Below are 57,671 nucleotides of genomic sequence, written 5' to 3'. Positions count from 1 at the left end.
CTTTTTTAATTGCTCTCGTCACTTACACACTAACAGTCGAGCCTACCGTAAGTTTCTGGGATGCTGGTGAATATATTTTAACATCATCTAAATTACAAGTTGGACATCCACCAGGAGCTCCTTTATTTCAGATGTTTGGAGCCTTTTTCTCAATTTTTGCTTTAGAGCCTTCACAAATTGGCTGGGTCATGAATATGATGAGTGCTGTATCTAGTGCATTTACTATTCTTTTTATGTTTTGGACCATTACCTTATTACTAAAAAAGCTGGTTGGTAATAATGAAGATCTTAATAAAAGCCAATCTATGGCTATTCTAGGAAGCGGTTTGGTTGGTAGTTTAGCTTTTACATTTACTGATTCTTTTTGGTTTAATGCTGTTGAGACTGAAGTATATGCGATGGCTACTTTGATTATGGCTATTTTATTTTGGCTAGGTTTACGCTGGGAGCAAGACATGAACAAACCTCGTGGCAATCGTTGGCTTATCTTAATTGCTTTTGTTATTGGGTTATCTTTTGGAGTTCACTTTATGGGACTCTTAACGATTCCTACTATTGGTCTTATTTATTATTTTAAAAACTATAAAACCATTACTATTAAAAACTTTATTCTTGCCAATGTTGTTTCAATAGCAGTTTTATTATTCATTTTTAAACTTTTAGCACCTAACATTCTTAAAATTTTTAGTGTTTTCGAAATCTTTTTTGTGAATACCATTGGTTTACCTTTCAATTCGGGATCTATAATCGCCGGTTTATTATTGGTAGCTATTATATACTATGCATTACGCTACACCAGACAAAAAAACTTCGTCCATCTAAATACGGGAATCCTTTGCTTAACCTTTGTAATTATTGGGTTTTCCACTTGGTTAATGCTTCCTATTCGTGCTAATGCTGATGTGGTTATTAACGAAAATAATCCTTCGAGTGCCAGGGAGTTACTGGCTTATTACAACTTAGAACAGTATCCTGAAACACACTTGTTTTATGGACCTCAGTTCACAGATCAATACGCTTACCTTGATGAGAATAACCCATATATAGACGATAAACCTAAATATGAAAAAGACGAAACAAAAGGTGAATATGTCGTCGTAAACGATTACAAAAACGCAAAACAAAATTACAACTCAAAACATGCTTCCATTTTACCTCGTATGTGGAGTGCAGAACATGCCGAAAACTATATGATGTTTTCCGGGTTTTTAAACTTTAAGTTAAAGCCCGATTATCAAATGGAAAACCAATTGAGAAAAACTGTTTCAGAGTTTAAAAACAATGTCGCTCAAGGTAATGTAGATTATGAAGATTATAATAATTTCCTAAAACGATTTAAAGATTATATAGATATTGAAAAGCCTTCACTTGGAAGTAACATAGCCTACATGCTTGAATACCAACTAGGATATATGTACTGGCGCTATTTTATGTGGAATTTTTCCGGAAGGCAGGACGATATTCAAGGACGTTATGATAATCATGGAAATTGGATTACTGGTATAAAACCTATAGATGAGATCCTTTTAGGTTTTTCACAAGACAATTTACCTAGCGATGTTAAGAATAATAAGGCACGAAATACATATTATTTGTTACCTTTTATTTTAGGTCTTTTGGGATTCTTCTTTTTATTTAACAAAGACAAAAAGCTATTCTGGACGATGCTCGTTTTTTTCCTATTTACAGGATTGGCTATTCAAGTATACACCAATGTACGTCCCTTTGAACCTCGTGAACGTGATTATTCGGTTGTAGGGTCTTTTTATGTATTTGCTCTTTGGATTGGCTTTGGGGTATATGCTATTTTTGATGTACTAAAGACATATCTACCAAAACAATTAGCAGCACCAATAATCACAGTAGTTTGCTTAATATTGGTTCCTGGGATTTTAGCGGCCAACAATTGGGATGATCATGATCGATCGGGGAAATATACTGCCCAAGCTATGGCAAGAAAGTATTTAGATTCTTGTGCGGAAAATGCTATTTTATTTACTATCGGTGATAATGACACGTTTGCCCTTTGGTATGCTCAAGAAATTGAAGGTTATAGAACCGACGTACGCGTTGTTAATACCAGTTTGTTTCAAACAGATTGGTATATAGACCAGATGAAGCGTAAAGCATATGAAAGTGATCCTGTACCATCCCAACTAACACACGATTTATATAAATACGGTACTAATGATTATATAGTAATACAACCTGTTATACAAGACACTTTAGAAGTAAAACAATTTTTAGATTTTGTTGGTAGCGATAACCCAAAAACGAAATACAAATATGTTTTACAACAGAAGGGTGTTGATCTCTCTCAAGTAAGAAGTCAGGATTTAAATGCAACCTACTTACCTACCGAATTTTTAAGAATTCCTGTAAATAAACAGAATGCTTTAAATTCGGGTATTGTAAAACCCGAAGACGCAGGTAAAATAGTGCCTTACATTGATATAAATATTAAAGGAGGTGCGCTTTATAAAAACAGATTACTCATGCTCGATATTGTTGCCAATAACGAATGGAAACGCCCTATATATTTTACAGGAGGCAGCTTTGGTGATGATGATTATATCTGGATGAAAGATTACCTACAACTTGATGGTATGTGCTATAAACTAGTTCCTATTAGAACACCTGTAGATAGAGCAAATCCTTTTGATATGGGACGTGTAGATTCAGATCTTATGTACGAAAAAGTAAAAAAATGGAATTGGGGCAATAGTGGTAGTTCAGATATTTACCATGATGTTGAAACTCGTAAAAATTCCATAACCTACAGAGGTAATTTAGCTAGGCTAATTGAAAAATTAATTAATGAAGAAAAATTAGATAAGGCTGAAGAGATAGCAGACATAGCGATGAACAATATGCCTGTTGAATATTTTGGATATTACACACTTTTAGAACCTTACATTAGTGCATACTACGAAGTTGGTAATAAAGAAAAAGCACAGCGTTTGTTTATGGATGTGGCTAAAAAATATCAAGAAAATTTAAGCTACTATAGCAGCCTTAAAACAGATAATCAAGAACGTTTGTTTGAAGAAATTTATACGGACATTCAACGTTATAAAGGACTGATAGATGTTTTGGTTGAATATGACATTGAATTTGCTGAAAAAGAAGGTGACATATTTAATACCCATTTAAAATCATTTAGACACTTTTATGGTGATCAACCTGAAGAAGAGTTAGCACCTAAAGTTGAAAAAGATATACCATCAACAGATAGTATTGTACCTATAGATAGCACTAATTAATCTGGTATAAGGTATGACCTTAGCACCTGTTAAAACACCTTTAATCGTAAAAAAAATGTTCCCAAATTATATTTGGGACATTCCTACGACAGATAAAGTTATTTACCTAACATTTGACGATGGCCCAACACCCGAAATTACAAATTGGGTGTTGAGTACTTTAAAAGCATACAACGCTAAAGCTACTTTTTTCTGTATTGGAAATAATATTAAAAAACACCCCGATATCTTTCAAAACATCTTAAATGAAGGACATAACATTGGAAATCATACTCACAATCATATAAAGGGCTGGAAGACTAAAAGTAAAGACTATTTAAGAAATATTGAAGAAGCTCAAGATATTATTAATAATCAAGCTTCAAATAACAATTCTGAAATCGTCAATCGTCAATCGTCCATCATCAATCTATTTCGCCCACCCTATGGACAAATAACACCTAAACAAGGAAAAGAGCTAATAGAATTAGGTTATAAAATAATAATGTGGGATATATTATCTTTTGATTGGGACAGAAATGTTAGTAAGGAAACTTGCTTAAACAATGTTACCAATACAGCAACTAATGGAAGTATTATTGTTTTTCATGATAGTGTAAAAGCCTCAAAAAATATGCAATACACGTTACCTAAAGCATTAGAATTCTTTAGCGAGAAAGGCTATAGCTTTCAAGCAATGTGATATTAAGCATATTGCTGAATAATACTTATAAGTGTATTGGCATCCTGCTCTCCGCTTTGGCGCCATTTCATCTCACCATCCTTATAAATAATAAGTGTTGGCAAGGTTTTAACTCTTAAAGCTTCAGCAAGTTCTTCGTTCTTTTCGACATCAATCTTTATCACTTTAGCTTTATCTCCAAGTGCCGCAGCTACATCTCTTAAAACAAGATGCATCGCTGTTGATTGATCATTCCATTCTGTATAAAAATCTAACAGAACTGGAATTTCCACATCTATAAGTTCCCCAAATTTTGACATACTTTATCGTTTTTTAGCCAAATTGTGCTTATACAAATATAGCATTTCTTAACAATTATGCACTATTTGGGCTTTTTTTAAGTTCTATAACTGTTATTTCTGGCCATATTCCAACACGCCCAGGAAATGCTAAATACCCAAAGCCTCTATTTACATTAATATATTGCCCTAATTCTTCATAAATACCTGCCCAATATTTATAGCGCCATTTTACAGGACTCCACTTAAACCATCCTGGTATTTCAATTCCAAACTGCATACCATGAGTGTGTCCACTTAATGTTAAATGATAATGGTAATCATCCTGAATCACCCTCTTTTCCCAATGTGACGGGTCGTGACTCATTAAAATTTTAAAATCATCTTTACCAATATTGCTTGAAGCTTTTTTTAAATCTCCTGCTGTTTTAAATCCACCTGCGCCCCAGTTTTCTACACCAACTAAAGCAATACGCTCACCATTTTTTTCTAAGTACCTACTTTCATTCAACAGTACATCAAATCCTATTTCTTTCTGGAGACTTTTTAAATCTTCTAAATTTTGCTTTTTTGCTTCTTCAGAGTCCCATATCACATAATCTCCATAATCATGATTCCCTAACACAGAGAATAAGCCATCTTTTGCCTTTAGTCTACCAAAAACATTTTTGTAAGGCACTAACTCTTCTGCTTTATTATTTACCATATCTCCTGTAAATAATATGACATCACTTTCCTGTTTGTTTATTAAATCTACTGCATAATTTACCTTATCTATATTATCAAAACTTCCAGAATGAATATCACTGATTTGGGTTAGTTTATAGCCATCAAAGGCTTTTGGTAAATCTTCGAAGTGAAGAGTATACTTTAATACTTTATAATTGTATTTCCCCTTATAAATACCATAAATAATTGAAGCTAGGGGTATCGCTGCAAGCCCCATTGCTATCTGGCTTACAAACTGACGTCTTGATGCAAAATAATTTCCCTTGGCCGTATCGCCTTCTGTAAAATATCTAAAAACGGCTTGTGGCACTCTTATAATATCTTCACCAAGCATAAAGACCAACAAAACCATTTTTGGTATTAACAAGGCTATAAAAAACCCAAAAGCATAAGCATGACCATGAGAGAATCCATCACTTCTATTAAAACCGTAATAATGAAAAACAAAATTACCTATTATTAAAACTGTGATAAGCCAATATAATATTTGAAGCCAGTTATTTTTTGAAATCGTTTTAAATGCTTGAAAAGCATAGATATCGGCGATTCCAAAAATAACAAGGAAAATAATCCAACGAAGCATATTTCTTTTTTACCAAATATAATAGTATTCTAAGGTAATGATTGCAAAGTGAATTTTATTTAACTAATTGTTAAGAATTTTATTAATTTGTAATTTATCATTATTTGCTACGGATAATGAAGTTTTGCTCAAACCAGAATCTTAATTATTAACCGAAAGCATTTTAAAAGCTATTTTACGATTTACTTTTTGTAGCTTTGATTTTCTTTCAAAAACAAATCAAATGTCAGATCAAAAACGTCTTTTCTTAGTAGATGCTTATGCTTTAATTTTTCGTGGTTATTATGCTTTCATTAAAAACCCCCGAATTAACTCAAAAGGAACAGATACTTCAGCTATTTTAGGTTTTATGAATTCGCTTTTAGATGTTATTAAACGAGAACGGCCTGATCATTTAGCTGTTTGTTTTGATAAAGGAGGCAGTGTAGATCGTGTTGAGATGTATCAGGAATATAAAGCGAATAGAGATGCAACTCCAGAGGCTATTAAAATTGCTATTCCATACATTTACAATATACTAAAGGCCATGCATATTCCTATTATGGTTAAGGAAGGTTATGAAGCTGACGATGTTATTGGAACACTTTCTAAACAAGCCGAAAAAGAAGGCTACAAAACCTTTATGGTAACTCCAGATAAGGATTTTGCACAATTAGTATCTGAAAATATTTTTATGTATCGCCCTGTTTTTGGTGGCGGTTACGAAACTTGGGGCATTCCAGAAGTTCAGAAAAAATTTGAAGTTACCGATCCTTTACAAGTGATTGACTTTTTAGGAATGATGGGGGATTCCAGTGATAATATACCTGGTCTTCCTGGCGTAGGTGAAAAAACAGCCAAAAAGTTTTTAGCACAATATGGCAGTATGGAAAATCTTCTAGCCAACACTCATGAATTAAAAGGTAAAATGAAAGAGAAAATTGAAGCTAATGGCGAACTAGGGATTCTTTCAAAAAAACTAGCCACCATTATGTTAGATGTTCCTGTAACTTTTGATGCTAAAGATTTTGAATTAGACCAACCCGATATCCCTAAGGTTACTGAGATTTTTCAAGAATTAGAATTCAGGCGTTTAATTGACAATTTTAACAAAACATTTGCTACTGCTAGTGAAGCTCAACAAACTACTGAATCAGCCACAAAACAATCGGAAACAAAAGCGACACCTAAAGAACAAGCCTCTGCGGGTGCGGGTCAATTTTCTTTGTTTGGAGGTGATGTTTCTGAGGTATTGAATACAGAAACCGTATCTGAATATACGCGAAAAACAGCAGAAACAACCTCTCATTTTTATCAAAGTATAGATTCAGGAATTGCCACCAAACTATTCATTAAAAATTTAATGAATCAAACTTCTGTATGTTTCGATACAGAAACTACAGGTTTAAATCCTATTACAGCAGAATTGGTCGGCATTGCTTTTTCTTGGGAAGTAGGCAAAGGGTTTTATGTACCATTCCCTGAAAATAAAGCTGAAGCTCAAGAACTTATAGAACAATTACGTCCATTTTTTGAAAATGAAGAGATTCAGAAAATCGGACAAAATTTAAAATATGACATTAAAGTTTTAGCTAAATATAATATTGAAGTTAAAGGCAAGTTATTTGATACCATGTTGGCGCATTACCTCATCAATCCAGATATGCGGCATAATATGGATGTATTGGCAGAAACCTATTTGAATTATTCACCCATTTCTATCGAAACACTGATTGGTAAAAAGGGAAAAAACCAATTATTAATGCGTGATGTTCCTCTAGATAAGCAAACAGAATATGCGGTTGAAGATTCCGATATTACGCTTCAATTAAAAGAGCATTTTGAAAAAGAATTAGGTGAAGCAAATACTCAAAAACTTTTTGATGATATTGAAATTCCATTACTTCGTGTACTCGCTGCTATGGAGCTAGAAGGCATTAATTTAGATAAAGAATTCCTAAACTCCCTTTCTGAAGAATTAAATAAAGATATTGCTTCGTTAGAAACTAAAATTTACGATGCAGCCGAAGAAGAGTTTAACATCGCATCGCCTAAACAGCTGGGTATTATTCTTTTTGAAAAATTAAAGCTTGTAGACAAACCTAAAAAGACCAAAACGGGTCAATATGCTACCTCCGAAGATATTCTATCTTATTTAGCAAAGGATCATGAAATTATCCAAAATATTTTAGACTATAGAGGTTTAGCTAAACTTAAAAGTACCTATGTTGATGCACTTCCAGAACAGGTTGAAGAGTCAACAGGTCGTATACACACCGATTACATGCAAACTGTTGCAGCAACTGGCAGATTGAGTAGTAACAATCCTAATCTTCAAAATATTCCTATCCGTACCGAACGAGGCAGACAAGTAAGAAAGGCTTTTATTCCGAGAAATGAAGATTATACACTTTTAGCTGCCGATTATTCTCAAATAGAACTTCGTATCATTGCTGCTTTAAGTGAAGAAGAAACCATGATCTCTGCATTTAAAAACGGAGAAGATATTCACGCATCAACAGCTTCAAAAGTATTCAATGTCCCTTTAAATGAAGTGACTCGTGAACAGCGTAGTAATGCTAAAACGGTTAATTTTGGTATTATTTATGGGGTTTCTGCTTTTGGGTTAAGCAATCAAACAGATTTATCGAGAAGTGAATCTAAAGAACTTATCGATACGTATTATGCTACCTACCCAAAACTTAGAAGCTTTATTAGTGAACAAGTAGATTTTGCTAGAGATCATGGCTATGTCCAAACCGTATTGGGCCGCCGTCGCTATTTAAAAGATATTAATTCCAGAAACGCGGTTGTTAGAGGTGCCGCAGAAAGAAATGCTGTAAACGCACCTATACAAGGAAGTGCTGCCGATATTATTAAAATTGCCATGATTAATATTTATAACAAACTTTCCGAAGGAAATTATAAATCTAAAATGCTCTTACAAGTACATGATGAATTGGTTTTTGATGTTTACAAACCCGAATTAGAAAGTATTAAAACTTTGGTAAAAACCGAAATGGAAAATGCTTATAAATTGGAAGTTCCATTAGACGTCGATTTAGATATTGGTGATAATTGGCTGGAGGCTCATTAAATTATTTATTTTCAATTATCATTACATTGAAATGAATATTTTTTCCTTCTATTATACCCAAAACCAACTGTAGAATTATATTGTTTTAAATCTAAACTGAAAAACACTCTATAATACCAGTTCCTAAGTTTAATTTGAGGATTGTCCCCTTGAGGGGACTTTAGGGGTGTCAGAGCACAAAATGTAACCCATGAGAAACAAAATAATTCCATACAACCCTGAATTAAAACAACTCGCAAGACAGCTTCGAAAAAACAGTACTTTACCAGAAGTTTTGTTATGGCAGAATATTAAACAACGTGCTTACGGTGTTCAATTTCACAGACAAGTTCCTATGCTTAACTATATTGTTGATTTTTATTGTCATGAAATTGGTTTAGCTATTGAAATTGATGGCAGTAGTCATGACCATAGCTTTTTATACGATGCTAAAAGGCAGGGAGAATTAGAAGTTTATGGTGTTAGGTTTTTGAGATTTTCAAATGAAGAAGTCAAGAAAAATATGTTCAGTGTTTTATTGGTTATTGAAGAGACTGTAAAAGAATTGATGGAATAATTATAAAAACACCCCTGTAGTCCCCTCAAGGGGACAATCTAAATCATGAAACCTATAATACAAACTAAAGTTATTAGATCTTTAAGTAGATAATATTTGGGCTACGAGCAGTTATAATTGTCCTCTTGAGGGGGCTACAGGGGTATTATACTACCTCTGTTTCTTCTTACTCTTAAACTTCGCCTTATTCTTTCGCTGATTAAAAGGGATCGCATCATTAAAAGTATGCTTAGGTTTACCTGGTTTATTTTTTCGCCACTTATCATTTTCCGGCAATAACACTTTTAATAAATCTTGGCGACCCAATTTATTTAACGTATTTCTAATCCAATCTTTATTTTCTTTCTTATACCAAAAGAAAAATCGATGTTGTTCGTCTTTCTCTTTACGCGTTATTGGTGTATTTACTTTTTTAAGTGTATAAGGATGGTACCCGCTATAATAAATTACCGTAGCTACCGTCATAGGTGTTGGTGTAAAGCCTTGTACTTGCTCAAGCTGAAACCCCATATCCTTAGTTTCGGCAGCAAGGTTAGCCATATCTTCGACTTCACAAGCTGGGTGATTCGATATAAAATAAGGGATTAATTGTAGCTTTAAATTCTTCTTAATATTAATCTTATCAAATCGCTCTTTAAACTTATGAAAATAAGTAAACGAAGGTTTTCTCATTAATTTTAAAACAGGATCACTAGTATGCTCTGGCGCTACCTTAAGTCTACCAGACACATGCTTAGTCATAACCTCTTCAGTATAATCATCTAATTCTTTTGCATCCGCATTCTTATTAAATTCTGGCACAAGCATATCGTGACGAATACCACTTCCAATAAAGGATTTTTTTACTTTTGGATGCTTATCGACTGCTTGATATAATTTGGTTAACGGCTTATGAGAGGTATCTAAATTACTGCAAATAACTGGTGAAATGCACGAAGGTGCTACACACTTATCGCATATAGACTGTACTTTACCTTTCATTTTATACATATTCGCACTTGGCCCTCCAATATCTGATAAATAGCCTTTAAAGTCTGGCATATTTGCCACAGTATCAACTTCGCGCAATACAGACTCCTGACTACGAGATGCAATAAACTTTCCTTGATGTGCCGAAATGGTACAGAAACTACACCCTCCAAAACAACCACGATGTATGTTTATAGAAAACTTAATCATTTCAAACGCAGGGATAGGCCCTCGTTTGTTATATTTAGGATGTGGCAGACGCGTGTATGGTAAATCGAAAGAAGCATCAATTTCCTTTTCCGTCATGGTAGGATATGGTGGATTAATCATCAAGGTCTTCTCTCCTACTTTCTGAAAAATACGGCGTGCAGCTAATTTATTAGATTCCTGCTCAATAGTTTTAAAGTTAGAAGCAAAAGCTTTCTTATCTTTTAAACATTTTTCGTGCGATACAATTTCAATATCTTCCCAATTACTATTCTTGGGTATTTTAGCGTCTTTATTTAAAAGTACTGCGGTTTGTTTTATTGTAGTAATACTACTAAAAGGGACTCCTTTCTGCAACAAACGCACAACTTCTCGTAAAGGTTGTTCTCCCATTCCGTAAACCAACATATCTGCTTTCGAGCTTTCTAAAATAGTTGGCACTAATTTATCACTCCAATAATCATAATGGGTTACACGACGCAACGATGCTTCAATACCTCCAATTAAAACAGGCACATCCGGCCATTTTTCCTTTAATATTTTAGAATATACTGTTGTAGCATAATCTGGTCGAAAACCAATATCTCCATTTGGCGTATAGGCATCTTTATCTCGTCTCTTTTTATTAGCATTATAATTGCTAATCATTGGATCCATACAACCCCCCGTAACCCCAAAAAACAATTTTGGAGCACCCAATTTTACAAAATCCTGAAGATTATCGTTAACATTAGGTTGTGGCACCACAGCAACACGCAAACCATAACTTTCTAAAATACGACCGATTACAGCGGGACCAAACGACGGGTGATCCACATAAGCATCACCACTAAATAAAATAACGTCAAGTTCATCCCAACCACGTATTTTAACCTCTTTGTTTGTGGTAGGCAACCAATCTGAAAGTTTTAACTCTTGCATAACGCTGCAAAAATAGGCAAAAATTGACTCTTAAGTGTAGTAGCTATTTAAATCATAAGCACAAACACCATCTATTTCCATTTAGATATTGGTTTAGGTACAAGTGATAAGTGGATTGCAGAAGCTTTAATAAATACTATTGGAATGTAAAATAATAGCATGGGGCTAAATGTTAAAGTTAGTAAGGCTAGCCCTTTTTTAACGACACTTTATTTACCGCTAAGAAATTTGCCATGAATTCCAAAAGACTATTTTTCATTATATCTATTTTGGTCTGCACTCAAATTAATGCCCAAACCTGCTGTTCCGGTGGCATTCCTTTATCAAACAACATAGGATTATCTCAACAAGAAAAAGGTACTATTCAAATAGGCTTAAATTACGATTACAACTATTTAAACACTTTAAATTCGGGAACTGAAACTTTAAATGATAATTCAAGATTACGAATTACACATTCCGTTTTATTAAATGCCAATTATTCCATCACAAATAGGTTTTCTGTTGAAGGCTTATTCACATGGGTAAATCAAAGACGTAAAATTTCACAATTTGGAAATGAAAACTTAGACCAAACCTCGGGTATTGGAGATGCTGTTTTATTATTAAAATATAATTTTCCAAATATATTAGGTAAAGAAAGTAATATCGCCATTGGACTAGGTTCAAAAATCCCCTTAGGTTCATCTACTGAAACAAACGATCAAGGAATTACATTAAATGCCGATTTGCAACCAGGCAGTAATGCTTGGGATATAATTTATTGGACTTCTTTTTCTAAGAATTTTAGTTTTAGACCTTCTTTTACATTTTCTTCAAGAGCAATTTATAGAAGCACAGGAACTAATGATTCTTATTTTGAAAATAGCTCCTATAAATTCGGGAATGAATTTCAAGGGTTTATAAGTTTTTCAGATCAGTTTATATTATTTAAAACAATAACCACTCCTAGCCTATCTTTCAAATACAGAAATGCGGGGCAAGATAAAATTGATGGTTTTGATTTAGACAATACAGGTGGCGATTGGATTTCAGTAATACCAAACTTCTCAATTAATCTTACACCTAACATGACGTTTTCTACAAAAGCAGAAATACCCATTTATAATAATGTCGATGGCACACAATTAACACCAACCTATAGAATTACCGCTGGGGTTTTACTAAAAATACTCCCGAAAAAAAATGTTTTACAATTAAATTAAATGCTATGAAAAAAAACGCTTTTTATTTATTTACATATTGCTCACTGTTAATTTCTTGTAGTACTAGTGATGTTAATAATGATAAACCTTCTGATGGATCTAATGAGAATAGTAATAATTCTAGTCAATGGCTAATACCAATTTCAGATGTTAAAGATGGAGGGCCAGGTAAAGACGGAATTCCATCAATTGATAACCCTTTTTTTACTACTGCCAATAACGCTAATTTTCTAAACGATAACGATCTTGTTGTTGGAATTATAGAAGGCGACCAAGCAAAGGCTTATCCACACTTTATTTTAGATTGGCATGAAGTAGTTAACGATGAAATAAGCAACACATTTTTCACTTTGAATTATTGCCCCTTAACCGGAACTGCTTTTGCTTGGGAAAGCATAAGTAATGGAACAAGAACCACCTTTGGAGTATCTGGCTTATTATATAATGCTAACCTCATATTATATGACAGGAATACAGATAGTAATTGGTCTCAATTAAGACTTGAATGCGTAAATGGACAACTAATTAACAACACTCCTAAATTAATTGATGTTGTGGAAACAAATTGGAAAACCTGGAAAACGCTTTATCCAAATACAGAAGTTTTAACAACCCAAACGGGGTTTTCAAGAACGTACGGCACTTCTCCTTATGGAGATTATGCGACTAACAATAATCGATTCATATTTACCCCAGAAATTATAAACACTTCTTTACCTAATAAAAAACGCATTTATGCCATTATAGACGGAGACAAATCTAAGGTTTATCAGTTTTCAGACTTCAATAACGGAAATGTAATTAGAGATACTTTTAAAGCTACAGACTATTTAATTGTTGGAAACAATAATTTAATATACGGATACGAATTATCTGGTGATCAAAAAGATTTAACTTTTGATTACGGTTTTAGCAATTCTGAAGCCTTTTTTAAAGATAATGAAGGAAACAAATGGTCTATTTTCGGAAAAGCTATTGAAGGCCCCAGACAAGGCGAAACACTTTTAGGTGCAAAATCTGTTATAAGTTATTGGTTTGCCATAGCAGCATTTTATCCAGATCCTGAGATTTACACCCCTTAATTAAGAGTTAATTAAAACAAATTAACAAACCCATATTTTATATGCGAATTTTATTGCACAAAACTCAGGTAAAATAATCTCTCTTCACTATTTGGTAATCAAATATATAATCGTAAATTTGCAAACTCTTTTTGAGAGAGGAATGTTTAATAAATAAAAATTAATTAGTGTGGATACATTAAGCTACAAAACGATTTCAGCCAACAAAGCTACTGTAAATAAGCAGTGGGTTTTAGTTGATGCTGAAGGTCAAGCACTTGGTCGTCTCGCTTCTAAAGTTGCTAAACTTTTAAGAGGTAAGCACAAGCCAAACTTCACACCACATGTTGATTGCGGAGATAACGTAATTGTTATTAATGCAGAAAAAATCAGCTTATCTGGAAACAAATGGAACGATAAAACGTACATTCGTCACACAGGTTACCCAGGTGGTCAAAGAAGTTTAACTGCTACAGAATTGTTTGGGAAAGACCCTGCAAGAGTGGTAGAAAAATCAGTAAAAGGAATGTTACCTAAAAATAAATTAGGTGCAGCTTTATTCCGTAATTTAAATGTTGTTGTTGGTTCAGCTCATACTCATGAAGCTCAAAAACCTAAAACAATTAACTTAAACGAATTCAAATAATGGACGTAATTCACAAAATTGGCCGTAGAAAGACGGCTGTTGCTCGTGTGTATGTTGCCCCAGGAAAAGGGAACATCACGATTAATAAAAAAGACATAACGTCTTACTTCACTACTGCAACATTACAGTACAAAGTAAAACAACCTTTAGTTATGACTAACAATGATAGCAACTTTGATATTACAGTAAATGTATTTGGAGGAGGTATTACAGGTCAAGCAGAAGCTGTTCGTTTAGCAATATCTCGCGCAATGTGCGAATTAGATGCTGAAAACAGATTAACATTAAAACCAGAAGGTTTATTAACTAGAGACCCAAGAATGGTAGAGCGTAAAAAGTTCGGACAGAAGAAAGCGCGTAAGAAATTCCAATTCTCTAAACGTTAATACCGAATTTGTTTCGGTATCTGTTTATCAGTTACTAGAAACATTTTCAAAAAAAATTAAAAGTTGCTGAAACAAGTTCAGCATTAATAAGTTTAGCATCTAAATGATTAAGGCGATTAAAAAATGACCACTTAATCATTGCTAATTCAACAGAACGTAAACTATTACAAAATGGCAGTAGAAGTAAAAGAATTACTTGAAGCAGGTGTACACTTCGGTCACCTAACACGTAAGTGGGATCCAAACATGGCACCTTACGTATATATGGAGCGCAACGGCATCCATATTATCAACCTTTATAAAACAGCGGCAAAAATTGATGAAGCAGGTGCTGCATTAAGCAAAATTGCTAATTCAGGTCGTAAAATTTTATTCGTTGCAACAAAAAAACAAGCAAAGGATATCGTAGCAGAAAAAGCTGGTTCTATTAACATGCCTTACATTACAGAAAGATGGCCAGGTGGTATGTTAACAAACTTTGTTACTATTAGAAAAGCCGTTAAAAAAATGGCTTCTATTGATAGAATGAAGAAAGACGGTACGTTCATGACACTTTCTAAAAAAGAACGTTTACAAGTAGATCGTTTAAGAGCTAAGTTAGAAAAAAACTTAGGTTCTATTAACGACATGACTCGTTTACCAGGAGCTTTATTTGTTGTAGATATTAAACGTGAGCACATCGCGATTAAAGAAGCACAGAAATTAAACATTCCTATTTTTGCAATGGTAGATACCAACTCTGATCCACGTCAAGTTGATTATGTAATCCCTGCAAATGATGATGCTTCTAAATCGATTGATAAGATTTTAACTCACGTAACAGCATCTATCGCTAATGGTTTAGCTGAACGTAAAGCAGAAAAAGATGCAACAGCATCTGCTACTGAAGCTCCAAAAGCTAAAGCAGCAACTCCTAAAGCAGAAGCTGCTCCAGCTAAAGTAGTTGCAGCCGAAGAAGAAGAATAAATTAACAATTACACAATACAAATAAGTCGTTTAATTCTTTTCTTAACCGAAATTATTTGAACGACTTTTTTAAATTAATTAAGATATGGAATCTACAGTAAAAATTACAGCAGCAGAAGTAAATAAGCTAAGACAAGCGACTGGTGCTGGTATGATGGATTGCAAAAAAGCTTTAGTTGAAGCTCAAGGCGATTTTGACAAAGCCATTGAAGTATTACGTAAAAAAGGACAAAAAGTAGCTGAAAAAAGAGCAGACAGAGATTCTTCTGAAGGTGCTGCTGTTGCTAAAATTAGTGCAGATCAAACTCAAGGAGTTGCTATTGTTTTGGGTTGTGAGACTGATTTTGTTGGTAAAAATGAAAACTTTCTTGCACTAGCAAACGAATTGGCAGAAATTGCTCTAAAGAACAATACAAAAGAAGAATTTTTGGCAGCCGATTTTGGAGGTATGACTGTTGCAGATAAGCTAACAGAGCAAACTGGTGTTATTGGTGAAAAATTAGACATTACTTCTTTTGAGAAATTAGAAGCACCATTTATTGGTTCTTATGTTCATATTAACAAAATTGCTGCATTAGTAGGTTTATCTTCTAAAGTAGATAATGCTGAAACATTAGTTAAAGATGTAGCCATGCAAGTAGCTTCTATGGGAGCCTCTACATTATCTTATAAAGATTTCGATCCTGCATTTGTTGCTTCAGAAACAGAAGCTAGAATTGCTGTTATTGAAAAAGATAATATCGAATTGGGTCGTTTAGGCAAAACACTTAAAAATGTACCTCAATTTATTTCTATGGCACAATTAACTCCAGAAGTTTTAGCTAAAGCCGAGGAAGATGCCAAAGCTGAATTAAAAGCTGAAGGTAAGCCAGAGCAAATTTGGGATAGAATTTTACCAGGAAAAATGGATCGTTTTATTTCTGATAACACGACTCTTGATCAAGAACAATGTTTATTAGATCAAAACTTCATTAAAGATGAAAAAATAAATGTTGCAAAATACGTAACATCTTACGGAGATGTTGAAATCACAGGTTTCAAACGTGCTTCTGTAGGGTAATCAACTCCTAAAAAAGAGGAAACTCTTAACAATATAAACCACCATTCTATTAGGATTGGTGGTTTTTTGTTTACTACGCCATAATCAAATCATTTTCAGTGATTCTTATTTTTGGTATATAGGTCTTCGTTAAACAGCAAAAAATTGTTTAATTTTGCACAACTTCAGTAAATAACGAATGAAATACAAAAGAATACTACTAAAATTATCAGGAGAAGCATTAATGGGAGATCGTCAATATGGCATCGATCCAGAAAGATTAGCTGAATATGCAGAGGATATAAAAACCATTATAGATAAAGGTGTACAAGTTGCCATAGTTATTGGAGGCGGAAATATTTTTAGAGGTGTCGCAGGAGCTAGCAAAGGTATGGATCGTGTACAAGGTGACCACATGGGTATGTTAGCAACTGTTATAAACGGTTTAGCCTTACAAGGTGCTTTGGAAGATGCAGATATACCAACTCGTTTACAAACTGCCATTAAAATTAACGAAGTAGCAGAACCTTTTATTAGAAGAAAAGCTATGAGACATTTAGAAAAAGGTCGTGTCGTTATTTTTGGTGGGGGTACTGGAAACCCTTATTTCACTACAGATTCTGCTGCTGTTTTAAGAGCGATAGAAGTTGAAGCAGATGTAATTTTAAAAGGGACACGTGTTGATGGTATTTATAATACCGATCCTGAAAAAGATGATAATGCTATTAAATTTAATTTCATATCTTTTGATGATGTTTTACGCAAAGGGCTAAAAGTTATGGATACCACAGCATTTACGCTTAGTCAGGAAAATGAATTACCTATTATTGTTTTCGATATGAATAGAAAAGGTAATTTACTTAAAGTAGTTTCAGGTGAAAAAATAGGTACTGAAGTTAACTTATAAAATAATAAAACTCCAACTTTAAGGTATTAAGTACCTTAAAGTTTCAAATAAACTGTCGTTTCCATGCTTGTGCTGAACGTGTTTCAGTAAAAATGGGAATCTAACTAACACCATTTTATAAAACAATAATGCTGTTAGTTTGGCGTAATTTTTGAAATAAGTATATTCGTATTGTACAAGTTATTTTAACGAACATGTGCAGACAACTATTTATATTGATCTAAAAAGTTTTGACACAATGAACGAAGACATACAATTTATATTAGATTCAACCAAAGAAGCTATGGATAATGCTATAAAGCATTTAGAAAAACAATTTATTAATATCAGAGCAGGAAAAGCAAGCCCTTCTATGCTTGGTAGCGTCATGGTAGACTATTACGGGTCACAAACTCCATTAAGTCAAGTTGCTAATGTAAATACACCAGACGGGAGAACCATTACTGTGCAACCTTGGGAAAAAAGTATGTTACAAGAAATTGAGCGCGGTATTGCTTATGCAAATCTTGGTTTTAACCCTATGAATAATGGTGAAACTATCATTATTAATGTCCCTCCGCTAACAGAAGAACGCAGACGCGATTTAGCCAAACAAGCTAAAGCAGAAGCAGAAGATGCAAAGGTTAGTATTAGAACAGCCCGTAAAGATGCAAATAACGATATTAAAAAATCAGAAGACGTATCTGAAGACTTAATGAAGAATGCCGAAATTGATGTACAACAAATGACTGATAACTACGTTAAAAAGGTTGATTCTCTTTTCGATGTAAAAGAAAAGGAAATCATGACCGTATAATTAAAAAGCGACATTTTAGTCGCTTTTTTAGTAAATCTTTAGGCTCTCATTATCATAAATGATAAAACACTCCTCCCTCTTACTTTGTTTTATTTTTGCTTCAATTTCGTATGCACAAAATTCATCGAAAAACATCTTAGAACCTACTCAAGATTCTATCAAAAAAAGACAATTTATTAAACATCTTGGGAATGGATATCTACCAACCAAATACTTCAACTTTGATTTAAGATACTTAATTAAATATAATCAGTATGAAGGCGTAAGATCAGGTTTAGGAGGTGTTACCAATGATCAGTTTTCAGAAAAGTACCGTATAAATAGTTATGGTGTCTATGGTTTTAGAGATCATCGTTTTAAATATAGTATTGGAGGAGGTTTTAGAGTAGCTAAAAAAACGAATACTTGGATAGACCTTTCTTATACTGATGATTTACGAGAAACAGGAAGCACAAAATTTTTAACTGATGGTCGATTCTTTCAATTTTTTGAACCACGCTTATTAAACATCGATTTATTTCACAAACTGGTTACAAAGGCTATAAATATAGAGCACGAATTAGACCCCAAATTGTTAACCGAAGCCGAATTTGCTGTTAGTAACATAAACCCAACGTATAACTATGGGTATGTTTTAGATGGCAACATAGTAAACTCTTTTCATTTAAGTACTGCCAAAATATCTTTGCAGTGGAACCCTTTTAGCAAATTCGAAGTTACCGAGAATAAAGTAAAAGAAACTAAAAAAGGGTATCCACAGTTTACACTTCAATATACCAAAAGTTTTAAAGACGTTTTTAGAAGTGATTTTAACTTTTCTAAGTTAGATTTTAGGACTATTTATAGGATTGGCAGTAAGAAAGAAGGGCTTTCTGAAATAACTTTGGTTTCCGGAATAACAAACGGTAATACGCCATTAACACACTTATACCACGCTTATCCTAATAATATTACTAAAGAAACGGTTATGCAACGTTTTTCAGTAGCTGGACTAAATAGTTTTGAAACCATGTATTTTAATGAGTTTTTTTCAGATAAATTCACCACAATACAACTAAAACATTATATAAAGCCTTTTAATATTTCAGAACATTATAAACCACAAATTGTTTTAATAACTCGATATGCTTTAGGCGATATAAAACAGCCTGAATTACATCAAGATGTCACATTTGGATCTCTAAAAAAAGGATACACAGAGTCTGGTTTTGAGATTAATAAATTGCTTTTTGGTTTTGGTTTAAGCTTTACATATCGTTATGGAGGTTATCACCTACCAGAATTTAGCGATAATATTGCTTTTAAGTTTACATTTAACGTCTCTTTATAACGTATTACACTCCTTTTTTCTACCTTTGCGCTTCGTTTTATATAAAGCATGTTTAAATTATTTAGCACAGATTTCTGGGATATTATTGCAAGGTTGATTCTACGCAATAAAATTGTTATTCTTATTGGTATTATACTAGTTACTATATTCTTTAGTACAAAGTGGGAAAATATGCGTTTCACTTATACTGAGGCTAATTTGTTACCAGATGAACATGAAGTAAATATAACTTACAATAACTTTTTAAAAACTTTTGGTGAAGAAGGAAATCTGATCGTACTTGGAGTAAAAGATAGTACACTTTTTACTGTTGAGAAGTTAAATGCATGGAATAAACTTTCAGAAAGTTTTAAAAAATATGATGAAGTTGAAACAGTTGTTTCCATTAAAGACCTTCAAAAATTAATAAAAGACACCAAAAATGAAAAGTTCAAACTAGAGCCTTTTATAAAAGATTCCATTTCATCTATCGCTCAGGTTGGAACACTTCAAGAAGAACTTTTTGAAAAATATCCTTTTTACGATAATTTTTTATTTAATAATAAAACAAAAACAATCCGAACAGCCCTTTATTTAAAAAAGGATATTGTAAATACTTCTGTAAGAAAAGATTTTGTAGTCGATGTTTTAATACCTGCTATAAAGACCTTTGAAGAGTCGACTAATTTAGATGTTAGAATATCGGGAATGCCATATATTAGAACTTTAAATTCGCAAAATATTGTTGATGAAATTAGTTTGTTTATAGGGGCAGCATTATTAGTAACTTCTTTTATCTTCTTTTTGTTTTTCAGATCTTTTAGAGCGACTATAATTTCACTTATTGTAGTATGTATCGGGGTTATGTGGACTTTGGGAATTCTTGGTTTACTAAACTACGAAATAACCGTTTTAACGGCACTTATCCCACCGCTGATCATCGTTATTGGAATTCCTAATTGTATCTTTTTAATTAATAAATATCAGCACGAAGTAAAATTACACGGAAATAAAGTAAAATCATTACAACGCGTTATTACAAAAATTGGTAATGCCACTTTAATGACTAATGTTACTACTGCTTCTGGGTTTGCAACCTTTATTTTAACAGAGAGTAAACTATTAAAAGAATTCGGTATTGTAGCATCATTAAGTATCCTGGCAATTTTTATTCTGTGTTTACTTATTATTCCAATTATTTACACTTTTTTACCATATCCAAAAGAAAGGCACTTAGAACACTTAAACAAACGATGGATAGGTGGTTTTGTAAATTGGATGGAGCATATGGTGAGACAAAAACGTATTGCCATTTATACAACATCTTTGGTTTTATTAATTGTAAGCATTATTGGTATTTATCAAATAAAAATTTCTGGTAGTTTAATAGAAGACATGCCTAAGAAAACTGAGTTTTTTAAAGATATCCGTTTTTTTGAGGAAGAGTTTAATGGTATCATGCCTTTAGAAATAATGATTGACACTAAGCGTAAAAAAGGCGTTATGAAGCTTTCTACTTTAAAACGCATGGATCAGTTAGAAGATTTAATTATTGAAACTCCAGAATTGTCAAAACCAGTTTCTGTAGTTGGATTAGTTAAGTACTCTAAACAGGCTTATTATAATGGTAATACTAAATTTTATCAGTTACCAACCTCCCAAGAAAACAGTTTCATTCTGTCTTATGCTAAAAACTCATCATCAAATAACGATTTGCTTAAGAATTTTGTAGATAGTACGGGTCAATATGCACGTATTACAACATTTATGAAAGATGTTGGAACCGACAAAATGGAACGTATAGAAGAAAATCTTCAAACTAAAATAGACAAAGTCTTTCCAAAGGAAAAGTACGATGTTACCATGACAGGTAAAGCTTTAGTTTTTCAAAAAGGGACTAAATACTTGGTTAAAAATTTAGCAATATCATTATCCCTTGCCATTTTTTTAATCTCGTTATTCATGGCCTATATGTTTAGATCGGGAAGAATGATTATCGTATCGTTAATACCAAACTTATTACCATTATTGGTAACAGCAGGTTTAATGGGGTATTTGGGAGTTCCTATAAAACCTTCAACCATATTGGTTTTTAGTATTGCTTTTGGTATCTCTGTCGATGATACGATTCACTTTTTGGCTAAATACCGTCAGGAACTTCAAGCAAACCATTGGAAAATAAAAATATCAGTGTATGGTGCTTTACGTGAAACCGGAGTAAGTATGTTTTATACTTCCATAGTATTGTTTTTCGGGTTTTCGGTATTTACCATTTCAAGTTTTGGTGGCACAGTAGCATTAGGAGCCTTAGTCTCTGCAACTTTACTATTTGCCATGCTTTCAAACTTACTTTTGTTACCTTCTTTATTACTATCGTTAGAGCGTAGTATTGCGAATAAAGAAGTACTTAAAGAACCTGCCATTAATATTATTCCCGAGGAAGACGACAAGGAATAATATCCAAGGCAGGTCCAGTCTGTTTTTTAAATATTTGATGCTTGAAAGCCAATTGGCTTTTTTATCTTTACATTCTAAATTTTAATTCACATGAAATCACGAACTGTTTCAGAACTATTATCTCAAGATATCACTTTTCCAGAAGTAGACATTAAAGGTTGGGTTAGAACCTTTAGAGCAAATCGTTTTATTGCTCTAAATGATGGTTCTACGCTAAACAACATTCAATGTGTCGTTGACTTTGAAAATTTTGATGAAGCACTTCTAAAACGTGTTACTACTGGAGCAGCTATACATATTAAAGGTGAATTAGTAGAAAGCCAAGGTAAGGGACAAAAAGTCGAAATACAGGTAAAAGATCTTGCTGTTTTAGGAGATTCAGATCCAGATAGCTATCCTATACAACCAAAAAAACATTCGTTCGAGTTTTTACGAGAAAATGCACATTTACGTACTCGTACAAATACATTTAGCGCCATTATGCGTTTGCGTTCATCATTATCGTTTGCTATTCATAAATACTTTAATGAGAATGGGTTTTATTATATGCATACCCCTATTATAACAGGAAGTGATGCCGAAGGTGCAGGGGAAATGTTTAAGGTTTCTAATCTTGATTCAAAAAACCCACCTTTAAACAAGGAGGGAAATATAGATTACTCAAAAGATTTCTTCGGAAAAGAAACAAACTTAACAGTTTCTGGTCAGCTTGAAGCAGAAACGTATGCCATGTCCCTAGGTAAAGTATATACATTCGGCCCTACTTTTAGAGCAGAAAATTCAAATACTTCTCGTCATTTAGCTGAGTTTTGGATGATTGAACCTGAAGTTGCTTTTATGGATCTGGCAGGCAATATGGATTTAGCTGAAGATTTTATGAAATCTGTTATAAAACATATTTTAGATAATAATCGTGAAGATTTAGAGTTTTTAGATAAGCGCTTGCAAGATGAGGACAAAACAAAGCCTCAAGCCGAAAGAAACGAAATGACTTTAATAGAAAAGCTAAATTTTGTAACAAATAATAATTTTAAACGTGTTAGTTATACAGAAGCTATTGATATTTTACGTAATTGTAAACCTAATAAGAAAAAGAAATTTAAATATTTAATTAACGAATGGGGAACAGATTTACAAAGTGAACATGAACGTTTCCTTGTAGAAAAACACTTTAAATGCCCCGTAATCTTATTTGATTACCCAGCAAATATTAAAGCATTTTATATGCGTTTGAATGACGATGGTAAAACGGTTCGCGCTATGGATATTTTATTCCCTGGTATTGGTGAAATTGTTGGAGGTGCGCAACGTGAAGAGAGATTAGATGTACTAAAGCAAAGAATGGCAGCTATAGATATCCCTGAAGAGGACCTTTGGTGGTATTTAGATTTACGAAAATATGGAACAGCAGTTCATTCTGGTTTCGGTTTAGGTTTTGAACGCTTAGTTATGTTTGCAACTGGAATGGGTAATATTAGGGATGTTATTCCTTTTCCAAGAACACCTCAAAATGCAGAATTTTAAAAACAATCGTTCTTAGCTATTTACAGGTAAAAGTTTTTTTTTACTTTTATCTTAAACCAAATCAAAATATGCTTAAGCAATATTTACAATTTAAATTATCACAAAAACTATCACCACAGCAAATTCAATTAATGAAATTGATACAGCTGCCTACACAAGCTTTTGAACAACGTTTAAAGCAAGAATTGGAAGAAAACCCTGCACTTGAAGGTGGTAAAGAAAAGAGTGAAAATGAATTAGATTCTGAATTTGATAATGCGGATGACTTTAATGATAACGAGACTATAAATGCCGACGACATTAATGTAGATGAATATTTAAGTGATGATGAAATTCCAGATTACCGCACACAAGCAAATAATTATAGTAGCGATGATGATGAAAAAACAATGCCATATGCTGCCGGAACCTCATTTACGCAACATTTAATAAATCAATTAAACACCTATCGTTTAAATGATGAAGAGCGTGAAATTGCAGAATTTTTAGTTGGTAGTGTTGATGAAAGCGGATACATACGTAGAGAGTTAAACGATATTATGGACGATTTAGCTTTTACTCAAAACGTTTATACCTCCGAAGAAAAAATTGAAAGTGTTCTAAAAATTGTACATCAATTGGATCCTGCAGGTGTTGGAGCAAGAAGCTTGCAAGAGTGTTTAAGTATTCAACTACATAGAAGGGACAAAACACAACAATCTGAATTGGCAATTGACATTATTGATAATGCTTTCGATCAGTTTACAAAAAAACACTATAAGAAATTAATTCAAAAATTTGACATATCTGAAGCTCAGTTAAAAGAGGCTATTTCAGAAATTGAGCATTTAAACCCAAAACCAGGGGGCTCTTATGCTGGGAATAATAGAATTGTAGAACATGTCGTACCAGACTTTGCTATTAAAATTGTAGAAGGAGAATTAGAGTTAACTCTTAATGGAAGAAATGCTCCAGAACTTCATGTGTCTAGAGAATATAATAACATGCTTAAAGGGTATAAAGACACCAAAGACAAATCGAAATCGCAAAAAGATGCTGTTATTTTTATCAAGCAAAAATTAGATGCGGCCAAATGGTTTATTGAAGCTATAAAACAGCGTCAACAAACCTTATTTGTTACTATGAGTGCCATTATGCATTACCAAAAAGACTATTTTTTAACAGGCGATGAGCGCAACTTAAAGCCTATGATTCTAAAAGATATTGCTGATGAAATCTCTATGGATGTTTCAACAGTATCTAGGGTAGCAAATAGCAAGTATGTCGATACGCCATATGGAACAAAATTAATTAAAGAATTCTTTTCTGAATCTATGAAAAATGACCAAGGAGAAGATGTTTCAACTAGAGAGATAAAGAAAATTTTAGAAACTGTAATAGAAGAAGAAAACAAGAAGAAGCCCCTAACCGATGAAACTTTAGCAACTATTCTAAAAGAAAAAGGATATCCTATCGCCCGCCGTACCGTTGCAAAATACCGAGAACAACTAGACATTCCTGTTGCTCGCTTACGTAAAAAAATATAATGGATAAAGTATTAAGAAGTATCTCATACATTTTTCATCCATTATTAATGCCTATATTAGGTGTTATTTTCTATTTCTTTAAATCACCGCGATTCATACCAGAAGAAATAATTAAAGCTAAGTTAGTATCTCTTTTTATACTAACTGTTGTATTACCCATTCTCCTCTATTTTTTATTAAAGACATTGGGTAAGGTAAGGTCGATATATTTAGAAACTACAAAAGAACGTATCATTCCATTAATACTTAATTGTCTGGTTATTATAATCGTACTACAACGTATTATAACACCTACTCAAATTATAGAACTTTATTTTTTCTTTGTAGGTATATTAATCTCAACGATGACTTGTTTAATGTTAGCCTTTTTTAAATTTAAAGCAAGTATCCACATGATTTCTGTTTCTGGATTATTTATGTTCTTTATTATATTAAGTATACATTTTAGTATAAACATCAATAACACATTGGCTTTAATGACAATAATAATGGGTGCTGTTGCCACATCCAGACTACATCTTAATGCGCATACTTATAAAGAATTAATCATGGGTGTTTTTGTAGGAATGATTCCGCAATTAATTTTAGTGCCCTATTGGCTATAAAATATAAAACATCAAGCCTATTTTTATAGCATTCATATCTATTTTTCTTTCATCTAAATTAGCGTTATTAGAAAAAATAGGGTTTAAAGCGTAATATAAAAATATATTCCAGGTATTATAGCCTGCACTAAGTGTTAAACCATATTGAAAGTTATTAAAATCTTCAATATTAGTATATCTAATCCTTCCTAAATCACCTCGATACTTGGTCGTATGGGCAAATACATAGCCTAGCTTAAAACCTGTGTAAATGCGCCAAAAATTATATTCGGTTGCTGTAGATGTTCGCCATCTAAACTCTATGGGAAGTTCTATTAAATGACTTGAAAATTTATTCTTGATAAATGTATTCCCATCTCTTAAAATGCTATAGGTAATAGCTCCCGTATTGTCTCTATTTATAAGTATGTTGTGATTAAATGAATTAGCCGAATACCCAAGGCCTATGCCAATGGCTACATTTCTATCCTTATTAATAGGCATGTCTTTAATAAAGCCTAGATGAAACCCTAAAGAAAAGCCACTTTGCGAAACATCTGTTCGCATATTACCTAGTAAATTGTAAGTTACACCTGCATAAAATTGATCTTCCTTATAAAGTGAATCAACTTCTTTATCATTAATTTCTTGAGTAAAACAATACACAAAACTTAGCAAAAAGAATATGGAAAAAAATAATCGTTTCATCGATAAGAATATTATTCTACTAACATACAATTATAAGTAAAATTGTTTAAGTTTTTAAAAATAAAAAGGCGTTTTGATAATTCAAAACGCCTTTTTATTTAAAATTAAGAGTATAAAACTAATCTCTTCCCAATACAGAACCTTTTTTAGTAGTGTAGTTAATTTTAAGCGCATTTACTTTTCTTAACTCTTGTTTAATATCGCCTATTAGACCCATATTAGCATCACTATCTACTTTTAAAGCTGTAGTTAAAAATGGTATTAATTCTTCACGTTTAGAAGCTCTTTCTGCAGCTATAAAAGCAGCTACATCTTTTACACTAGCAAAATCATCATTTAGCTGTATTCTTGCTTCTTTACCAAACTTTGTATAATTAGCACTTGGTTTACCTGCATATATATACATGACCAAATCCTTTTTATCTAGTTTTTCTACTTGATCTGCAAACGGTAGATTATTCTCGATCTTCAAAGTATTTTGCCTCATTACTGTAGCCACCATGAAGAAGAATAACAACATAAATACAATATCTGGTAAAGATGCTGTATTTACCGCTGGCATATCGCCACTTTTTTTCTTTTTAAATTTAGACATATTAATAAATGTTAAATTTTAAATTATTGTTGTACTTCTGAAAGCTTCTGAGGATAATCAATTTTTATTTGATCTATCTTCGCTTTTAATCTTTCTTTATTCCCAGGCCAGTTTACATCTTTATAATCTGCTTGCATTTCTGCAAAAGACTTTCCATATTGTGCTTGAGCTCTAGCATTTCTTAATTCGTTATATGCTGCTACTAATTCATTCTGAACAGCGATATAAGTCTTATAAGTTGTTTCTCGCTCATTCTTTAAAGATATAATTGCTTTATCTGGGTTATCAGAAGATGATTTATCTTTTACTCCTTTACAGTAGTCACATGATCCATCGCCATTATTGTCTAAAAATTCAACAGCTGCTGCTCTTAAATCTTGAATTTCCATTAATTCATCTTCAACAAGCAATTGATCTTTTCCGTTTAATAAAACAGTAAAAATATTTTTTTGCTTAATAACAACATCTTCTTCTGATTCTTCTATAGGAGGAAGTTTTCTATTGATCCCTGAATCGGTTTCAATAGTAGTCGTTACTAGGAAAAATATTAATAATAAGAATGCAATGTCGGCCATGGAGCCTGCATTTACTTCTGGTGCTGCTCTTTTTGCCATAATTTATTTATTAAATATTTTTTTCACTCCTGAAAATGCCATTGATGCTATAGCTAAAAAAGCTAACACATAAAATGTATATAATCCAGCACCAACTTGTTTAGATGTAGCTTCAGTAACATCCTGTCCTTTATCCGTAAAAGGTGTTAAATCTAAATCTGTACCTGAAGATATGGAATAAGAAATAAAGACAATTGCTAAAAAAGCTCCAACCGTCATTAATGTCTTTTTAATATTTCCAGCAAATAGCCCTTTTATAACGAATATAAAAACCATTACTAAAATTAGTCCAAGTACAACATACGCTACATATAGCATATTTCCGCTCATACTCAAAGCATCTTTTTCATCTCCTGCTATTATCATTAGCGCAAAAATCGCGCCAATAATAGCTAGAGCAAAAGCTATTATTTTTAAAACTTTATGTAATTTCATAATTTTTATATTTAATTATTACTTTTTATTTCTAATTAATAGATCCATTAACGTAATAGAAGCATCTTCCATATCGTTAACAATACTATCAATTTTAGCAATAATATAATTGTAAAAAATTTGAAGTATAATAGCTACTATAAGACCAAATACTGTTGTTAAAAGTGCTACTTTAATACCCCCAGCAACAAGAGATGGTTGCATATCACCAGCAGCTTCAATTTTATCGAATGCTTGAATCATACCAATTACCGTACCCATGAAACCAAGCATTGGTGCTAAGGCGATAAATAATGATATCCAAGATACATTTTTCTCTAATTGTCCCATTTGTACACCTCCGTAGGCAACTACCGCTTTTTCAGCAGCTTCGATACCTTCGTCAGTTCTATCTAATCCTTGATAATAAATGGATGCGATTGGCCCTTTTGTATTTCTACATACTTCTTTTGCAGCTTCTACACCACCTGAAGATAAGGCGTCCTCAACACTTTGTGTTAATTTTTTTGTATTTGTAGTTGAAAGGTTTAAAAAGATAATTCTTTCTATAGCAATTGCTAATCCAAGAATTAAACATAATAATACAATCCCCATAAAGCCAGCTCCACCTTCAATAAAACGTTTTTTCAATTCTTGATGAAATCCAAGAGTCTCTTCAGCAGCAGCGCCCTCTTCGGCAGTCTCTTGAGTCGTGTTAACTGTAGTTACAGCTGTATTTGTGTTTGCAATTGTTGTTGCGTTAGTCGTTCCAAATGCCACCATTCCTGTAATGGCAAGGATAGAAAATAATCTTTTCATGTTCTAGATCTTAAATATATTAGTTAAAGTGTTAAAGATATTAAAAAAAAAGCAATTAAAAACAAAATAACAGCAGAGAGGAAGGGATTCGAACCCTCGATACGCTTTTGACGTATACACACTTTCCAGGCGTGCGCCTTCGACCACTCGGCCACCTCTCTGTAATTTTAATATTGCTTTCTAATTACAGGGGCTCAAATAACAAAAAAAACTTTGAACGTTAAAATTTTAAGAGTTAATTTTAAGACATTTCCCCTCTTAAAGGTGATTCGTAGATAGTTTTTAGGTCTTTTCTAGAAATATTTTGCCCTAATAAATACATTAATTTACTTATTGCCGCTTCTGTTGTGATGTCTTTTCCTGAAATAACACCTATATTTTTTAACTCATTACTTGTTTCATAATGCCCCATCATAACACTTCCACCAGAACATTGTGTTATATTTATAATATGTATGCCTTTAAGAATATTTTCCTTTAACATATTAATGAACCATTTTTCTGTAGTACAATTCCCTGAGCCATAAGTTTCAATTACAACAGCTTTTAAATTTGACGTATTAAAAATACTTTTCAATAGCGTTTCTGTAATGCCCGGAAAAAGTTTAATCAGTGCAATATTGTTATCTAATTCTTTATGAACCGTTAGCGCCTTCTTTAAATCAGGTTTAAATAAATGCTCTTCATTAATTTTTAAATGAACACCAGACTCAGCTAAATCGGGGTAGTTTAAGGAAGCAAAAGCTTCAAAATGTTCTGCATTTATTTTTGTCGTTCTATTGGCTCTATACAACTTGTATTCAAAATACAAACACACTTCCTTTATTTGTGGTACACCTTTAGTTTGTAATGACGCTACTTGTATAGATGTAATTAGGTTTTCCTTTGCATCGGTTCTTAAATCCCCTATTGGTAATTGAGATCCCGTAAATATGACTGGTTTTGCTAAATTCTCTAACATAAAACTTAACGCAGAAGCTGTATAACTCATCGTATCGCTTCCATGTAAAACTACAAAACCATCAAATGCCTTATAATTAGTTTCTATGATGTCGGCAATTTGAATCCAATATTTCGGATTCATATTACTTGAGTCTATAGGTTCTTTAAAAGAAACCGTATCAATATTACAATCTAAAAGTTGTAATTCAGGAATCTTTTCTAAAAGCGTTTTAAAATCGAATGCACGAAGCGATCCTGTTTTAAAATCTTTAACCATACCAATAGTACCTCCTGTATATATTAGTAATATGTTTGGTTTTACATTGCCCATATCTTATATTTTAAAAACATCTTTAGAATTTTGAGTTGTATTTGCTGCTATAACTTCTATATCTACACCATATATATCTACCAACTTTTCTAACACCTTTATTATGTAGGCGCTTTCATTTCGTTTTCCTCTATATGGTACGGGAGCTAAATAGGGTGAATCTGTTTCTAATACAATGTGCTTAATGTCTATTTGGTTTAAAAAGGCATCAATTTTCCCGTTCTTAAAAGTAGCAACTCCACCTATTCCTAATTTCATATTATAAGAAATAGCTTGATGTGCTTGTTCTAATGTTCCTGTAAAGCAATGAAAAATACCGAATAAATCATCACTTTTTTCTGTTTCTAAAACTTCAAATATTTCGTTAAACGCATCTCTGCAATGTATAACTATTGGTAGTTTATATTGCTTGGCAAGTCTTATTTGATGTTTAAATGCTTCTTGTTGAATCCCTAATGTTGATTTATCCCAATATAAATCAATCCCAATTTCTCCCACTGCATAAAAATGTCGTTTTGCAAGCATCTCCTCTACATGTTTCAACTCTTCTTTATAATTATCTTTTACATGCGTAGGATGTAATCCCATCATTAAAAACATATTATTAGGATAATTCTTTTCGAGTTGGAGCATCGCTTCTGTATACTCAGAATCTATTGCTGGAATAAAAAACCGAGAGATTCCTTGTTTAATAGCGCGATCAATCATATCATTTCTGTCTTCATCAAAAGCCTCGCTATATAAATGGGTGTGCGTATCTGTAATAATCATTTGGTAAAAATAAAAAAGTCACCATTAAATTGATGACTTTCTTTAAGCTTATTTATATAGCCTTAGTATCACATAGATATGATGCTCTTTTATACCTATTGCATAGAATACTTTTATTCTAATTTACTAATAAGTTTTTCTGCTTGTTTATAATCTTCTGCATCTTCTGGTATCCTTTTTAATAGCTCTAAACAGGCATTGTAATCTTGTTGCTTTAATTTACTTAAAGCTAAATACCATATTGCTTTATTTTTGTATACCGATGCGGTATTAGACAGCTTACTAAACAAACTATCAGCTTCATCAAACTTATCCAATTCTAATAAGGTTATTCCTCGATATAATTGTAATTCGTTCTTAGAATCATCCATAGCTATCAATTCAGTAAAAGCTGCTTCTGCTTTAGCGAAATCTTTGCTATTAAAAGCATTCTCTGCTGTTTTTAAAAGACTTTCATCTCCCCCTCTAACAGTTAAACTAATAGTCTCATAATTATTGTAATCGTTAAAAGTTGGGTTAGATAAATTATTAAATGTAACCACTCCTATTAATAAAGCCACACTTGCTGCTATGGCATATTGCCAAGGTTTAAAGCGTATTACTTTTTTAGAAGGTTTTTGTTTTTCAAAATAAGTATTGGAAATGGTTTTTAAATTATTCTGGAATGCTGTTGAAATTGATTCTCCTTCAAATTTGTGTTCTAAAAAAGATGACAATTCTTTATAAATATTGAATGCTTGATTAAAATCTGATTCATTTTTTAATCGTGATTCAAAGGCAGATACTTCTTCCTGAGATAACTCTTTAGATAAGTAGGATTCAAACAATATGTAATTCTGGTCTTCCATGGCTATTAATTATTAAGTTGGTTAAACTTTGGTGACTTTTGAACCAGCTCTGTCAATTTACCAATACATAAAGATTTCTTTTTCCTGGCATAAGCATAAGTTACACCTAAACTTTTTGCTACTTCTTCCATAGATTTTATTTTAAAAGTAGCGGTTAACAAATCTTTACAAGCGGTTCCCAGTTTTTGAAACATTTCTGTAAATAGCGCTTGTTTTTCACCAAAGACAGAGGTTTCAAAAGCTAGTTCTTGAGCTTCGTCACCTTTAGATAAAACAGCTTCATTAATTGTTACCTCTTTATTAGAAGATTTTTTTAATTCGTTTAGCCATTTACGCTTACATAGTAAAAAGAAATAGGCATCAAACGGACATGTAAGTTGTAATTTTTTTTCGCTTGCTTGGTTATAAATGGTTATTAAAGTATCCTGTATAATATCCTGAGCCTTATCACTATCTCCGCTATTTTGTTTTATATAGTTTACCACTTTAGGAACAAACTTATCATATATAGCTTGAATAATGAATGAATTATTTTTAAGTAATCCATCTATATATTTCTGGTCTTCGTGTATTTTCTTTTCACTCATTACCCCCTTGTATTTGCTACTAAAATAAAAAAACTTTGAAATAAAAGGGTAACAATTTTTAAATGGTTCTGATATAAGGGTGTAACAGTAAAAATACTGAAACTTTTAATTAATCCATAAAAATTAGAAATCATGAAGAAATCCATTTTAATTATCGGTACTGTAGTATTATCAATATTAAACTCTCATGCTACAAGCTTAACATCGAACCTTAACACAACAACCGTTAGTGTAAATATTACAAATGAAAACTTAGTTAAAATCTACGACTGGAAAGTGGAAACTAATAAAGGTGTTTATTCAGGAACCTCTCATTCTGTAGAAAATGCAAAACGAATGATTGCTTTATCAAGCTCTGGAGAAATTGTAAGAGCTTCAAAAATTGAAAGTTATTTTGTTTTGAAAGTTGAAGCGAAAAACAACTCAAAAAGAAATTATTTCTGGGAAGTTGAAACAGCGACAGGATCTGCAAAAGGATATTCTTCAACTGAAGCTTATGCACACAAAATGATGCAATTAGTTGCTTCTGGAGATGTCATTGTTTCCAGAAAAATCATCAGTCAACCTCAACAATAAAAAAATAATTACCAAAACAGGGTAACAAAATAATTACCCTGTTTATATAAACCTGAATAATAAATTTAAACCCAATTAATCATGAAAAATTTTAAAAACATTTTAGGAACCGTTTTAATGTCAGCTTTATTATTAACGAGTTGTTCAAACAATGATGACAACGATGGCGACAACGATATTTTAATTCGTCCAACAGCCGAAGATTTTAATAATTTAAAAGAAGCTGCCCTCGAAAACTTAACACAAACATTTGAGTTTAATGCTGATGATGGAAGTATAACATTAACATCTGAAAAAGGTGTACAGATTTTTATTAGTAGCTCTTGTCTAACCTTAAACGGAGAGTCTGTAACAGGAACTGTAGATGTAGAATTTATTGAACTTTTTGACAAAGGTAGCATGCTTACAACTAATAAACCTACCATGGGAACTTTACCGAATGGGGATAAAGCATTACTTATTTCTGGAGGAGAATTCTTTGTGAATGCTACTCAAAATGGTGCTACTTTAGAAACCACTTGTGGATTTCAAATGCTAATCCCTGCAGATTTAACAGGAGGCGTTGATGAAGACATGACGCTTTGGGAAGGTAGAATTGACCAAAATGGAAACCTTGCTTGGGGTGAAGTTGATAACGCTGCAGGACAAGGCGAAGGCGGTGTGTTTGGAGAGGGAGACCAATACTATGGATTTTTCCAATCATTTGGATGGTCTAACGTAGACCGTTTTTATAATGATCCACGACCAAAAACAACTATTCTGGTTGCTGTACCTGAAGGATATGATAACACGAACAGTTCTGTTTTTATCTCTTATGATGGAGAAGATGCTGGCTTAGCAAATTTAGATACTTACGATTCTGAGACAGGCTTATTTAGCGAGCATTATGGACAAATCCCTGTTGGATTAGAATGTCATATTATTTTTGCTACCGAAGATGGCGATAACTGGAAATATGCTATTAAGTCTGTTACTATTGAAGAAAATGCTATTATAACATTTACAGACGGTGAAACCTCTATAGCTACAGAAGCTCAATTAACAACCATTATTAATGATTTACCATAAATATCTGCTCATTTTAATTTCCTACTTATAATGGTTAGCTTCAATTGTTAACCTACTTTTAAACCAGAAACTTTAATGTTTCTGGTTTTTTTATGAAAAAGGGGTAACAAAATATAAATTTCGTGTATTTAATTATAAAAGGCATCATGAAAAAGACAACTCTAACATTGGCCATAATAATTATTGTACTGTTAGTATTAATAGCTAATATCCTAATAATCACGTTGAATTTTAATTTTTCATCTTAAGTTAGATTCAGATAAAACAGCTTTAAAGATGACACTTTTTGTATATTTAAAATCTATTAACTTTTATTTTCATGAATAAACAATTCCTTTTTATTTGCTTTTCTTTTTTATTTGCCTATAGTTACTCCCAACAGTTACTAGCTAACGATACGCTTACAAGAACAGCAACCATTAAGAATTCTACAAATGGTAATGAAATAATTTTCACTCCGGAAACACCTGCTTTAAATCAAATTGCAGGAGCTCCAAAAGCATTTTATACATATTACTGGGAATTTGGTGACGGACATTATAGTACTGAAGAAAAACCAAAACATATCTATAAAAACAAAGGCGAATATAACGTAAAGCTATGGGCTACCAATAATTATGACACAGGAAAACCTCCAACAACGAGACCCAAAAAAATTGCTATTAATTCCATTACAACTGACTATGAAGATCTAGCTACGATGGATGAAGATTTTACTATAAAACGCAATAGAGAACCTATTCCCGAAGAAGAAATAGTAGCTATAATGAGTTATAAGAATATTAAAGATTATGTAACCAACGGAAAAGTATATCTTTTTTATAACGAACTTAAATATAAAGCCAATAATTTTGAATTGTTAGAAGCTAGAACCTATCATAATGAAAAAAATATATCAGTTGATGGTTTTGCATACACAAAGAACATCGACAATGAAAGTACTTACTTAGCGTCTTTACACGATGATATAGTTAGATCAAGTACCATATTACAAGATTCAACAGAAAAAACAAACTTACCTTTAACCATATCAGAGTCTAAAGCCTATTACAAAGACTGGAGTCTTTTAGAATTCGACAACATGCAACCCAACGAAGAGCGCAATATCTTTTTCAGTTTAAAGACGACGCCAGAAATGGTTAAAGACACCAGTGCGATTATATCGGTTCGTGGTATTTATATTCCAGACGATAATTACGATAATCATAAAGTAAAAGACATGGAAATGGAAATTGTGACTTCACATGATCCTAACAAAATGTCATCAAATGGGACCTTTATGAACTATAGGTTAGTTCGTTTTAAAACCTTAAAATATAAAATTAAGTTTCAGAATAATGGTGAAGGCCCAGCAAGAACCATACGATTAGAGACTGATATTCCAGACATGCTAGACAAATCAACATTACAGGTTATGGACATGTATCCCAAATGCGATATATGCCCCAAGCGAGAGGTTCTGTATAGTTGCCTAGACACCACATTTACTGATACACAGGCTATTTTTACTTTTAAAAACATTTACCTTCCAGGTAGCAAGCAAAAAAACGTAAAAGAATACGATTCCACAAAAGGTTTTGTAAAATACAAGATTAAGTTTGCTAAAGATTTTCATAAGAAAAAAACAAAAAGTAGAACCGCTATTATTTTTGATAAAAACGATCCTATTATTACTAATTATTCTACCACTCGGTTTTTACCTGGTATATCCATTGGTGTTAAAACGGGCTATAACTCATTTAACGACTTAAAAAATTCTGAGAGTTATTTTTTTGGTGCTACATTGTCTCCTTTTAAATCTTATAGATGGTATTGGCAAATAGAGCTTATGAATAATTTACACACCTATGATTCTGACACCAATATTGTTGAAGAATTTATTCAAGAAGCTCAAGGGTTTCGTTTTCTTCAACGTACTAGTACTGATATTTCTTATGAAAATATTGATTGGGATATTCCCGTTTTAATAAGATATAATATTAATAATTATTTTGGTCTGGGAGCGGGTTTGCAAAACACCATTTCCTTGAGTGAAAAGCAAGAACAACGTATTTTAATAGAACAGTTTGAAGGAGATACCCCAGACGCTTTCGTTTTTAGGACTGAAGAAGATACTGGTAGCGAAACAAATTCTTTTACCAATTTAAGAACAGGGCTATTGTTTGAAGCTACTGCTGGTTTTGCCAGAATTGGTCCAAGTTTGGGAGCACGTTATATTATGAATTTTGAAAATAATTTTAATAATTGGCAGTTCTACGCCATATGGAAATTCTGAAGCTAAGTCCCTTTTAGCAGGCTCATTCTTATGAAAAAACTAAGTTTAATTTTCTTTTTAATTTATGGCATTGCCATTTCTCAAAATTTAGAAGAGAACATTTATGTAGCTGCAGAAACATTTATCAGCAATCCGAATAATGCAACTTTAAACCTCTTAAGCGAGCAAGAATCTACATTCAAAAAACAAGTTAAAAGCAAAAGTGAGCAATTAGCGCTTGTTTTTTTACAATGTCATAAAGGGTTTTATCTGGAGAAAATCTTCCAGCTAAAAGATGCGATTACTACTTTTGAGGATGCTTCAAATCGGTTTAAAACAAACAACCTTTCAAAATTTTCCCATTTCGATATAATTGAAAGTTGTTTGATCCCTCTCGGAAACTTATATACTAAAACTGATGATTATACGAATGCTGAAAATGTAATAAAACAGTATATCTACTTAGCCGAAAAAAGTAATCATAAAAAACATCAAATAAGTGGCATAATCAATCTAGCTATCTTATATAAAACTATTGGGAAGTATAAAGAAGTATTAAGCCTAACCTCTAATTATCTTAAAAAACAAAACATTAGCAAATATCAAAAGCAAAAAATCATCGAATTAAACATAGACAGTCAAATTGCATTAAAAATGATAAATAGTGTTTCAGATATTCCTAAAAGAATTAATCATAACGCTTATAATTTGTATAGAAGTAACTATCTAATTCAATTACAAAATGGTAATTATACAGAGGCATTAAAAGCTTTTAATAAGGCAAAAACAAATATTGTGATAGGCGACTTACCAAGAAGAAAACTTGCTAAACTTTATTTTGAAGAAGCGCAACTTAATAAATTACTAAATAATTTAAATCAGGCTAAAAACAATTTAAATTCAGCACTAGAAACTTTGTTACCAAATACAGAATCTATTGAATTTCTTGATAAAAACAACTTGTATGCAGAAAACACATTCATAGATATTTTTGATTTATACGCAACACTCCAAAAAGACTATAAATCGGCACTTAATTACTACAATCTAAGCTTTTATGTATCAAAATTATTAGAAAACAACTGGACCTCGCAAGAAAACAAAATATCGAATCAGGCAGCAAATAGAATTCGTAGCGAAACGTGTATAGATATTACCTTTAACGAATACCTAAACACAAAAAACGATACCCTATTATTTTCTGCTTTTAAATATGCTGAATTAAACAAGTCGGGAGTATTAAAAGAAAAATCTATAAAAAAAGCACTTTTAAATAAATACCCTAATGATAGTTTATTACTTAAAGAAGCTGCTTTATTTAAAAAGCAAGAAGAAATAACATTTCTTCTAATTAATGAACAATTAGGTAAATCTCAAGCATCAGTAATCTCAAGCCTAAGTAATCAATTAAATACGATTAGCATTAAATTAAAAGGACTTAAAAAAACTATAAATAAAAAATACTCCGAGTTAGGTGACACTGATTTTTTAATCGGTGATCTTCAAAACAAACTATTAACAGATGAAGCTGTTTTAATTGAATACTTTTATGGTAAGAAAGACATCTATCAATTTATAATTTCTAGCAAAAGCATTAGCCTTAATAAAATCAATTTAGATACAACTACCAAAAAACAAATCACAGATTTTATTCATTTATTTGATTCGGCTTCTATAATAAATAATGATATAAGCAAATTTACAACCTCTGCCTTCACCCTTTATAATATCTTGAATCTTACAAAAACGGAGGCCTTCAAAAACGTTATTATAATCCCTGATGGATTGTTGAATTTTGTACCATTTGAAGCTTTGCTTATCTCCAAAACAAATACAACAAACTTTTCAAAAATGCCTTTTGTTGTCAAAAAACAGACTGTGGTTTACAATACGAGTGCAGCTTTTTATTTAAAAAAAGCCAGAAAAAACAAGAAAAATAATCTTCTGGGGCTTTTTCCTGTATTTGAAAAAACAAAAAACAATCTAACCTATTCTATAGATGAGGCAGACGCTATAAAAAAAGAAATACCTTCTACTATTTTTTTAAGAAATCAAGCCACAAAAAAAACATTCATTAAAAAGAGTTCAGATTATAGTATTATACATTTATCTACGCATGCTAGCAGTGGTGATTTTTCAACTTCAGCTAATATCAAATTTTATGAAGACACTATGTTTCTAAACGAGCTATATAGCCTCAATTTAAATGCAACCTTAGTAGTTTTAAGTGCCTGTGAAACAGGTGTTGGGAAATTATATAAAGGTGAAGGCGCCATGAGTATAGCACGCGGATTTCAATATGCTGGAGCACAAAATGTCCTGTTTTCTTTATGGCAAATAAACGATCTATCTACGTCTCAAATCATACGATCCTTTTATAAAAATTATAGCAGCAATCGATCTGCTTATATTTCAAACCATCAGTCTAAATTAGATTACTTAAAAGATGAGACCATTAGTAACATAAAGAAATCGCCTTATTACTGGAGCGCCTTTGTTTATTACGGTGAATTAAAAGAGCCCAGTAGTAGCAATAGTCATTTAATTTATATCGTCATTAGCCTGTTTATCATCCTGATTATATTACTTTTACTGTTGAGAATTAAAAAATCTTATGGAAAAAACACTGCAAGAGTTTCTTCTTGACAAAGGATACGTTAAAGTAAAACTACGCTTTACCAAAACAAATCATTTCGAAATAAAAGCAACTATAAATGGTCATAAAGGATTATTCATTTTAGATACTGGTGCATCAAATTCCTGTGTAGGTTTTGAAGCTGTTGAAACGTTTAAACTAAAAACAGAAGATTCTGTTATTAAAGCTGCGGGTGCAGGTGCTACAGACATGGAAACAAAAATGTCTAAAAAAAATAAAATAAAGATTGGAAAATGGAAACGCAACAAAGTAGTTTTAGTTTTATTTAATCTCACTCATGTAAATACTGCTTTGATAAATCATAATTCTAAGCCTGTTGATGGCATTATAGGTGCCGATATCTTAAAAAAAGCTAAAGCCGTAATAGATTATGAAAAGAAATATCTATATTTAAAACTGTAAAAATATAGTTAAACATATATATAAGTGTAAATTACATTTTTAATTAATAGCATTTTAATTCTCCTCAAGTAATGAACACCTCAATAGTGATTGCTGATGATCATCCGTTGATGTTAAGAGGTCTGACTGATTTTTTGACATCCAAGGGTTTTAATATCATAGGAAGTGCGCAGGATGGAAATACTGCCTATAATCTTATAGTAAAACTAAAACCAGAAATTGCCATTCTTGATATAAGAATGCCTCATAAAACAGGACTAGAAATCGCAGAAGCTTGTAAAAAAAACAATTTAAATACTAAAGTTATCCTGATTACTTTTGATAAAGAAGAAGAACTTTACGATAAAGCCAAAGAATTTAACGTATTTGGATATATCTTAAAAGAATTTGCCATTGAGGAAATTGAAACCTGCATTAAACATGTTATAAACGGCACACCATATTTTAGTGAAGAAATTGCATCTTATTTAAACGCAAGTACGTTAGAACAAAAACCAGACATATTAAACTCGTTAACTAAATCTGAACTAAAAATAGTAAAACTCATTTCCGAAAATAAAACAAGCCATGATATAGCAGAAGACTTATCTATTTCTGTTCGTACTGTGGATAAGCATAGAAGCAACATAGTTGCTAAGTTAGGCTTAGATAAAAAACCTACATCACTTTCAATTTGGGCTAATTTAAATAAAGCACATTTGTAAAAAATACGTAGAAGTGCGTATTTTTTATTTCATGCCTGCAACATATCTTTACAGTGCTATTAATTAGTTCTTAGGGAGAATTAAAGAGAGCTCTAAATTGTAATGATTTAGAGCTCTCGCTTTTTAAAATAGTATCTTCTATTTTAAAATAGTATCTTCTAATTTAAAAATACGTAGAACTGCGTATTTTTTTTTCCACCCTTGCAACATACCTTTACAGCGCTATTAATAATTCTTTGAGAGAGAGAATTTTTCACAAAACTCTGCGCTGACATAGGTGCAGAGTTTTTAATCTAAAAATTTAAGAAAAATAACAAGTTTAAAGTAACAACATATGGAAAAGGATAATGATGTTATTGATAAATACTGTATGATAGGATTAGGTGTTTTGGTCGTTATTGTTATTTCTATAAACCTTATAATGTGTTTTAGTTAGTTAAGTTGAAGAAAAAGGGAGCTACCAATTGTTGTTGATAGCTCCCTTTTTTATTTCAAAATTTAGGACTTGAACTAAAGTTCTAAAGCTTTCTTAATATCATTATTCATTAATAATTCTACCGGATTTTCTAAAGCTTCTTTTACTGCAACTAAAAACCCAACACTCTCTTTCCCATCAATAATTCTATGATCATAAGAAAGCGCTACATACATAATTGGACGTATTTCTACTTTTCCATCAATTGCTACTGGACGCTCAACAATATTGTGCATTCCTAAAATACCACTTTGCGGTGGATTAATAATTGGTGTCGATAACATACTACCAAATACACCTCCATTAGAAATTGTAAAAGTTCCTCCTGTCATTTCATCAACCGTAATTTGCCCGTCACGTGCACGAATAGCTAAACGTTTCACTTCTGACTCTACACCTCTAAAGCTTAAATTTTCTACATTTCTCATTACAGGAACCATCAATCCTTTTGGTCCGGAAACAGCAATGCTAATATCGCAAAAATCATAGCTTAGCATTTCTTTCCCATCAATCATTGAATTAACCGCAGGATACATTTTTAATGCTCTAACAACCGCCAAAGTAAAGAAACTCATGAACCCTAGTCCTACACCATGCTTTGCTTTAAATGTTTCTTTATATTCTGAACGTAACGCAAAAATTGGAGACATATCAACCTCATTAAAGGTTGTTAACATCGCCGTTGTATTTTTAGCTTCAACTAAACGTTCAGCAACCTTACGACGTAACATCGACATTTTACTTCGTGATGTTCCTCTGCTACCTCCTGTTGGTGTTCCCATAGATGGTACTGCTTTTACAGCATCTTCTTTAGTCACTCTTCCATCTTTTCCTGTTCCAGAAATAGAAGCGGCATCCATGCCTTTTTCTGCTAAAATCTTTTTAGCGGCAGGACTTGCAGAACCAGTTGCGTATGTTTTTGTTTCAGGTGCAGTTTGTTTTGGAGTCTCAACTTTTGGAGCTTCCTCTTTTTTCTCTGCTTTAGGAGCATCTCCTTCTGGTTTTGCTGCACTGGTATCAATTAAACATACAACAGCTCCAACTTCAACGGCATCACCTTCTTCTGCTTTAAGTGTAATGGTTCCGCTAACTTCAGCTGGTAATTCTAATGTTGCTTTATCACTGTCTACCTCTGCTATAGCCTGGTCTTTCTCTACATAATCTCCATCTTCCACTAACCATGTTGCTATTTCCACTTCTGTAATGGACTCCCCTGGCGAAGGCACTTTCATTTCTAAAATCATTCTTTATAATTTTAATTGTATATGAATTATTTCTTTTTTAATATAAACTAGTCGATATTGAACACAGCATCAATTACAGATCGTTGTCTTCTTTTATCTCGTGTACTGGATCCTGGTGCAGGCACCGAGCTATATGGTCGAGAAGCTACTTCTAACTTCACTAAATCCATACGTTGTGCCATAAAACTCCAAGCTCCCATATTTTTAGGTTCTTCCTGGGCCCAAACATAGTTTTCTACATTTGGATACTTATCTATAATCCCTTGTATGTTCTCTAAATGTAATGGGAATAATTGCTCAATTCTCACTAAGGCAACATCTTCTCTTTTTAATAATTCTCTTTCAGCCAATAAATCGTAATAGAATTTACCTGTACAGAAAACCAATTTTTTCACATTTTTAGAAGCTATTGTATCGTCTATAACTTCTTCAAACTTACCAGTAGCTAATTCATTTATTGACGACACTGCTTTTGGATGACGTAATAAACTTTTAGGTGTGAATACTATTAATGGTTTTCTAAAATCACGTTTCATTTGACGACGCAATAAGTGGAAAAAGTTTGCTGGTGTAGAACAATCTGCAACAATCATATTATCCTCACCGCACAATTGTAAATAACGTTCTATTCTCGCCGATGAATGCTCAGACCCTTGTCCTTCATATCCATGAGGTAACAAAACAACAATACCATTCTGAGACTTCCATTTATCTTCGGCTGCCGATAGATATTGGTCGAAAATAATTTGTGCGCCATTACTAAAATCACCAAACTGGGCTTCCCAAACAGTTAATGTATTTGGATTAGCCATGGCATAACCATAATCAAAACCTAGTACCCCATATTCAGATAAAAAGGAATTATAAATATCCATATGACCTTTATTATCTGGATTAGTATTTAATAGATTAATACGTTCTTCAGATATTTCATCACGTAAAATAGCATGACGATGACTAAAGGTTCCTCGCTCTACATCCTGACCAGAAATACGTACATTGAACCCCTCCTCCATCAAACTGCCATAAGCCAAAGTCTCTGCCATACCCCAATCAAGCGTATCGGTTTCAAAAACCATTTTTTTACGCCCGTCAAGAATTCTTTCCGCTTTACGTAAAAATTTAACGCCTTCCGGAACTGTAGAAACTATTTTTGAAATGCTTTCTAATTTATCTTTTGGATAATTTGTTTCTACTGTTTCAAGCATACCATCTACGCCTTTACGATCAAATGCAGACCAACGCTCTTGCATAAACTCTCTAACTTTCGAAGACTCTGCCTCTTTAGATTTAGCATATTCTTTTTCTAACGTCTCTTTAAAATCTGAAACAATTTTATCTACATAAGCTTTATCTATAGTATTTTCTGCAATTAACTTATCTGAATATATTTTAAATGGATTCGCGTGTTTAGATATATTTTTATATAGTTTAGGTTGCGTAAAACGAGGCTCATCACCTTCATTATGCCCATATTTACGATATCCTAATAAGTCAATATATACATCTTTTTTATAACGCATTCTATATTCCAATGCCATTTCCACGGCATGTACTACAGCTTCGGCATCATCTGCGTTAACATGTAAAACGGGTGATAACGTTACTTTAGCGACATCTGTACAGTAAGTACTAGATCGTGCATCTAAATAATTAGTAGTAAAACCAATTTGGTTATTAACAACAATATGTATAGTTCCTCCTGTTTTATAGCCATTTAATTGACTCATCTGTCCGACTTCATATACAACGCCTTGACCTGCAATAGCAGCATCTCCGTGTACTATAATGGGTAATATTTTTGAATTATCGCCATCGTAGTCACTATCTATCTTTGCACGTGTAATACCTTCTGCAACCGGTGCAACAGTTTCTAAGTGAGATGGATTTGGCACCAAATTCATCTTAATATTTTTTCCGTTTTGATAGGTTTTATCTAAGGTTAAACCTAAATGATATTTAACATCACCATCAATATTTTCATCTTCAAAATCTTTACCATCAAACTCACTAAAAAGCTCATTCAGTGGTTTCCTAAATATATTAACCAACGTACTTAAACGTCCACGGTGTGCCATTCCTAAAACACATTCTTTTACACCATACTTTTCTACCGAATAAAAAAGTACATTACTAATTGCAGGAATTAAAGATTCTCCTCCTTCTAAAGAAAAACGCTTTTGCCCAACATATTTAGTTTGCAAAAAGTTTTCGAATGTAACTGCTTGATTTAATTTAGAAAGTATATATTTTTTGGTTTCTACAGAATAATCAGGTTGATTATCATTTTTATTAAGCTGAGTTTGCCACCAACTAATAACCTCCGGATTTCGCAAATACATATACTCAACACCAATAGAGCTACAATAAATATTCTCTAAATGGGTAATTATTCTACGCAATGTTTTAGCTCCAATACCTAGAATTTCTCCTGCATTAAAAACCGTATCTAAATCGTTTTCGGAAAGACCGAAATTTTGTAATTCTAAAGTAGGCGTATAACTTCTTCGCTCTCTTACTGGATTCGTTTTAGTAAATAAATGACCACGCATCCTGTAACCATCAATAAGTTTAACAACATTAAATTCCTTTTGAACATGTTCTGGAATTTGAGTAGAAACACCTTCTACAATCTCTCCATCTAATCCGTAGTTCTCACTACCAAAATCATAGCCTTGGAAAAAAGCTCTCCAACTAGGTTCTACTGAATCTGGGTTCTGTAAATATTGATCGTATAAATCAGCAAAATATGCTGTGTGTGCTGCGTTTAAAAATGAAAATTTATCCATTGCTATTTTTAATCCCGTGTAGGTTAGTCAAAATATTCTCCAAAAATACAACTTTTACTAAAATTAGATGTTTCTTTGACTATATTTATAAGCGTGTAATACTCTTTTAACGAATATGCGATTATTACTTGTTAATTTTTTAACGATTTCTAATTTTGATGAAGACATTGCTCATGATTAATAAAAAAATATTTTTAATTATTCTTGTTGTATTATTTAGTCTGAACAATTTAACTGCACAGCGGGAAACCAGTTACTTCTGGAGTCATGTTCGTTTTGGTGGCGGTATTGGATTGAATTTTGGTAATGATTTTTTTAGTGGAACCCTGGCTCCTAGTGCTATTTACCAATTTGATAAAACGTTTGCTTTAGGTTTAGGGCTCAATGGGACATTTAATAGTCAAAAGAGAGTTTATAAATCAACCATTTTAGGTGGTAGTTTAATCGGTTTATTTAACGTTATTAATGAAATACAACTTTCTGCCGAATATGAACAACTCAATGTAAGCAGGCGCTATAACACTAATTTAGATATTCCTAACGATAACTATTGGTCTCCTGCCTTATTTCTTGGTGCTGGTTACAGAAACGGCAATATTACTTTTGGAGTAAGATATGATGTTTTATATGACGAAAGCAAAAGTATTTATATAGATCCTTGGGCACCTTTTGTCAGGTTTTACTTTTAAAGAGGTAAAAAAGCATTTCCTAATTTAACTTCTTTAACCAAATCTTTAATAGTTCTAGATCTTAAATTATTTAATATCTGAGCTCTTGACGCACTCAGCTCATTATGCAATGGGCAAGGCTTTTCTTCATTACATTTTTTTAAACTCATTAAGCAGGAATTCAATCTTTTTTCTCCATCTATAATATTCACAATACTAATTATAGGTTGCTCCAAATTTGTTTCATCTAAATAAAACCCTCCCTTTGGTCCTCTCGCAGAAGACACTATTTTTTCTTTAACCAACGGCTGCAATAATTTGGCAATATAAGCTTGTGGAACATTTATAGGTTTAGAAATGTTCTTAACCATGACCTTCTTTTTTTCGCTGGCATTTAAGGCTAAAAATAACACCGCCTTAATAGCATATTTTGATGAATTTGATAACATATTTAAATATGGTAAACTATAGAACAAATATAAAAAGGATGTTTTCATCCTTAATATGATTTTTATCATATTTTATTGATCTATATGGTTTTACATTTGTGCTACTAAATTAAATCATTTATGAAAAAAACACTAAATATTGCAATGATATTATTAGTATCATTTCTAATAAGCTGTGGTGGTAAAGAAGAAAAAAAGAAAGAAGGGTTTTCTTATGAAAAAAAAGCACCTACTGAAAATAAAATAAAAAAAGTTGAGTCTGTACCTGCTTCTAAACAAATAGATTTAGATAACAAAGGTATTGGACCTATTTCATCTATTAACCTTCCTTCAGAAATTGATCAAACCATGGCAACTCACGGTGCAGATGTATTCAAGAAAATGTGTACAGCCTGCCACAGACCAGATAAAAAATTTATTGGACCTGCTCCAAAAAATATTTTAGACAGACGTTCTCCAGAATGGGTTCTGAATATGATATTAAATCCAGATGAAATGGTTCAAAAAGATCCATTAGCAAAAGCATTACTTATTGAATTTAATGGCTCTCCTATGGCAAACCAAAACCTATCTGAAGAAGATGCCAGAGCTGTATTAGAATATTTTAGAACATTAAAATAACAACCAAATGAAATGAGCATAATTAAAAATTTCGATACCACCTGAAATATTTACTATGCAAGTGACACCTACCTGCCAGCAGGCAGATCTGGCTGCTAACTAACAACTAAATACAAACAGATGAAATCATTAAAGCAAACTATTCTTATGTTGCTGTGCATTATAACATTCACAGCTTGTAAAAACGAAAGTAAAGAGACCTCGACGAATTCAAAATCTGAAAAAGCAACAGTTCAACAAGAAAAATCTGGACAAGCTTTTATCAAAGACGATGAAGGAAAACCTACAGTTTTGCATATAGCTATTGGCTCTAAAGATCATACAACTTTAGTGGCAGCTGTTCAAGCAGCAGAGTTAGAGAATGCTTTAGTAAATGCTGGTCCATTAATGGTATTTGCTCCTACTAACGAGGCTTTTGAAGCCTTACCAGAAGGTACTGTCGAAAATTTATTGAAGCCGGAAAACAAAGGTGCTTTAGCTAATATCTTAAAATACCACGTGACTCCTGGAAACTACTCAAAAGATTTTCTTAAAAAGTTTAAAAAACTAGGGCAAGCAAATAACGGCTATGTTAAAGTAGACGTTGTAGATGGAGAACCATTAATTGGTGGTGCCAAAATTATTGCAAGTGTACCAGCTGGTAATGGTATTGTACATGTTATTGATAAAGTATTATTACCTCCTGCGGAATAATTAAAACACACTAACTAAATTAAATAAGACAATGAAAAATATTTTAAAATCTACGCTTGCATTATTAAGTGTTCTTGTAGCGTTTACAAGTTGTGATAATGCATCTAAGTCTAATAATTCTGGAGCGCTTTCCAGTAGTGCTGCTGAAAAAGTGTATGTAGCTCCTGGAGAACATGATGAATTCTATGCCTTTATCTCTGGTGGTTTTAGCGGACAACTTTCTGTTTACGGTTTACCATCTGGACGTTTATTTAAAGTAATCCCTGTATTCTCCCAAGATGCAGAAAAAGCTTATGGATATAACGAAGAAACAAAACCTATGCTAAATACATCACACGGTTTTGTGCCTTGGGATGATGCTCACCATCCAGACATTTCTCAAACAAATGGTGTTGTAGATGGTCGTTGGGTATTTATTAATGGGAACAATACACCTCGTATTGCAAAAATAGATTTATCAACTTTTGAAACTACAGAGATCATTGAGGTTCCTAATAGTGCTGGTAATCATAGTTCTTCTTTTGTAACTGAAAATTCAGAATATGTTGTTGCAGGTACTCGTTTTTCTGTACCGATTCCTCAAAAAGACATGCCTATAAAAGACTATAAAGGCAACTTCAAAGGATCACTCTCTTTTATCTCTATAGACCCGGAACATGGTCATATGGATATTAAATTCCAATTAATAATGCCTGGTTTTGATTATGATTTATCACATCCTGGTCGTGGAAAATCTCATGGTTGGTTCTTCTTTACTACTTATAATACAGAAGAGGCAAGCACACTTATGGAAGTAAACGCATCTCAAAATGATAAAGATTTTATTGCCGCTGTTAACTGGAAGAAAATTGAAGACTATGTAAATAATGGTGGTGGTACTATGATGCCAGCAAACTATGCGCATAATGTCTACGATGAAGCAACACATTCGGCAACTTCAACTATGAAAAAAGAAGTCCGTATTGTAAATCCTTTAGACGTCCCTGGTGCCGTTTATTTCTTACCAACTCCAAAATCCCCACATGGTTGCGACGTTGATCCTTCTGGCGAATATATTGTTGGTAACGGGAAGCTATCTGCTAATTTAACAGTACATTCTTTTACTAAAATGTTGGATGCCATTGAGAATAATAAAGTAGCTGGTGATGCTTATGGTATTCCTATCTTAAATTTTGAAGATGTATTAGCTGGCGTTGTAGAACAACCAGGTTTAGGCCCCTTACATACTGAGTTTGATGGTAAAGGAAACGCCTATACCACTTTCTTTATTTCTTCTGAAGTTGTAAAATGGAAATTAGGAACTTGGGACGTTGTAGACAGACAACCTTGCTACTATTCCGTTGGTCACTTAATGATTCCTGGAGGAAACTCACAAAAACCATTTGGCAAATATGTAGTAGCAATGAATAAGATTACTAAAGACCGTTATTTACCAACAGGTCCAGAAGTAACACAATCAGCTCAGCTTTATGATATATCTGGAGAAAAAATGGAACTATTATTAGATTTTCCAACCATTGGAGAGCCTCACTATGCTGCTGGATGCCCTGCTGATTTAATAAAACCACGTTCTAAAAAACTTTTCAAATTAGAAGACAACAAACACCCATATGCTGCTTTAAGTGAAGCGGATACGAAAGTTGTTAGAGACGGTAAAATAGTTCATGTTTACATGACCACGATTCGTAGTCACTTTGCACCAGATAATATAGAAGGTGTTAAAGTAGGAGACAAAGTATATTTCCATGTAACAAATTTAGAGCAAGATTACGATGTGCCTCATGGGGTAAGTATCATTGGAGCTAATACTTCAGAATTACTAATTATGCCAGGACAAACAGAAACCTTCCTATGGGAGCCTAAACAAGTAGGTGTATGGCCTTTTTACTGTACAGATTTCTGTTCCGCATTACACCAAGAAATGCAAGGGTATGTTCGCGTATCTCCAGCAAATTCTAATACGCCATTAAAATGGTCGCTCGGTGAAGACATTGAATAAAAGGGGAATTTTGTTTTAGTGTTTATTTCCCTATTTAAGGCGAGAGTTATTCATTTCGCTCTCGCCTTTCTTTTTAAAATACTAAAATTCCTGCGACTTGTGCTGAACTTGTTTCGGTAAGACAGTAATCTCAAAAACATTCATCTAATTAATAATTGAATGTTTAATGCTCCTAAATAAGGCTAATACCCTAAAGAATAATAGTATAACTTAAAATGATAGTCTCGTATTTATGGGAATTATAAAGATGAAAAGATCAAATATAATCATGCTTATTGCAGCATTATTACCATTAGGGTTATTCTTTTTTCCTCTTTGGAAAATAACACTGGAAGCACCACAATACCCTACTCCGCTAGGTATGTATATTCATATTAATGATTTTTCTGATGTACACCCACATGATATTAAGAACATTAATTTAATGAATCATTATGTAGGAATGAAATATATTCCTGAGGCAATTCCAGAATTTAAAATTTTCCCTATAGGAATTATTATCACCACGCTCATAGGTCTAATAATTGCTTTTAAAGGCAACTACAAATGGTTCTTGTTTTGGTTTATTTTAATGATTCTTTTAAGCAGTGCTGGGCTTTATGATTTCTATTTATGGGAACACGATTACGGTCATGATCTAGACCCTAAAGCTATTATGAAATTCACAAATCCAGATGGGAGTGTTATGGGCTTTCAACCTCCTTTATTTGGTAGTAAAGACATTTTAAATTTCAGAGCGCATTCTTATCCAATGCTAGGAGCTTTTTTCTTAGGTTTTGGAATTGCAGCATCATTTATAGCCTATTTATTTGGAAAGAAACACAACAAAATCCCATCCTAAACCCTGCTCAAAGGGAAAGGTTCGATATACTTAAGTTCCCTTTCCTTTAGAAAGGGTTAGGGATAAGACTAAAAACACTAAAACATGCAAACACTAAAACGATACTCAACAATACTATTATTGCTGCTATGCTTCGGCTGCAATATAAAACCACAAGCTATTGATTATGGAAAAGACGGTTGTCATTTTTGTAAAATGACTATTGTAGACAAAATTCATGCTGCTGAAATTGTTACAAAAAAAGGTAAAGTGTATAAGTTTGACGCTACAGAATGTATGATCAATTTCACTGAAGAATTTGACATATCCGAAATCCAGCTCTATCTATCAAACAATTATAATGAGCCAGAAGCTTTAATAGATGCTTCGCAAGCAACCTTCTTAATAAGCGAAAATATACCCAGTCCTATGGGAGCATTTCTATCAGCTTTTAAATCTGAAGAGGATGCTAAAAAAATTCAAAAAGAAAAAGGAGGTACACTATACGATTGGGAAGCATTATTGGCACATTTAAAAGGCTAGTATTATGAAATGAGACATAAAACAATTCTTGATACTACTAACCGAGATTAAATGGCGAATTACATCTGACAGATAAAAAACAATAAAATTTAAACAGATGAAAAACTTATTGCTTTTTTTCGCAGCCATTTTAATGGCCTACTCTACATATGCTCAAAATATTGAGGTTTGTAGTACATGTGCTATTTCAACTTTAAAAAAAGCCATTTCTGTTGTAAAAGATTTTGACACAGTTTTAGTAAAAAAAGGCACTTACAAAGAACACAATATTTTAATTGACAAACCCCTCACTATTATTGGTGAAAACTATCCAGTAATCGATGGTGAATTAAAAGGTGAAATTATAACGATTGTTTCCGATAATGTAACGATTGATGGCTTATTCATTATAAACGTTGGAACTAGCTACACTGAAGATTATGCTGCTATTCGAGTAAGAAAAAGCAAGAATTTTGTGATTCAAAACTTAGTTTTAGAAAAACTATTTTTTGGAATTTATTTAGAAAAATCAAGAGACGGAAAAGTGTTTCATAACAAGATCATTGGAGATGCTGTTGAAGAATATAACTCCGGAAATGGTATTCAATTATGGTATAGTAAAAATATTGAAATAGAACACAATTTTGTACAACATGTACGTGATGGTATTTATTTAGAATTCTCTGATGATTGTTTAATTAAAAATAATGTCAGCGCAGAAAACCTTCGTTACGGTTTGCACTTTATGTTTTCTAATAATGATATATATCAAGATAATCTATTTGAAAAAAATGGTGCTGGTGTTGCTGTTATGTTTTCAAAAAAAATAAAGATGCTAAATAATACTTTTAAAGAAAACTGGGGAACAGCTTCCTATGGAATGCTTTTAAAAGAGATAAATGACGCAGAAATTCGAGGAAATACTTTTGAAGAAAACACCATTGGTATTAACATTGAAGGCTCAAACCGTATTGTTTATAAAAACAATGATTTCATTAATAATGGGTGGGCCATTAAAGTTCGAGGTGCTTGTTACACGAATAGTTTTGTAGAAAACAACTTTCTATATAATTCTTTTGATATATCCTATAACAGTAAGATAAACGATAATGTTTTTGATAAAAATTACTGGACGAGTTATACTGGTTATGACCTTAATAAAGATGGTATTGGCGATGTGCCTTACAGACCCGTAAAACTCTTTTCATACATTGTAAACAGAACCCCGGAAACGATCATTCTATCGCGTAGTTTATTTATTGATATTATTGATTTTTCTGAGAAAGTATCACCAGTTTTCACGCCTGATAATTTACTAGATAACAATCCACTAACAAAGAGAATAACATGGTAAGCATTGAAAATTTACATAAAAAATTCAATAAAAATATCGTACTCAGTGGTGTTGATTTAAACATTTCAGAAGGCGGCATTTTTGCTATCCTCGGACCAAATGGATCTGGAAAAACAACACTTATTAAATCTATTTTAGGGATGGTTATTCCAAACAAAGGCACTATTAAGGTTCAGGGAGAACATATTAAAAACAGTTCTAGTTACAGACATAAGATTGACTATTTACCGCAGATTGCGAATTTTCCTAACAACCTAAAAGTTAAGGAACTTATTAAAATGATAAAAGATTTGCGCGGAGATACCAATGAAGATCAACGCCTAATCGAACTCTTTACGCTACAGCCTTTTTTAGATAAAAAATTAGGCAATCTTTCTGGCGGTACCAAACAAAAAGTGAATCTGGTTTTAACGTTTATGTTTGACAGTCCTTTAATTATTTTAGATGAACCGACTACTGGCTTAGATCCTATTTCACTTATACGATTAAAGGATTTAATTCAAGCAGAAAAAGCGAAAGGAAAAACCATATTAATCACCTCTCACATCATGAGTTTTGTTGAGGAGGTATCAGATGAAATTGTTTTTCTTTTAGAAGGACAGATTTACTTTAAGGGGTCTATTTCAGAATTAAAAAACAAAACCAATCAACCAGATTTTGAACACGCTATTGCGTCTATATTAACTTAAATTAATTAGGTCTCGACTGCGCTCGACCTGACAATCTGAATGTAAAATGTCTCTCAAGCGCAGTCGAGAGGTTTGTAAATTGAAACAAAATTATGCTTAAAATATTAAAATATAGTTTTTTCGATTTAATGCGTAGCCGTTGGAGTTATGTATATTTCGCTTTTTACTTATTACTAGGAATCGTTTTACTGTTCCTTAATAATGATTTATCAAAAGCAGTCATTACATTAATGAATGTTATTATTGTACTAGTCCCCTTAATAGGAACCATTTTTGGTGTGATGTATTATTATAATTCCAAGGAATTCACTGAGCTTTTATTAGCACAACCTTTAAAACGCTCATCTATATTTTTGGGTCAATATCTAGGCGTTGCCGTTTCCTTATCTATGAGTTTGATTTTAGGATTAGGGATTCCTTTTGTTGTTTACGGTTTATTCAAATCAAATGCCATTTGGGATTTCTCTTTATTACTTATCACAGGAACGTTTCTAACACTAATTTTTACAGCTTTAGCTTTTAATATCGCACTAACTAACGAAAACAAGATTAAGGGTTTTGGATATGCTATTTTGCTTTGGTTATTTCTAGCCATTATTTACGATGGTTTGTTTTTGATGTCTTTGATCTTATTTGAAGATTATCCATTAGACAAATTATCTCTCATTGGCACCATGTTAAACCCCATTGATCTATCTCGAACACTTATTTTGTTAAAATTAGATATTTCAGCATTATTAGGATATACAGGAGCTGTCTTTAAAAAATTCTTTGGAACTAATTTTGGCCTTATCGTATCTTTTATAATGCTAACTACATGGGTTGTTTTACCTGTATTACGGATTATATTTAAATCGAAAAAGAAGGACTTTTAATTTACACGTTTTATGAGATACTTAATATTTATATGTCTTATTGTTGTAGGCTTTAGCTGTAAAAATAATACTGCTAAAAAAGAGACAGGTGTCATTCTTGAAACACTAATACTGAATCAAGAGAAACCCTGGATCGTAAATAATGAAACTCATACAGGTATTACAAAAATGGATTCCTTAATCACAAAATTTACAGCTTCAAAAGGTCAAAATTACACACTACTGGGTGAGTCATTATCAAAGCAAACCAGCTATATCATTAAAAATTGTTCTATGAAGGGAACGGCTCATGATCAGTTACATGTTGTTTTGGTTCCTATGCTAGATGAAATTTCTATTATGAGGGAAGTCAACAATATTACAGTAAAAAAAGCAGCACTATTAAAGTTACAAATTTATATAACCAAATACTTTGAACACTTTACCATTGAATGACATGTATCATATTTTAACACATAACTATACTCTAAATTTGCAGCATGATTAAAGCTTTGGCACATAAAATCATAGCATCGTTTTTGGTAATTATGTTATTTGCACATAACATTAACACCTTAACAATTATTGGTGATTTTATTATTAACCAAGACTTTATTGCTAAAACACTATGTATTCAAAAAGAGAATCAACAAGGCTGTCATGGTAAATGTCATTTAACAAAACAATTGGCAGAAAACAACCCCGATTCTAATAATCAATTCCCTTCTCAAGAAAATAAAAGAGTAGAATTAGATATTTATTGTTTTTTTACTTCAGGTATACTAGATATTCATTCAAACAAATTAATATTACCCAGAGTTTACTTATTACATAATTCGCCAAAAATCGTCAAAACACTCTTAGAGGTAGAAACACCTCCCCCTAATGCTTAGTTAATTTTTTGTTATACCAGTTATCGTTTGAATTTACTGTAAATGGTATTAAAAAACCTTATGGTTTTATCTGTTCTTCTGACTCATATAAATGAGTGAGACAGAGTTTCTACATATTTTTCAAAAACATAAAAGCATTAAAATGAAACTAAAGTATATCATACCAATCCTAATTATAAGCCTATCTACAATAGGATGTTCTACCGATGACAACGACACTCCAATAGTAGATGAGATTCAAAATCTCGTTAAAATCCAAGAAATTAAAAATTCCGATCATACTATTGAATTATACAACAAAACAGGAAAGTTCACCACAGGCTATAATAATGTAACTATAAGAATTAAAGATAATACTAATGATTCTTATTTTGAAAATTTAAGCATCTCTTGGATGCCGGTTATGAAAATGCCCGCTATGCAGCATTCTTGTCCAAAATCTGCAATTACAAAAATCACAGATAAGAAAACACTCTATGAAGGTTCTGTAATATACCAAATGACTAATACAAATGGTTCTGGCTGGTCATTAACATTTGAATACACCATAGACAATGAAGATTACACAGCTACAGATACTATTTCTGTAATACAATCTGAAAAACAAAATGTAGCAAGTTTTATGGGGAGTGACAATAAAAAGTATATCGTAGCACTTATTGAACCAAAAGCACCAATAATTGGCATTAATGATCTTATTATTGGGTTATATAAAATGGAAAACATGATGTCTTTCCCTGTTGTACAAGATTACAGGATCATGTTAGATCCAAGAATGCCAGGTATGGGTAATCATAGCTCACCAAACAACACAGATTTAAGTTATGATACAACAGATAATATATATCACGGTGATTTATCCTTAACAATGACTGGTTATTGGGTGCTTAACTTAAAACTGATGGACAGTGATGATTCACTTTTAAAAGGTGAAGATGTTACGGAGTCTAATGAAAGAAGTTCTCTATACTTAGAATTAGAATTTTAATCCTCAAATAGACAATGTAGTAGAAAGTCTCAAAAAGTGTCATTCATAGGGAGGAACAACCAAAGAATCTAAAGGAATCTTTTTTATATTATTAGTAATCACATAAACGTAGTAACTATATAAACCTTTTATATAAAGATAATGAGATTCCCTGCCTGCAGCAGGTAGGTTCGTTTTGCTCTGAATGATATTTTTAAACGCTTCTTCATGAAAACACTTTCAACTTGATAATATTTCTATCATGAAAAAATTCTTTATAATAGGTATCAGCTTATTTTGTAGTAACATCCTTTTGTCTCAGGAAAATCCTTTTGAGACAAGAAAGGATACAACCTTGCTACAAGAGACCATTGTTATTGCACAACGCAAATTAAGTAATTACCGTCAGGAAAAAACCTTATCGAGTATTGATGCTTATTTAGAAAAAGCCAATAAAGTTACCATGATAAAACGGGGCAACTATGCCTGGGAACCTTCTCTAAATAACATGACAAGCGATCGATTAAATGTCACCATAGACGGGATGCAGATTTTTGGAGCATGTACCGATAAAATGGATCCCATTACATCCTACGTAGACGTATCTAATCTGGAACAAGCGAGTATCAATTCTGGACAAGAAGGTACCGAAAATGGACACTGTGTTGGTGGCGGTATTGATTTACAAATTGCACCATCAAAATTCTACAATACTGGTTTAAAAACTAACATTGATTTAGGTTATGAAACCAATGGTAATTATAAAATTGCTGGTTTGGATGTAGAATATTCCGGTAATAAATTTTATTTAAATACAGATGCAATATTTCGTAAATCAGATAATTACGATGCTGGCAATAAAGAAGAAATACTATATTCTCAATTTCAGAAATATAATATTTCGCTTCAAGGAGGCTATAATCTGGCCAACAATCACATACTAGAAGCCAATGTTATATATGATAAAGCTACCGATGTTGGCTATCCCGCTTTACCAATGGACGTGTCTTTAGCTGAAGCTTTAATAACCTCTGTAACTCACAGATATAAAAACAATTCAACTACAATAAAATCATTAGAATCTAAACTATATTTTAACACCATAACGCATATTATGGATGATAGCAAGCGACCCGATGTTCCGATTAGAATGGATATGCCCGGATGGAGTGATACTTATGGGTTTTATAGTAAATCCACTTTAAAAGAAAAAAAACATCATCTGCTTATCAACCTAAATGGGTTTTATAACAGGTCGTTAGCAGAAATGACCATGTTTCCAAATGATCCAAATCAACCAGACATGTTTATGTATACATGGCCGGATATCAGAACACTTTATACAGGTTTATACATTAATGATAATATCGTTTTAAATAGCAAAGAATCTATTTCTACAACTTTAAGACTTGGTTTCCATCAAAATGAAATCGCAAAAAAGGAAGGCGTAGAAAGTTTACAGATTTTTCGTCCGGATGTAAGTGATTCTAAAAACCGTTTTCTGCTAAGCTTTTCTGGCGAATATAAACTTAAAAAAAATGAGTTTGATGCCGTTCTAGGTATTGGCTATGGAGAAAGAGCACCTTCCGTAAGTGAAGGTTATGGATTTTTCTTATTTAATAGTTTCGATAATTATGATTATATAGGAAACCCTAATTTAAAAAACGAAAAGGCTTTAGAATGCAATGCCAAAGTCAACTTTAAATTCGATGCCTTAAAACTAGGAATAACATCATCTTTCTTTCATATATCAAATTATATTATTGGAGAAATAGATCCTAACGCTAACTCTATGACTATTGGTGCTAATGGCGTGAGGTTATATGAGGCTTTGGAGCATGCTTCAATTTTTGATGTGTATCTTAATACAGGCTATAATATCTCAAAGAAAGTCTCATTTAACAGTTCTATAGGCTATAATTATGGCATGGGAAGCAATAAGGAAAATTTACCTTTAATTCGGCCACTTTCATATCTGGCTGAAATAAACTACAACACTCAAAAATTTAATGCCGCATTGCAACTAGAAGGTAACGGAAATCAAAGTGAATACAGCAGCTTTTATGGTGAGGACGAAACGTCTGCTTATACTATTTTAAATCTTAATCTGGGTAATATAATCCATTTCAAAAACAACAAATTAGTTTTTAAATATGGTATTGAAAATATTTTGGATGCCAATTATTCAACCTATGCAGATTGGAATAATATTTCGAGGCAGGGGAGAAACTTTTATTTAAATGCTTCTTATATACTATTTTAGAAAACAACAACCTGTTTCGTTCTAATAACATTAATTAGAATAAAAACGATTCCAAGAGGTAAAAGCAAACTAAATAGAAATAATAGTTTGTGATAACTTGGCAATAATCCTTTTCCAAAATAAAACATACACCCTTGAATGCCTAAGATTAGTTCGGTAAGAATAAAACCTAAACCGAAGGTGATGATTCCAATATTCAAAACCCTATTGAACGTAACTAATGGACTTTGTAAAATATAAGCAAATAAAAACCCGGAAATAACACCCAACATAACTAAATGAATAAATCCAATGATGAAATTACGATGCTCATAAACTACAGTTGAAAACTCTGGAATTAGTGTTACTAAACTTAAAGCCGTTTTTATAACCAAGCAAAACATAGAAAAACTAAGTGTAAAATTTATAAGTT

General features: G+C 32.4%; 52 protein-coding genes and 1 tRNA gene (2 of these 53 only partly in view). 36 read left to right on the top strand and 17 right to left on the bottom strand.

The window, feature by feature from the left end:
* A protein-coding gene (locus Q4Q39_RS12910) for a DUF2723 domain-containing protein (protein ID WP_303282922.1) crosses the window boundary here: on the top strand, positions 1-3,263 show its 3' portion. It extends 49 nt beyond the left edge of the window; the window shows 3,263 of its 3,312 coding nt (coding positions 50-3,312); its start codon lies off the left edge, out of view; the stop codon is at positions 3,261-3,263.
* Between the two features lie 13 nt (positions 3,264-3,276).
* A complete protein-coding gene (locus tag Q4Q39_RS12905) occupies positions 3,277-3,945 on the top strand; it encodes a polysaccharide deacetylase family protein (RefSeq protein WP_303282921.1) in 669 nt (222 codons plus the stop codon).
* 2 nt (positions 3,946-3,947) lie between these two features.
* Here Q4Q39_RS12905 and Q4Q39_RS12900 read toward each other — a convergent pair whose 3' ends face one another.
* Positions 3,948-4,244: a thioredoxin family protein gene (locus Q4Q39_RS12900; protein ID WP_303282920.1), complete on the bottom strand. Its 297-nt coding sequence runs from the start codon at positions 4,242-4,244 to the stop codon at positions 3,948-3,950.
* 55 nt (positions 4,245-4,299) lie between these two features.
* Positions 4,300-5,535 (bottom strand): metallophosphoesterase, encoded by a 1,236-nt coding sequence (locus tag Q4Q39_RS12895; RefSeq protein WP_303282919.1) that lies wholly within the window; start codon positions 5,533-5,535, stop codon positions 4,300-4,302.
* A gap of 223 nt (positions 5,536-5,758) precedes the next feature.
* Here Q4Q39_RS12895 and polA point away from each other — a divergent pair, with 223 nt between their 5' ends.
* Positions 5,759-8,611 (top strand): DNA polymerase I, encoded by a 2,853-nt coding sequence (gene polA / locus Q4Q39_RS12890; RefSeq protein WP_303282918.1) that lies wholly within the window; start codon positions 5,759-5,761, stop codon positions 8,609-8,611.
* A gap of 190 nt (positions 8,612-8,801) precedes the next feature.
* Positions 8,802-9,167, top strand: coding sequence for an endonuclease domain-containing protein (locus Q4Q39_RS12885; RefSeq protein WP_303282917.1), 366 nt, complete (start codon positions 8,802-8,804; stop codon positions 9,165-9,167).
* Between the two features lie 150 nt (positions 9,168-9,317).
* On the opposite strand, the gene Q4Q39_RS12880 is transcribed toward Q4Q39_RS12885, so the two are convergent.
* Entirely contained in the window at positions 9,318-11,264 is a 1,947-nt protein-coding gene (locus Q4Q39_RS12880; RefSeq protein ID WP_303282916.1) for a YgiQ family radical SAM protein, read from the bottom strand.
* Between the two features lie 233 nt (positions 11,265-11,497).
* On the opposite strand from Q4Q39_RS12880, the gene Q4Q39_RS12875 reads away from it, so the two are divergent.
* The 13 genes from Q4Q39_RS12875 (at position 11,498) to Q4Q39_RS12815 (ending at position 25,691) form a co-directional block, all read left to right on the top strand.
* Positions 11,498-12,469, top strand: a complete 972-nt coding sequence (locus Q4Q39_RS12875) for a transporter family protein (RefSeq protein WP_303282914.1) — start codon at positions 11,498-11,500, stop codon at positions 12,467-12,469.
* A gap of 5 nt (positions 12,470-12,474) precedes the next feature.
* Positions 12,475-13,551, top strand: coding sequence for a DUF3179 domain-containing protein (locus Q4Q39_RS12870; protein WP_303282913.1), 1,077 nt, complete (start codon positions 12,475-12,477; stop codon positions 13,549-13,551).
* A gap of 169 nt (positions 13,552-13,720) precedes the next feature.
* Positions 13,721-14,176: a 50S ribosomal protein L13 gene (rplM, locus tag Q4Q39_RS12865; protein ID WP_303282912.1), complete on the top strand. Its 456-nt coding sequence runs from the start codon at positions 13,721-13,723 to the stop codon at positions 14,174-14,176.
* On the top strand, positions 14,176-14,562 hold the full coding sequence (gene rpsI, locus Q4Q39_RS12860) for a 30S ribosomal protein S9 (protein ID WP_303282911.1): 387 nt from the start codon (positions 14,176-14,178) through the stop codon (positions 14,560-14,562). The genes rplM and rpsI overlap by 1 nt, the downstream gene beginning before the upstream one ends.
* A 171-nt stretch (positions 14,563-14,733) precedes the next feature.
* Complete coding sequence (gene rpsB, locus Q4Q39_RS12855) at positions 14,734-15,528, top strand: 30S ribosomal protein S2 (protein WP_303282910.1); 795 nt, start codon at positions 14,734-14,736, stop codon at positions 15,526-15,528.
* A gap of 85 nt (positions 15,529-15,613) precedes the next feature.
* Positions 15,614-16,588 carry a translation elongation factor Ts gene (tsf, locus tag Q4Q39_RS12850; RefSeq protein ID WP_303282909.1) on the top strand — a complete coding sequence of 325 codons (975 nt, stop codon included), beginning with the start codon at positions 15,614-15,616 and terminating at the stop codon, positions 16,586-16,588.
* 178 nt (positions 16,589-16,766) lie between these two features.
* Positions 16,767-17,474: a UMP kinase gene (gene pyrH, locus Q4Q39_RS12845; RefSeq protein ID WP_303282907.1), complete on the top strand. Its 708-nt coding sequence runs from the start codon at positions 16,767-16,769 to the stop codon at positions 17,472-17,474.
* 238 nt (positions 17,475-17,712) lie between these two features.
* The gene (gene frr, locus Q4Q39_RS12840; RefSeq protein ID WP_303282906.1) at positions 17,713-18,270 is read left to right on the top strand and encodes a ribosome recycling factor; all 558 of its coding nucleotides are present in this window, start codon (positions 17,713-17,715) and stop codon (positions 18,268-18,270) included.
* A gap of 58 nt (positions 18,271-18,328) precedes the next feature.
* Positions 18,329-19,600: a DUF5686 family C-terminal domain-containing protein gene (locus Q4Q39_RS12835; protein ID WP_303282905.1), complete on the top strand. Its 1,272-nt coding sequence runs from the start codon at positions 18,329-18,331 to the stop codon at positions 19,598-19,600.
* Positions 19,601-19,648: 48 nt separating this feature from the next.
* Entirely contained in the window at positions 19,649-22,036 is a 2,388-nt protein-coding gene (locus tag Q4Q39_RS12830; protein WP_303282903.1) for an efflux RND transporter permease subunit, read from the top strand.
* A gap of 90 nt (positions 22,037-22,126) precedes the next feature.
* A complete protein-coding gene (asnS, locus tag Q4Q39_RS12825) occupies positions 22,127-23,560 on the top strand; it encodes an asparagine--tRNA ligase (protein WP_303282902.1) in 1,434 nt (477 codons plus the stop codon).
* Positions 23,561-23,628: 68 nt separating this feature from the next.
* Entirely contained in the window at positions 23,629-25,086 is a 1,458-nt protein-coding gene (gene rpoN, locus Q4Q39_RS12820; protein ID WP_303282901.1) for an RNA polymerase factor sigma-54, read from the top strand.
* Positions 25,086-25,691, top strand: a complete 606-nt coding sequence (locus Q4Q39_RS12815) for a hypothetical protein (protein ID WP_303282899.1) — start codon at positions 25,086-25,088, stop codon at positions 25,689-25,691. The genes rpoN and Q4Q39_RS12815 overlap by 1 nt, the downstream gene beginning before the upstream one ends.
* Here the strand turns inward: Q4Q39_RS12815 and Q4Q39_RS12810 are convergent.
* The 10 genes from Q4Q39_RS12810 to Q4Q39_RS12765 all read right to left on the bottom strand — a co-directional run bounded on the left by Q4Q39_RS12810 (position 25,686) and on the right by Q4Q39_RS12765 (position 32,299).
* Positions 25,686-26,378, bottom strand: coding sequence for a porin family protein (locus Q4Q39_RS12810; RefSeq protein WP_303282897.1), 693 nt, complete (start codon positions 26,376-26,378; stop codon positions 25,686-25,688). The two genes, Q4Q39_RS12815 and Q4Q39_RS12810, sit on opposite strands and share 6 nt — an antisense overlap.
* 118 nt (positions 26,379-26,496) lie before the next feature.
* Positions 26,497-26,973, bottom strand: coding sequence for an ExbD/TolR family protein (locus Q4Q39_RS12805; protein WP_303282895.1), 477 nt, complete (start codon positions 26,971-26,973; stop codon positions 26,497-26,499).
* Positions 26,974-26,996: 23 nt separating this feature from the next.
* Positions 26,997-27,587, bottom strand: a complete 591-nt coding sequence (locus Q4Q39_RS12800) for an ExbD/TolR family protein (protein WP_303282894.1) — start codon at positions 27,585-27,587, stop codon at positions 26,997-26,999.
* A gap of 3 nt (positions 27,588-27,590) precedes the next feature.
* Positions 27,591-28,022 carry a hypothetical protein gene (locus Q4Q39_RS12795; protein WP_303282893.1) on the bottom strand — a complete coding sequence of 144 codons (432 nt, stop codon included), beginning with the start codon at positions 28,020-28,022 and terminating at the stop codon, positions 27,591-27,593.
* Positions 28,023-28,040: 18 nt separating this feature from the next.
* Positions 28,041-28,820, bottom strand: coding sequence for a MotA/TolQ/ExbB proton channel family protein (locus tag Q4Q39_RS12790; protein ID WP_303282891.1), 780 nt, complete (start codon positions 28,818-28,820; stop codon positions 28,041-28,043).
* 73 nt (positions 28,821-28,893) lie between these two features.
* Positions 28,894-28,981: transfer RNA gene (locus Q4Q39_RS12785), tRNA-Ser, on the bottom strand.
* Positions 28,982-29,061: 80 nt separating this feature from the next.
* A complete protein-coding gene (locus Q4Q39_RS12780; RefSeq protein WP_303282890.1) occupies positions 29,062-30,093 on the bottom strand; it encodes an asparaginase in 1,032 nt (343 codons plus the stop codon).
* 3 nt (positions 30,094-30,096) lie between these two features.
* On the bottom strand, positions 30,097-30,864 hold the full coding sequence (locus Q4Q39_RS12775) for a TatD family hydrolase (protein ID WP_303282889.1): 768 nt from the start codon (positions 30,862-30,864) through the stop codon (positions 30,097-30,099).
* Positions 30,865-30,977: 113 nt separating this feature from the next.
* Positions 30,978-31,712, bottom strand: a complete 735-nt coding sequence (locus Q4Q39_RS12770) for a tetratricopeptide repeat protein (protein ID WP_303282887.1) — start codon at positions 31,710-31,712, stop codon at positions 30,978-30,980.
* 5 nt (positions 31,713-31,717) lie between these two features.
* On the bottom strand, positions 31,718-32,299 hold the full coding sequence (locus tag Q4Q39_RS12765) for an RNA polymerase sigma factor (protein ID WP_303282886.1): 582 nt from the start codon (positions 32,297-32,299) through the stop codon (positions 31,718-31,720).
* A gap of 132 nt (positions 32,300-32,431) precedes the next feature.
* On the opposite strand from Q4Q39_RS12765, the gene Q4Q39_RS12760 reads away from it, so the two are divergent.
* The 6 genes from Q4Q39_RS12760 (at position 32,432) to Q4Q39_RS12735 (ending at position 39,959) form a co-directional block, all read left to right on the top strand.
* Positions 32,432-32,875 (top strand): hypothetical protein, encoded by a 444-nt coding sequence (locus tag Q4Q39_RS12760; RefSeq protein ID WP_303282885.1) that lies wholly within the window; start codon positions 32,432-32,434, stop codon positions 32,873-32,875.
* An 81-nt stretch (positions 32,876-32,956) separates the two neighbouring features.
* Positions 32,957-33,943 carry a hypothetical protein gene (locus Q4Q39_RS12755; protein ID WP_303282883.1) on the top strand — a complete coding sequence of 329 codons (987 nt, stop codon included), beginning with the start codon at positions 32,957-32,959 and terminating at the stop codon, positions 33,941-33,943.
* A 319-nt stretch (positions 33,944-34,262) separates the two neighbouring features.
* On the top strand, positions 34,263-36,218 hold the full coding sequence (locus Q4Q39_RS12750; RefSeq protein ID WP_303282882.1) for a DUF7849 domain-containing protein: 1,956 nt from the start codon (positions 34,263-34,265) through the stop codon (positions 36,216-36,218).
* A 30-nt stretch (positions 36,219-36,248) separates the two neighbouring features.
* Positions 36,249-38,843, top strand: a complete 2,595-nt coding sequence (locus Q4Q39_RS12745) for a CHAT domain-containing protein (protein ID WP_303282881.1) — start codon at positions 36,249-36,251, stop codon at positions 38,841-38,843.
* On the top strand, positions 38,812-39,255 hold the full coding sequence (locus Q4Q39_RS12740; RefSeq protein ID WP_303282880.1) for a retropepsin-like aspartic protease family protein: 444 nt from the start codon (positions 38,812-38,814) through the stop codon (positions 39,253-39,255). The genes Q4Q39_RS12745 and Q4Q39_RS12740 overlap by 32 nt, the downstream gene beginning before the upstream one ends.
* A gap of 71 nt (positions 39,256-39,326) precedes the next feature.
* Entirely contained in the window at positions 39,327-39,959 is a 633-nt protein-coding gene (locus Q4Q39_RS12735; protein ID WP_303282879.1) for a response regulator, read from the top strand.
* 510 nt (positions 39,960-40,469) lie between these two features.
* Here the strand turns inward: Q4Q39_RS12735 and odhB are convergent.
* Both odhB and Q4Q39_RS12725 read right to left on the bottom strand, forming a co-directional pair.
* A complete protein-coding gene (gene odhB / locus Q4Q39_RS12730; RefSeq protein WP_303282878.1) occupies positions 40,470-41,678 on the bottom strand; it encodes a 2-oxoglutarate dehydrogenase complex dihydrolipoyllysine-residue succinyltransferase in 1,209 nt (402 codons plus the stop codon).
* A 47-nt stretch (positions 41,679-41,725) separates the two neighbouring features.
* Positions 41,726-44,467 (bottom strand): 2-oxoglutarate dehydrogenase E1 component, encoded by a 2,742-nt coding sequence (locus Q4Q39_RS12725; RefSeq protein WP_303282877.1) that lies wholly within the window; start codon positions 44,465-44,467, stop codon positions 41,726-41,728.
* 173 nt (positions 44,468-44,640) lie between these two features.
* Here Q4Q39_RS12725 and Q4Q39_RS12720 point away from each other — a divergent pair, with 173 nt between their 5' ends.
* Positions 44,641-45,156, top strand: a complete 516-nt coding sequence (locus tag Q4Q39_RS12720; protein WP_303282876.1) for an alpha-ketoglutarate decarboxylase — start codon at positions 44,641-44,643, stop codon at positions 45,154-45,156.
* Here the strand turns inward: Q4Q39_RS12720 and Q4Q39_RS12715 are convergent.
* Positions 45,153-45,653 (bottom strand): RrF2 family transcriptional regulator, encoded by a 501-nt coding sequence (locus Q4Q39_RS12715; protein ID WP_303282875.1) that lies wholly within the window; start codon positions 45,651-45,653, stop codon positions 45,153-45,155. The genes Q4Q39_RS12720 and Q4Q39_RS12715 overlap by 4 nt on opposite strands.
* Before the next feature lie 51 nt (positions 45,654-45,704).
* Between Q4Q39_RS12715 and Q4Q39_RS12710 the strand changes: the two genes are divergently transcribed.
* The 12 genes from Q4Q39_RS12710 to Q4Q39_RS12655 all read left to right on the top strand — a co-directional run bounded on the left by Q4Q39_RS12710 (position 45,705) and on the right by Q4Q39_RS12655 (position 57,259).
* Positions 45,705-46,205: a c-type cytochrome gene (locus Q4Q39_RS12710; RefSeq protein ID WP_303282874.1), complete on the top strand. Its 501-nt coding sequence runs from the start codon at positions 45,705-45,707 to the stop codon at positions 46,203-46,205.
* A gap of 120 nt (positions 46,206-46,325) precedes the next feature.
* The gene (locus tag Q4Q39_RS12705; RefSeq protein WP_303282873.1) at positions 46,326-46,898 is read left to right on the top strand and encodes a fasciclin domain-containing protein; all 573 of its coding nucleotides are present in this window, start codon (positions 46,326-46,328) and stop codon (positions 46,896-46,898) included.
* Between the two features lie 31 nt (positions 46,899-46,929).
* Positions 46,930-48,897, top strand: coding sequence for a Sec-dependent nitrous-oxide reductase (nosZ, locus tag Q4Q39_RS12700; protein WP_303282872.1), 1,968 nt, complete (start codon positions 46,930-46,932; stop codon positions 48,895-48,897).
* A gap of 247 nt (positions 48,898-49,144) precedes the next feature.
* Positions 49,145-49,738, top strand: coding sequence for a hypothetical protein (locus tag Q4Q39_RS12695; RefSeq protein ID WP_303282871.1), 594 nt, complete (start codon positions 49,145-49,147; stop codon positions 49,736-49,738).
* An 84-nt stretch (positions 49,739-49,822) separates the two neighbouring features.
* Complete coding sequence (locus Q4Q39_RS12690) at positions 49,823-50,260, top strand: nitrous oxide reductase accessory protein NosL (RefSeq protein WP_303282870.1); 438 nt, start codon at positions 49,823-49,825, stop codon at positions 50,258-50,260.
* Between the two features lie 97 nt (positions 50,261-50,357).
* Positions 50,358-51,593, top strand: coding sequence for a nitrous oxide reductase family maturation protein NosD (locus tag Q4Q39_RS12685; protein WP_303282869.1), 1,236 nt, complete (start codon positions 50,358-50,360; stop codon positions 51,591-51,593).
* Complete coding sequence (locus tag Q4Q39_RS12680; protein ID WP_303282868.1) at positions 51,587-52,282, top strand: ABC transporter ATP-binding protein; 696 nt, start codon at positions 51,587-51,589, stop codon at positions 52,280-52,282. Before Q4Q39_RS12685 ends, Q4Q39_RS12680 begins: the two co-directional genes overlap by 7 nt.
* A 92-nt stretch (positions 52,283-52,374) precedes the next feature.
* A complete protein-coding gene (locus Q4Q39_RS12675; RefSeq protein ID WP_303282867.1) occupies positions 52,375-53,157 on the top strand; it encodes an ABC transporter permease in 783 nt (260 codons plus the stop codon).
* A gap of 12 nt (positions 53,158-53,169) precedes the next feature.
* Positions 53,170-53,592: a hypothetical protein gene (locus Q4Q39_RS12670; protein WP_303282866.1), complete on the top strand. Its 423-nt coding sequence runs from the start codon at positions 53,170-53,172 to the stop codon at positions 53,590-53,592.
* A 44-nt stretch (positions 53,593-53,636) separates the two neighbouring features.
* Positions 53,637-54,029: a hypothetical protein gene (locus Q4Q39_RS12665; RefSeq protein ID WP_303282865.1), complete on the top strand. Its 393-nt coding sequence runs from the start codon at positions 53,637-53,639 to the stop codon at positions 54,027-54,029.
* Between the two features lie 142 nt (positions 54,030-54,171).
* A complete protein-coding gene (locus tag Q4Q39_RS12660) occupies positions 54,172-55,017 on the top strand; it encodes a hypothetical protein (RefSeq protein ID WP_303282864.1) in 846 nt (281 codons plus the stop codon).
* A 241-nt stretch (positions 55,018-55,258) separates the two neighbouring features.
* Positions 55,259-57,259 carry a TonB-dependent receptor plug domain-containing protein gene (locus Q4Q39_RS12655; protein ID WP_303282863.1) on the top strand — a complete coding sequence of 667 codons (2,001 nt, stop codon included), beginning with the start codon at positions 55,259-55,261 and terminating at the stop codon, positions 57,257-57,259.
* On the opposite strand, the gene Q4Q39_RS12650 is transcribed toward Q4Q39_RS12655, so the two are convergent.
* Positions 57,256-57,671, bottom strand: the 3' portion of a protein-coding gene (locus Q4Q39_RS12650) for a hypothetical protein (protein ID WP_303282862.1). 781 nt of this gene lie beyond the right edge of the window; 416 of the gene's 1,197 nt are visible here — the last part of the coding sequence; its start codon lies beyond the right edge, outside the window; its stop codon occupies positions 57,256-57,258. The two genes, Q4Q39_RS12655 and Q4Q39_RS12650, sit on opposite strands and share 4 nt — an antisense overlap.

It is taken from the genome of Flavivirga amylovorans (genome assembly GCF_030540875.1).
Classification (GTDB): Bacteria; Bacteroidota; Bacteroidia; order Flavobacteriales; family Flavobacteriaceae; genus Flavivirga; species Flavivirga amylovorans.
Note: the sequence above shows the minus strand (reverse complement) of the source record. Positions and strands in the feature narration are given on the sequence as shown.

Bases quoted from the DNA above. Each gene is read 5' to 3' on its own strand.
- Q4Q39_RS12795 (WP_303282893.1), bottom strand. From the start codon at position 28,022: ATGAAATTACATAAAGTTTTAAAAATAATAGCTTTTGCTCTAGCTATT.
- polA (WP_303282918.1), top strand. From the start codon at position 5,759: ATGTCAGATCAAAAACGTCTTTTCTTAGTAGATGCTTATGCTTTAATT.
- Q4Q39_RS12880 (WP_303282916.1), bottom strand. From the start codon at position 11,264: ATGCAAGAGTTAAAACTTTCAGATTGGTTGCCTACCACAAACAAAGAG.
- rpoN (WP_303282901.1), top strand. From the start codon at position 23,629: ATGCTTAAGCAATATTTACAATTTAAATTATCACAAAAACTATCACCA.
- Q4Q39_RS12670 (WP_303282866.1), top strand. From the start codon at position 53,170: ATGAGATACTTAATATTTATATGTCTTATTGTTGTAGGCTTTAGCTGT.
- Q4Q39_RS12710 (WP_303282874.1), top strand. From the start codon at position 45,705: ATGAAAAAAACACTAAATATTGCAATGATATTATTAGTATCATTTCTA.
- Q4Q39_RS12725 (WP_303282877.1), bottom strand. From the start codon at position 44,467: ATGGATAAATTTTCATTTTTAAACGCAGCACACACAGCATATTTTGCT.
- Q4Q39_RS12875 (WP_303282914.1), top strand. From the start codon at position 11,498: ATGAATTCCAAAAGACTATTTTTCATTATATCTATTTTGGTCTGCACT.
- Q4Q39_RS12705 (WP_303282873.1), top strand. From the start codon at position 46,326: ATGAAATCATTAAAGCAAACTATTCTTATGTTGCTGTGCATTATAACA.
- Q4Q39_RS12685 (WP_303282869.1), top strand. From the start codon at position 50,358: ATGAAAAACTTATTGCTTTTTTTCGCAGCCATTTTAATGGCCTACTCT.
- Q4Q39_RS12690 (WP_303282870.1), top strand. From the start codon at position 49,823: ATGCAAACACTAAAACGATACTCAACAATACTATTATTGCTGCTATGC.
- Q4Q39_RS12680 (WP_303282868.1), top strand. From the start codon at position 51,587: ATGGTAAGCATTGAAAATTTACATAAAAAATTCAATAAAAATATCGTA.
- Q4Q39_RS12660 (WP_303282864.1), top strand. From the start codon at position 54,172: ATGAAACTAAAGTATATCATACCAATCCTAATTATAAGCCTATCTACA.
- Q4Q39_RS12760 (WP_303282885.1), top strand. From the start codon at position 32,432: ATGAAGAAATCCATTTTAATTATCGGTACTGTAGTATTATCAATATTA.
- Q4Q39_RS12805 (WP_303282895.1), bottom strand. From the start codon at position 26,973: ATGTCTAAATTTAAAAAGAAAAAAAGTGGCGATATGCCAGCGGTAAAT.
- frr (WP_303282906.1), top strand. From the start codon at position 17,713: ATGAACGAAGACATACAATTTATATTAGATTCAACCAAAGAAGCTATG.
- odhB (WP_303282878.1), bottom strand. From the start codon at position 41,678: ATGATTTTAGAAATGAAAGTGCCTTCGCCAGGGGAGTCCATTACAGAA.
- Q4Q39_RS12715 (WP_303282875.1), bottom strand. From the start codon at position 45,653: ATGATAAAAATCATATTAAGGATGAAAACATCCTTTTTATATTTGTTC.
- nosZ (WP_303282872.1), top strand. From the start codon at position 46,930: ATGAAAAATATTTTAAAATCTACGCTTGCATTATTAAGTGTTCTTGTA.
- rpsB (WP_303282910.1), top strand. From the start codon at position 14,734: ATGGCAGTAGAAGTAAAAGAATTACTTGAAGCAGGTGTACACTTCGGT.
- Q4Q39_RS12895 (WP_303282919.1), bottom strand. From the start codon at position 5,535: ATGCTTCGTTGGATTATTTTCCTTGTTATTTTTGGAATCGCCGATATC.
- pyrH (WP_303282907.1), top strand. From the start codon at position 16,767: ATGAAATACAAAAGAATACTACTAAAATTATCAGGAGAAGCATTAATG.
- Q4Q39_RS12790 (WP_303282891.1), bottom strand. From the start codon at position 28,820: ATGAAAAGATTATTTTCTATCCTTGCCATTACAGGAATGGTGGCATTT.
- Q4Q39_RS12775 (WP_303282889.1), bottom strand. From the start codon at position 30,864: ATGATTATTACAGATACGCACACCCATTTATATAGCGAGGCTTTTGAT.
- Q4Q39_RS12835 (WP_303282905.1), top strand. From the start codon at position 18,329: ATGATAAAACACTCCTCCCTCTTACTTTGTTTTATTTTTGCTTCAATT.
- Q4Q39_RS12695 (WP_303282871.1), top strand. From the start codon at position 49,145: ATGAAAAGATCAAATATAATCATGCTTATTGCAGCATTATTACCATTA.
- Q4Q39_RS12765 (WP_303282886.1), bottom strand. From the start codon at position 32,299: ATGAGTGAAAAGAAAATACACGAAGACCAGAAATATATAGATGGATTA.
- Q4Q39_RS12800 (WP_303282894.1), bottom strand. From the start codon at position 27,587: ATGGCAAAAAGAGCAGCACCAGAAGTAAATGCAGGCTCCATGGCCGAC.
- Q4Q39_RS12770 (WP_303282887.1), bottom strand. From the start codon at position 31,712: ATGGAAGACCAGAATTACATATTGTTTGAATCCTACTTATCTAAAGAG.
- Q4Q39_RS12675 (WP_303282867.1), top strand. From the start codon at position 52,375: ATGCTTAAAATATTAAAATATAGTTTTTTCGATTTAATGCGTAGCCGT.
- Q4Q39_RS12735 (WP_303282879.1), top strand. From the start codon at position 39,327: ATGAACACCTCAATAGTGATTGCTGATGATCATCCGTTGATGTTAAGA.
- asnS (WP_303282902.1), top strand. From the start codon at position 22,127: ATGAAATCACGAACTGTTTCAGAACTATTATCTCAAGATATCACTTTT.
- Q4Q39_RS12830 (WP_303282903.1), top strand. From the start codon at position 19,649: ATGTTTAAATTATTTAGCACAGATTTCTGGGATATTATTGCAAGGTTG.
- Q4Q39_RS12740 (WP_303282880.1), top strand. From the start codon at position 38,812: ATGGAAAAAACACTGCAAGAGTTTCTTCTTGACAAAGGATACGTTAAA.
- rpsI (WP_303282911.1), top strand. From the start codon at position 14,176: ATGGACGTAATTCACAAAATTGGCCGTAGAAAGACGGCTGTTGCTCGT.
- Q4Q39_RS12755 (WP_303282883.1), top strand. From the start codon at position 32,957: ATGAAAAATTTTAAAAACATTTTAGGAACCGTTTTAATGTCAGCTTTA.
- Q4Q39_RS12810 (WP_303282897.1), bottom strand. From the start codon at position 26,378: ATGAAACGATTATTTTTTTCCATATTCTTTTTGCTAAGTTTTGTGTAT.
- Q4Q39_RS12750 (WP_303282882.1), top strand. From the start codon at position 34,263: ATGAATAAACAATTCCTTTTTATTTGCTTTTCTTTTTTATTTGCCTAT.
- Q4Q39_RS12815 (WP_303282899.1), top strand. From the start codon at position 25,086: ATGGATAAAGTATTAAGAAGTATCTCATACATTTTTCATCCATTATTA.
- Q4Q39_RS12720 (WP_303282876.1), top strand. From the start codon at position 44,641: ATGATTAATAAAAAAATATTTTTAATTATTCTTGTTGTATTATTTAGT.
- Q4Q39_RS12885 (WP_303282917.1), top strand. From the start codon at position 8,802: ATGAGAAACAAAATAATTCCATACAACCCTGAATTAAAACAACTCGCA.
- Q4Q39_RS12900 (WP_303282920.1), bottom strand. From the start codon at position 4,244: ATGTCAAAATTTGGGGAACTTATAGATGTGGAAATTCCAGTTCTGTTA.
- Q4Q39_RS12780 (WP_303282890.1), bottom strand. From the start codon at position 30,093: ATGGGCAATGTAAAACCAAACATATTACTAATATATACAGGAGGTACT.
- Q4Q39_RS12905 (WP_303282921.1), top strand. From the start codon at position 3,277: ATGACCTTAGCACCTGTTAAAACACCTTTAATCGTAAAAAAAATGTTC.
- Q4Q39_RS12655 (WP_303282863.1), top strand. From the start codon at position 55,259: ATGAAAAAATTCTTTATAATAGGTATCAGCTTATTTTGTAGTAACATC.
- Q4Q39_RS12665 (WP_303282865.1), top strand. From the start codon at position 53,637: ATGATTAAAGCTTTGGCACATAAAATCATAGCATCGTTTTTGGTAATT.
- Q4Q39_RS12745 (WP_303282881.1), top strand. From the start codon at position 36,249: ATGAAAAAACTAAGTTTAATTTTCTTTTTAATTTATGGCATTGCCATT.
- tsf (WP_303282909.1), top strand. From the start codon at position 15,614: ATGGAATCTACAGTAAAAATTACAGCAGCAGAAGTAAATAAGCTAAGA.
- Q4Q39_RS12870 (WP_303282913.1), top strand. From the start codon at position 12,475: ATGAAAAAAAACGCTTTTTATTTATTTACATATTGCTCACTGTTAATT.